Below are 57,671 nucleotides of genomic sequence, written 5' to 3'. Positions count from 1 at the left end.
ATCCTTGCCAGAGCCAAGCCCATTTCCTGTTCCATCTCCATTTTTTCCATGCGTGATGGTTTGGCTTGGATTATGATAAAGCACCCCTAAATACATACTAATATTATCTATAATCGGTGTTTGAAAATCCATAGAAGCGCGCCATTGATGCTTAGCTGTTCCCTTTTTTGCACTACGAGCCGTATCTTTTAAAAATAATTCATTTTCCCTTCTATCATCTGTATAACGATAGCGCAACATTCCACTCATCTCAACCCCTTTAATCGCCTCTTCTAATGGTGTTGCTTGCGCAGTTTGCAATACAACAAAACCAACTGCTATACTTAATAGTATCTTTTTCAAATTAACTCCTTAAAATAAAAATGATTTTTATTATATTGATTTTTCTTTAAAAATGAGTATAATTCCTATTATAAATTTTATTTTAAGGAGAATCATTAATGAAAACTCATATTTTCAAAGTGATATTTGCTTGCTTTATGGTTACAATAGGCTTAAATGTCTATGCAGAAACAAAAGTTATCAAAGATGTCTTAAGGCGTGAAGTTGCAATTAATTATCCACCAAAACGCATTGCATTAGGCTTTTATTATACAGATTTTATTGCTGTTGGGGGAACAGAAGCATTAGAAAATGTCGTAGGCTTTTCTAAAGCTGTTTGGACAGATTGGACACCTTCTAGTTGGGAAATGTATAGCAAAGCAGTGCCGCGATTACATCAACTAGAAGACTTTGGAGAAATAGAAGTTGGCACATTTTCTGTAGAAAAAATATTATCTTTAAAGCCTGATGTTTTAATCCTTGCAGATTGGCAATACCAAATCTTAGAAATTGATTTAGAGCCTATTATAGATGCTAAGATTCCAATTGTTGTGCTAGATTATAATCGTGAGACAGTAGAGCGACACACTGCAAGCACCCTTGCATTAGGGCAGATTACAGGCAATGAAAAACGTGCTAAAGAATTAGTAGAATTCTATTCTAATACCATTAAAGAAGTGCAAAGCAGAATCGCAAAAGCAAATTTACCTAAGCCAAAAATTTATATCGAGTTTGGAAACAAAGGTCCAAACGAAACAGGATTTACTTATGGCAAAGATATGTGGGGTGCTCTTATGGATTTAGCAGGAGGTGAGAATATTGCTGCACCATTTGTTGAAAAATGGAGTCCAATTAATCCAGAGCAAATTATTGTCGCAAAACCTGAAGTCATTATGATTGCAGGAAGAGAAGCAGAACTCAACAAAAACAAAGAAGCAATGGTAATGGGTGTAAATATTGAAGAAAAAGAAGCCAAAAGACGCCTAGAAGCTTATAAAAAACGCTCTGCTTGGAATAGCCTACCAGCAATCCAAGAAGGACGTTTGTATGGATTATATATGGGAGCTTCAAGAACACTTGCAGATGCAGCAATGGTGCAATATATTGCAAAAGCTCTTTATCCAAATTTATTTGACGATATAGATCCGATTCAAACTTACATAGATTTTCACAAAAAATACTTACCCGTTGTGCCAAAAGGCACTTTTGGAATCCAGGTAAAATAGCTTTATGAAAGCCGTTGCACAAACCTTAAAAGCGCATCGCAAAAGAGAAATAAAACGTTTGATTCTGATTGTTTTCTTTTTAGGAATTGCGTTAATTTCTCTCATCTTTGATATTGCAACAGGACCAGCAATGCTTCCTATAAGAGAAGTCGTAGATGCCTTATTTGCTCCTTTTTTAGAGCATTTAAATGTAGATACAACAACTCTTGCAATAATTCACGACTTAAGGCTTCCTATGGCACTAATGGCATTAGTTGTTGGTGCTGCGCTTGGTGTTGGGGGAGCAGAGATTCAAACATTGCTCAACAACCCTATGGCAAGCCCTTATACATTGGGGCTTGCTGCCGCTGCTGGATTTGGTGCTTCGCTTGTGATTTCTTTTGGGACTTTTGGATTGCCTTTAATGGTTGCTGTTCCACTAGGTGCATTTTTAATGACTCTGCTTGCGGGAGCAATTTTATTTGGATTTGCAGCACTTGCGCATTTTGGCTCTGCAATGCTTGTATTAGTTGGAATCGCATTATTATTTTTATTTCAATCCTTACTTTCTTTAATCCAATATCTCTCAAGCCCAGAAATTTCACAACAGATTCTTTTTTGGTTATTTGGCAGTTTATTAAAATCAAATTGGACAAATTTAGGAGTTGTAAGCCTTGTTAGTTGCGTGTGTATCTCCCTTCTTCTTAGGGATTCTTGGGCATTAACTGCTTTAAAGCTTGGTGAAACGCGTGCAATTAGTATGGGTGTTGATTTAGTTGCATTACGTTTTAGAACACTTATTTTAGTTTCTATAATGACTGCAACAGCAATTAGTTTTGTAGGAGTAATTGGCTTTATTGGGCTTGTTGCGCCACATATTGCAAGAATGCTTGTTGGGGAAGATCAAAGATTCTTTTTGCCTGCTTCTTTGTTAATTGGAGCAGCATTTTTATCCATCTCTTCTGTGCTATCTAAAGTCATTATCCCGGGTGCTCTTTTTCCTGTTGGAATCATCACTTCTTTTGTAGGAGTGCCTTTTTTCTTTTGGATTATTTTTTCTAGGAAAAGAATATGCTAGAGTTAAAATCTTTTACACTTACACGCAAAAATATTTGTGTGGCAAATACGCTTAATCTTAGTCTAAAATCTGGCAATGTGTATTGTATTTTAGGACCAAATGGAGTGGGAAAGTCTTCGCTTATTAATGCAATTTTTGGAATCTTACCTTATAAAGGAGAGATTTTGTATAACAATGCTCCCTTAAAAGGTCAAAAGCATATAAGTTTTATGCCACAAGATACAAATGTAGATGTAAATTTAACTGCATTAGAAATTGTGCTATTAGGATTAATTGACCATTTAGGAATGTATTTAAGCGATTCCCAAATTAAACAAGCGGCGACTTTAATGGAAGAGCTTGGAATCTTGCATTTAGCACAAAGAGATATTTTAAGCTTAAGTGGTGGGCAAAGACAAATGATAATGTTTGCGCAAACCTTAATAAAGAACCCTAAGATTTTACTCCTTGATGAGCCTGTAAGTGCGCTAGATATGCACCATCAATGTGTATTACTAGAATGCGTGCGCAAAACCACACGCGCTAGAAATCTCTTAACCATAATGGTTTTACATGATTTATCACTAAGTGCGCAATTTGCGGATTCTATCCTTATGCTAAGTGAAGGCAAAATTCAAGCACAAGGGAACCCAAAAGAAGTTTTACAAAAAGATTTAATAGAAAATCTCTACAAAGTCAAAACAGAGATTTTCTACAATGCAGATGGAATCCCAATTATCGCCACAAAAGGCGCAATCTATAAATAAAGGATAAACAATGAAAAAATTACTTGCTTTAATATTTGCCTTATCTTTTTGCTTTGCAAAAGATTATGAAGTTCAAATGTTAGATTTAAATGAAAACGGGCAAACAATGGTTTTTGAGCCTGCATTTATAAAAATCGCTCCTGGCGATTCTGTAACCTTTGTGCCAACGCACAAAAGCCATTATGTGCGCAGTGTCGCAATCCCAGAAAGTGCGCAAAAGTTTGAAAGTCTCTTAGATAAAAAAAAGACATTTACTTTTGAAAAAGAAGGAATTTATCTTTATGTATGTCCTCCGCACCAAATGATGAATATGGTGGGAATTATTCAAGTTGGCAAACCTACAAATTTAAAAAAGGTGGAATCTTTACTTCCAAAACTTGAAAAACGCGCAATCAGCAATAAAGGGCGTTGGCTAGAATATGCGAAACGCATTACAGAATAAACAAATTATCATTGCCACTTGCAAAGCTTATCCATTAGGCAATGCAAGCTTGCAAGAACTTTGTAAAGCACTAAACGCCTTTTACCAAACACGATTAATTCCTTGGCATGAGATTAAGATTCCTCTTTTACCAAAAGAAACATTAATTTTGCCGCTTGCGATATGGGATTATAGTTTAGAGATTGAGAAATTCTTAGAATTTTTAGAAACATTAAAAAACTATAAGATTGCAATTTTAAACACACGAGAGGCAATTTTATGGAATCTTTCTAAAGAATACTTGCTGACTTTAAAAGATTTTCCTATCGCGCCAAGCATTGTTTTAAAACAAAACACTTATAAAGATTCTAGTTTAAAAGAACAAATCCAACATCTTTGCAATACATCTTCAAAACAATGGGAAAATCCTGTAATAAAGCCACTTGTTGGACAAAGTGGAATAGGTGTTAAACGGCTAAATGATGGAGTGCTTGCTAAAGATTATCCCAAAGGACTTTTAATCCAACCTTATCTTACAGATATTACACAAGGAGAAGCGTGTTTGATTTGCATAAATGGAGTATTTTCTCACGCAATTTTACGCAAACCAACAACAGGAGAGTGGCGCGCAAATAGTGCTTATGGCGTCAGTATAGAATCTCTTACCCCTCCACAAAATTATATTCATCTAGCACAAAATCTTTTGGAATCTCTCCCCTTTAAAACGCTTTATGCAAGAATTGATATTATAGGCAATGCTTCTACATTCTACATTAATGAAATAGAATGTATAGAACCTGCATTATATTTACAAGAAAAAGATATTAAAGCTTTAATACAAGCTATTTTAGGATTCTCTAATTTTTCTTAATATAGTCTTTAATACTTGTTGTGATACTAGGATTAATCTTTAATTGTAATTGCAAAATCGACAAAGGAACGCCAAAATTTTCTAATTTTGGCACATCTTTTTGCGTTACAAGCAAAGAAGTTGCTCCTAAAGCTTGATATTGTTTTAAAATATTTTCTTTATCAAAAAAAGAATGGTCTTTTAGTGTAATTTTTCCCACCACATTAGGCAAATACTCCTCCAAACGCGCAGGATTTGCAATAGCGGTTAATAGCAACATTTTAGGAGTGGTATTAACTACTTCTACTTTTCTTTCATAATCCACTCCTTCTTTTGCGACAATATCTGCTTGCCTATAAGCACTCTTATGCTCTCTATATCCTCCACTTGGGATACAAAAACTAAAATAAGGTTCTAATTTTGGCTTTAAAAGAATATTGAGTTTTTTGAATTTAAAGCGGAATCCATCATCTAAAAATATAATTTTAGCTCCTAATTCTTTAGCTTTTAAGATTCCATTCTCTCGCTTCTCACTCACAATCACACTTGCATTTGGCAAGGCTTTAGCTAGCATTATTGCTTCATCTCCTACTTTTTCTACATTTTCTTGAATAGCACCTTGAATGCTAACAATCTTTAATCCCTTGCTTTTGCGTCCATACCCACGCAAAATCACACATACATCTGCATAATCCTTTGCAACTTCTATAATAAAAGGCGACTTTCCACTTCCACCAAGCACTAAGTTTCCCACACTAATAATTGGAATCCCAAAATCTTTAAAACGTGCAAATTTACGCTTTAGCGTTGCAATTACACAATAGATGAAAGAAAAAGGTAGCAACAATAAGGCTAAAGCCTTTTGCATAGGGTTTGGTGCATAAAAATACTGCTCAATTTTGCGCATTTCTCTCCCTATACGCGCACACGCGCAAAGTGTAACACTTGCTTACAGACATAATCCAAATCTTCTTGTTGCATTGCACTATAAATTGGCAAACTTAAAATTTGTTGATAATTTCTAAGCGCAACAGGAAAATCGCTAATTTTGTATTTGTATTTACTTTTATAATATGTTAATAAATGCGAAGGCACAAAATGCAATGCAGTCTCGATTCCACATTCTTTAAGCTCTCTTGCAAAATGGTCGCGATTCTTATCCACTTTAATAATAAAGTGCAAGAAAGTATGCTCGCTTTTAACCACAGGCAAAGAAATATGCGGTGCATTCTCTAAATTTTGATAATAATATTTTGCAATCTCTTGACGGCGTTTAATAATATAATCAATGCGCCTAAGTTGGCTTAAACAAAGCGCAACATCAAGATAACTCACATTATATTTATTTCCAATACCCACGACATCATATAAATATTGCGGGCGTGTAGAAGTTGTTTTTTCACTAATGATTCCATGATAGCGTAGCAATATCGCTGCTTCTGCAAGCTCTTTATCATGCGTGGTTAAAACCCCAGTTTGCGCCACAGGATTAAACGCATCAAGCACAATACTAAAAATGCTCGCAAAACTCTTTTTTGCTCCAATCTTTACACCCTTATATGTAAGCCCCAAAGCCATTGTTGCATCTTCAATAATCTTAATATTATGCGATTGCGCAAGCTCAAAAAATGGTTCAATATCCATTGCTTGCCCAGCTGTGTGGCTTACAATAATTGCGCGCAACTTCTTTACACCCACTTTTGCGATAGTTTCTTTGCATTTTTCAAAAGACATAAAAAAAGTATCACTATCAATATCTACAAAAATTGGTTCTGCATCAAAATGCCGAATAATCTCTGGAAACATAGGGTGGCAATTCACAGAACAGATAATCTTATCACCCCTTTTAATATCCATAGCAAACAAGCATAAATGAAACGCTGTTGTCCCACTTAGTGTTGCTATGGCATATTCAATTCCAATAAAATTTCTAAACTCCTCTTCAAGCTCACTAACAATATCATAACTTGGATTCTCTAAGACAGAAGCAATTGCGTCTTTCTCTGCTTTTGTAATATCGGGGATAAAATAGGGAATTTTTCGCATACCACTTCCTTTAAATTTGCGCAATTTCTGGCATTTTTTGCTTAAAAGCAAAACGTTGCATTCTTTCTTGGACTAATTGTAATGCATCTTTTGGCAAACCTGTATTTAAAATTGCCATATCGTCCTTTCCTTCCTGCAATAGTAACATAATTCTATCTAAGATTGCATAAGAAAACCCGAGCTCTGCCTCATCACTCTGCCCTGCATATAAGTCTGCGCTTGGGGCTTTTTGTAGAATGCTTTGTGGAATCCCCAACACTTTAGCAAGGCTGTAAATTTCTGTTTTATAAAGATTGCCTATCGGGTTAATCGCACAAGCTAAATCCCCATAAATTGTCCCATATCCTAGCAAAATCTCACTTTTATTACTCGTCCCAACCACAAGTGCATGATTTGCAAACGCATAATCATACAAACAAATCATACGCAATCGCGCACTTAAATTCCCTAATCGTAAAGGATTTTCTCTTAAATGTGGCAAAAGATTTTCAAAAGCATTTTGTGGCTCTGCAATACTCAAAATCTCATAAGAGATTCCAAACTTTTCACATAACTCCAAAGCATCTGCTAAGCTTTCTTTGCTTGATTGTTTAGAAGGTAGCATTAATGCTTTATGGGATTGCTCAAAAGCAAGCTGACAAAGTCTAGCAACTACGGCAGAATCAATCCCTCCACTTAGCCCAAATACAACAGCATTAAATCCACGATTCTTGACTTCTTGTTGGATAAATTTTACAAGTTTTTGCGCAATTGTTTCAAAATCTCTCATCAAAACTCCCTTTCCTAAAAGGCGTAAATACGCTTTTATATAGTTTTTTAAACAGGATTTTAAAATTTTTATATCGTCTAATTTTATCTAAATTATTTATTAGATAAAATATACACCATTTCAAAAAAAGGATTGGATCATGAAAAAAGCACTCGCACTTTCTTTAGCACTTAGCACCTCCGTATTTGCAGCGGATAATCTCTTTGAAATCACTCCGCAAATTGGTGGGAGTTGGCATATTAGCAATGATAGATATGCTAATGATATTGATTTAAGCTATGGTTTAAAATTTGCTACTCGCGTTTTACCGAACGTTCTTTTAGAAATTGGTTATGACCGCATAGATGGCGTAGATTATAGTATTCCTAATACTTCTACTGATATTAATCGCTACTATATTGACCTTGTTAGAGAGTTCTACACAGAAAACAAAATCTCACCTTATATTTTAGGTGGTTTTGGTTATGAGCATATTACAAATGAACTCCAAAGCGTAGATAGTGATTTCTTTGGGCAATACGGCGTAGGTTTGCGCTATGCTATGACTGAATTCTTGCACCTTAAAACAGAAATCAAACATATTCTTAGCTTTGATGGACGTAGTGATATTGTGGGAATGATAGGCTTTAGTATTCCTTTTGGCACTTACTCTAATAACACTATTACAAATAATGCTACCGTAAAAGCAGGAGAAGAACTAACAGGGCAGCCAGCACTCTCACATATTCACACATTTTCTGTGCAATTCCCATTTGATTCTTCTGTTGTTGCGCCAAAATATAATGCAGAAATCAGAGATTTTGCACAATCTCTAAAAGAAAACCCAAATCAAACTGCTGTAATTAGCGGTCATACGGATTCTATAGGAAATGATGAGTATAACCAAAGATTATCAGAGAATCGCGCAAAAGCAGTTAAAAACGCAATTATCAAAGAAGGTGTGCAAGCAGAACGTTTAGAAGCTAAAGGCTATGGAGAGTCTAGACCTATTGCAGATAATGCAACAGCAGAAGGCAGACAAGCAAATAGAAGAGTAGAAGCAGAAATCTACAACAACACCAAATAATTAAGTAGGATTATGCGACCAATTATTAAGCATGATATTGCCATTTATGCACCAGATGTGCATTTAGATATGAAAGCCGCTAAAGAGATTTGCCAAGTGCTAATCTCAAATAGCGCGACAATCCGTTCTCTTGCATTAAAGGCAGTCTATTTTTCTTTTGAAAATGTGCATGAATTTGATGAAGGAGCAACAATCCTCATCGCAAAAGCACTTCTTGCAATGCAAAATAAAGTTAGCGTTACAGTAGCTTTTGTAGATTATAATGATGCACAATTTCCAAAACTAAAGGCTTTATTTCCTAATAAGAGCTTGCCGCTGTTTCGCACAGAAAATATGGCAAATCTTTTATTAGGACTTAAAAGTCCTCCTTTAAACCAAACTATTATCTATTACGATAACGATAATATGGTGCAAACACTTGTATCTCAAGAACTAAGCTCAAAAGGCTATCAAGTCATTTGTGTGCATACAAGTGATGAATTCATCACCAAACGTCGCCAATTTTTAGACAAAGCCATTTATCTTTATGATATTTATTTTGATATTACAAACAATTTTATCCCAGTTGTTATTGCAAATGGAATCGTAACCTACACCTTATATAAAAAAGTCGATAAAAATATTTCTCTTTTCTTTAATACACAAGCGCATAATTCCAGACTTAGAGAAGGTTATAAAGTTTTTATTTTTGATGCAAGTGATGCAAAAGAGTTTAATCTAAGTGTGCTTGATTTTATTATGTCTTTGGCACTTAATAATATGCGCTTTGAAGCCTGTATTGCTATTTGTGGATTAAAAATAAATTTAGACCCTGATAAACAAAATCTTTGCGTGCGTAGCAATATTTTATTTTTCAATAGCGTTGAAGAATGCAAAAAAAATCCAAAAATTCAAGAATTAGCTAAAAGTTATCAAGCAACAGAACAAAAACGCAAAGGACTAACAAAGCATCTTGTAGCACAACTTCCGGTATTTATCAATGCAGCTATTGAAACATTGTCTTCACTCACAGGAGGAAGCGCAAAACGCACAGATTATAAAGTAACACAATATAACAAAACTTCCCAAGCAGATATTATGGGAGCAATGATTAAATTTGAAGGGGATTTAAACGGCTTAGTTGCGCTATGCTTTAGCAAATCTATCGTTAAAGAAGCCTCTATGATGCTTTTAGGGGAAGAATCCCAAAATGATGACGAATTATTAGACGTTATTAGCGAATTTACAAACATCATCGCGGGACGCTCAAAAGCCGTGCTATCAGAACATAATGTCTCTATTGGAATCTCTTTGCCAAAGGCTTATAAGAGTGAAGAAGAAATTGCTGTCTCACTAAGCGGCAAGCAAGGCGTGCAAGTCAATCTACTACTTAATGATAAACCTTTAGTTCTATTTTTGGCACATTAAATATCGCTCTAAAATCACAAGTGCCGCAAGAGAATCCAAACTACCATCTTTGCTATGTGCTTTCTTTCGCATTTTTTTATCTTCTAATCTCTCTAATGCTTCTTTAGAGCTAAAAGCTTCATCAAAAAACACAATTTTTATATGAGATTCCAACTCCAACAATCCAACAAAATGCTTAATACGCCTTTGCATTGCTAAAATTGGGTCTTCATCTTCGCATTTAGATTCTTCTAAAATACAATCTCTTAAAGTGGAATCTTTTTTAGGAAATCCCACCACAAGCACGCTAGCTTGCGATTCTTTAATCAGAGTGCGCACGGCATTTGCTGCTTGATTGCGATTTTTACGCAAAATTGGCTCTAAACAAAGTGGAATCCCATTGATACACTTTGCCACTCCGATACGTTTTAATCCAACATCAATCGCTAAGATAATTTGTGCTTTCTCTTTAGCGGAAATTTCCATCATGCTCCATACGCAAGATTCCATTATGGATAATATGTGGATTAAATCCAGCTTTCTTAGCAAAAAGTGGTTCTAAAATCTCTAATAAACGCTGCGTGCTAGTCTCCATATCTAAGGCGACTTGCGCCTTTTTAAACTCTTTTGAAAAATCTTTTTTCAAAGCTTTTTTGAGTGCATCTAACCATTCTTTAATCTCTTTATCTGTCGGGATTCTTAAATGGTCTTTTCGACATTCTTCTGGAATATTAACCGCAAACCCCATTCCTGCCATAGCTTCTTGCAAGCCCCCTCCATTATTTGCACTCACAATTGCTGGAATCTTATTTAACACCGCCTCACTTGCTACTCTCCCCCAAGATTCATAAGCTAAAGAAGGTGCAAGCAACACTTTTGTAACCTTATAAACTTCTTTCATATTATTTGTATGTTGCGCAATATCGACATTGCTAAACATTTTTGGAGTATAAGGAGTTTTATTGCTATCTGGCAAATGCAATGCACCAAGTGCTTCTGCAAAACTTCCGCGCCCATCTACGGCTAAAAATTTTACATCAGGCAATTCTTTTTGTGCTATCTCTGCAAGTTTTGCAAAAATACTAACACCTTTTGGAGCGCAAGGATTTACCATTGTTACATATTTAGGGTCTCTTTCTTTAGAAAGAACTAAATCCCTATTAATAAAGATTCCAGTAGCTTGCACATTAAGTCTATCTCTCGCTGCATACAAATCTGCAGTAGCTCTTGCATCAGTGATAAGCAAGTCGCAATCATCAAAAGTATAATAAGGGTGGTTAGCATTATAAATCGGATAAACAAATGGAATCCCACGTCTTTTAGCCTCTGCATGGATTGCAATCCCACTTGTTCCTGTTCCATAACCCATTGCAACATCTGGGCGAAACCAATTACAAAGCATACTAAAATATTGAAAAAATCTCCAAGATTCTGAATAAGTAAAATCCTCCATTGCACGACTTTTACAAATAGTATAATGGTATTCAATCCCGCTTTCTTCATCTTTAACAACTACGGGTTTGTTGTCGCGATTTTTAAGTTCTTCTTCTAACTTTGGAAAATAAGTCGCCCCTCTAGGAGAATCAAAAATAAAACTCCCAAGCACTTTAATTTCTATGCCCTTTTTCGCAAGTTGCTCTAGCATTGCCTTACATTGCACTGCTGCTCCAGAGCTTGTATCATGCAAACTAAAAGGACTAACCCATAATAATTTTCTTGTCATATACTATCCTTAAAAATCCAAAAAATTTCAAAATTCTAACAAACTTTTTCCAAAATTAAGCTAATGCACGCTTAATAGCAACTTGCACTTCTAAATTCTCCCCACAAAAATGCGCAGAAAATTGCGTTTTATTAAAAGTTCTTTGACGCTTAGCAAGTTGTGCTGTGTGTATTGTAATTAAGGATTCTAATTCTTGTAAATTTATTTCTCCCCGCCTAAAGGCTAAAACCTCTTTGATTCCTATACTTTTAGCCCATTGTTGCACTTCTCCATAACGCGTGATTAGCCCATTAACCTCATCAATTAATCCTTGCTCTAGCATCATCTTTGTGCGTAATGCAATCTTCTTTCTTAAAATCTCTCTATCTAAGAGAATCTCAAAAATTTCGCAATGCTCTAAAATAGGCTTAGGAGGATTGTTTGCAAAATACACGCTAGGAATACAATCTGCATTAAAATAAATCTCCAAAGCGCGCATAATCCGATAAGAATCTTTAGGTTTTATCAAACTTGCATACGTGCTATCAATCTGCGCCAAAAAAGTGTATTGAGCCTCTAAATCTCCCAAATCTTGAATCTTTAAAGCTGTGGATTCTTTTATTTTTGGCAAACTAGAGATTCCACTAAGCAGGGTTTTTAGATAAAAACTACTCCCGCCAACGATTAATAAGGGTTTGTTGTATTGTTTGCAAAACTCTTTTGCACTATGGTATTGCGTGATGAAATTTTGCACATTTTGCGTCTGTTTGGGCGATAACACATCAATCCCAAAATGCGTAACACCTTCGCGCTCTTTTGGGCTAGGTTTCGCACTTGCAATATCAATCTCTTTATAAATACTTAAGGAATCCAAAGAAAGAATAACGCAATTTTTCTCTCTTGCAATCTCCAAAGAAAGCGCAGTTTTACCCGAGCCACTTCCTCCTAAAATTGCAATTACTGGCAGATTTTGCAAGTTAAGCGAAATTTTTAGAAGCTAAAACTGCCTCTAAAAAAGCATTTTTAATAGCGTGTTTTTCTAAAGCTGCGATACCTTGAGCTGTAGAACCTCCAGGACTCATTACGCTTTCTTTTAAAAGCACAGGGTGGCTTTGTTCTAAAAGAGTAGAAAATCCACCAAAAAGTGTTTGAACAATTTGCGTAGAATCTTCCCTGCTTAGACCATATGTTACTCCACTGTCAATTAGCGATTCTGCAACAAGTGCCAAAAACGCCGGAGCACACCCGCCAAGAGCTGTGGCTATAGAAAAATTCTTTTCTTCTAGCCAAATGTTTTTTCCAATAGAGTTAAAAATTTTAAAGGCATCTTCTTTAGCTGCTAAATCCCCGCAAAGGCTTGTAATAGATTGCTTCACGCTTGCACACACATTTGGCATTGCGCGAATATAAGATTCTGAAGAAATCGCAGTTTTTAACTGCTCAAGCGTAACAGCATTTAAAATCGAATACACGCATTTTGCTTTGCCTTTAAAAGCAAAAGATGTTAAAGCATAAGGTTTGACACAAAGCAAAATTTCTCTATCTGCAATCTCAAGTGTAGAATCTTTTAAATAAAGAGGAGAGACGTTTAAAGCATCACAAAAAGCTTGAATTTTTGCAGAATCCCTACCGCAAACAAAAATTTCATAGCTATCTTTTAAGCCTTCTGCTAAGGCTTTTGCCATTTTTCCATAACCGACAAGGATTAAGGTTTTCATTGAAAATTATTGTTGGGAGAAATCAAAAAATTTAGAAATAGGCTCTGCTAGCCCAAAATTTTCATATTTTTGGTTTTCTAACACCACTTGAGCAAGCGTTTTATTCTCGAAGTTAAACAATACAGGTGCTAAGAAATTAATTGTTGAATCTTGAATAGGCTCTTGAATACAAACAATATTTAAAGTAACGACTTGATGATCTTGGGCAGCGACATTTGTGGAATCTTTCAACCCTAATGCTTCTCTAATAGGCATTGGAATCTCAAACTCATAGTCAGAACGCACGCTATAAGGGTTAATCAAAGTAAAAGAAATCCCATCATCATGCAGACTTTTGAGCTGCATAAAAGTTTCATCATCTTTTGCAATCTTCTCTAGTTTCATCTTTTTAATTTGTTCAAAACCCAAAATTGGCGATTTTACTTCAAATTCCATACCCTATTCCTTACACGCCTTTCTTTAAAAGATTAATTTTTAACACACAGCATTCTAGTATCAAAATTCTGCATTTTATCGCAATTAAAACAAAAAATCAATTTTATTTATCTAAATTTTAGAAAAATTTCCTGCAAATCCGCTATAATTACGCCCATCTATTAAGTTTGGCTGAATTTTGTCTCCAAACCTTTTAAAATTAAAATAAAATCAACCTAAAGGAATCTAAAAGTGTTTAAAATGATGAAATTTTCTTTTCTTAGTCTTTGTTTAGTCTTGCTTTTTGGTGCTTGCTCATCAAAAACTAATAGCGGTCTCGCTCTTGATGAAGTCAATAAACCGGCAGATTATTGGTATCAAAATATGCTAAAAGAAATCCGCAATGGAGATTTAGAAAAAGCAGATAGCTATTTTGTATCCTTGCAAAGTGAGCATTTAAATTCTCCATTATTAAGCGAAGCAATGTTAATTCTAGGGCGTGCGCATATGCAAGAAGAAGAATATATGCTTGCAGGATTCTACTTTGATGAATTCACAAAACGTTTTGGAAGTCCAGAAAATATTGACTTTATTAGGTTTTTAAAATTACAAGCAAATTATTTTGCCTTTTCTAAGCAATTCCGCGACCAACAATTACTTTTAGATTCCATTAGAGATGCCAAAGAATTCACTAAGCAATACCCTTACTCTCGTTATCGCCCAATGGTAGATTCCATGCTTTTACGCTTAGAATTATCTAATCTCACTTTAAATGAAGAAATTGCACAATTATATGAACGCAAGAAAAAAGGTAGCGGAGCAGAATATTATTTGGAAAAGACACAAGAAGTTCAATGGCTAAAAGATGTATTACGCAACGATGTAGAATCGCCTTGGTATCAGAAACTCTTTGAATGGTAGGAGCAAATATGCAATTAACACGTTATGGTGAGTTTCCAAAAGATTTGCCCCTTATTGTTGATGAGGATATGCTTCTGTATCCTTTTATGATTGCTCCACTATTTATTAGCGATGAAGACAATCTAAAAGCTGTTGAACTTGCAATGGAGAGCAAAGATAAATTAATTTTCATCGCCCCTTTAAAATCCGAAGAAGAGGAGACTTTAGATTTTTATGATGTTGGGATAATTGGCACAATTATGCGCCGCGTCCCCTTACCAGAAGGGAGAGTTAAGATTTTATTTCAAGGTTTAAGTCGTGGCAGTATTTTACAAATGGAATCTACAAATCCACGTATTGCTAGAGTTGCTCCAATTCTTTCTTCATCTTATGACCCTATCCGTATTGAAGCGATTTTAGCAGTTTTGAAAGAAAAATTACGCTTACTTTATAATATCGCACAAAATTTTCCCCAAGATTTGCTAAAAAGCATCAATGATACAAGCGACCCAAACCGCGCAGCAGACTTAATCTCTAGTGCGATTCGTTTAAAAAAAGACCAAGCTTATAAAATTTTCAAAGAAGAAAATCCAGAAGAGCGTTTATTAAGTCTTATTGAAATTACAATGGAAGAAATCCGCGCGCAACAAATCCAAAATGAGATTAAAAATAAAGTCAATTCTCAAATGGAAAAAGTTAATAAAGAATATTTCTTAAAAGAACAACTCAAGCAAATCCAAAAAGAACTCGGGGGAGATTCTAATAAAGATTCTGAAATTGAAGAATATCGCCAAAAGCTAGAATCTCTAAAACACGCTATGCCAAAAGATGCCTACAAAGAAATACAAAAGCAAATTAATAAACTCTCAAGAATGCACCAAGATAGCGCAGACGCAAATTTATTACAAAACTATTTAGAAATCGTCCTTGATATTCCTTTTGGAAAAATTGCAAAGAAAGATTTAGAAATTGATGCGGTGCAAAAACAACTTGACAAAGACCATTACGCCCTAGAAAAACCAAAAGAACGCATTTTAGAATATTTTGCAGTGCGCAAGCTCTTAGAAATTCGCCAAAAAGAGGATTCTAAAATAGATTCCACAGAAGCTAAAGGCACAATTCTTTGTTTCTATGGACCCCCGGGAGTTGGTAAAACAAGCCTCGCAAACTCCATTGCTACTGCTTTAAAGCGTAAATTAGTGCGGATTGCATTAGGAGGATTGGAAGATGTTAGCGAGTTAAGAGGACATCGCCGCACTTATATTGGAGCAATGCCCGGCAGAATCGTGCAAGGATTGATTGACGCTAAAGAAATAAATCCCGTCATTGTGCTAGATGAGATTGATAAAATCCGCAATTCTTTTCGCGGAGACCCATCTTCTGTATTGTTAGAAATTTTAGACCCTGAACAAAATAAAGAATTTAGAGATTATTACACAAATTTCAATTTAGATTTAAGTCAAGTGATTTTTGTAGCTACTGCAAATGATATTAGCGCGATTCCTGCTCCTTTGCGCGATAGAATGGAATTTATCAATATTAATAGCTACACACCAAGTCAAAAAGAACAAATTGCTAAGAAATATTTAATCCCCCAAGAGCTTAAAAAGCATGGCTTGCAAAGCAATGAAATTAGCTTCACACAAGCAGCAATTAAAATGCTGATTGAAAAATACACAAGAGAAGCAGGAGTGCGGAATCTTAGACGCAAGATTGCGGAGATTTTGCGTAAAGTTAGCAAACAAATTTTACAAAACATAGAACAAGAAAATTCCAAAAAGATTCAAATTACCCCAAAAACATTGCCAAATTACTTAGACAAAATTGTCTTTGAGTTTGAAAATGCGAGCAAAAATGCAGAAGTTGGGCTTGTTAATGGGCTTGCTTGGACAAGCGTAGGTGGAGATGTGCTAAAAATAGAAGCACTCAAAATCAAAGGCAAAGGCGGTTTGCATTTGACGGGGAATTTGGGCGATGTGATGAAAGAGAGTGCAAAAATCGCGTATTCTTATGTAAAATCACTCATAGATAGTGGGGTGCTAAAGATTGATTCTAAGCTTATTCCTCAAACACAAAAAGAAAAAGAAGAAAAAATCAAGCCTAAGCAAAGCGAAATTTATAATCGCTTTGATATTCATCTGCACGTTCCAGAAGGAGCTACGCCAAAAGATGGACCAAGTGCTGGAATCGCTATTGCAAGCGCGCTTGCTTCATTACTCACAAACAAAAAAGCAAAGGGAGATGTCGCAATGACAGGAGAGCTTACTTTACGTGGAAAAGTTCTGCCTATTGGCGGCTTGCAAGAAAAGCTTATTGCTGCATATAAATCTGGAATGCAAGAAGTTTTAATCCCTAAGAAAAATTTTGAAAGAGATTTAGATGAGATTCCACAAGAAGTCAAAGATGGCTTAAAAATCCACCCTGTAAGTGAGTTTAAAGAAGTTTTGCAAATTATCCTAGAAAAATAACTGCAAGGATAACAATGCAAAACAAATCCAAAAATCTACACGAAGCAAAGAAAAACAAAAACGATGAGTTTTATACGCAACTTAGTGATATAGAAAATGAGCTAAAGCACTATAAGGAGCATTTTAAAGATAAAGTCGTGCTGTGTAATTGTGATGACCCTTTAGCGTCTAACTTTTTTAAATATTTCTTTCTAAATTTTAAGCATTTAAAGCTAAAAGAGCTAATTTGCACCTGCTATAAAAGCCAAAATTTCAGAGAAATTAGCCAAGAGGATTCTCCACAAAAGGCTTATGCGATACGCATTTACAGGGATTGCAATCTATCCCCAAACCTTGAACAAATCCAAAAAGTTCTCTCCCTCTCTCTTTCTTGTCGCGAAAAACAAAGCCAAAAAACTTTGGATAATTTTGAAAAGAACAAGCACAAATTAAAAAATAGCCTTAAAATTCTAAAATCCGATGCAGATAAAACCTCACTTTTTGGGGTGTATGAGGACGAGGGGTTGGGTAATGCGGGAGATTTCCGCTCAAAAGACTGCATAGAGTTGCTAAAACATAGTGATATTGTGGTAACCAACCCGCCCTTTTCGCTCTTCCGAGAATATGTCGCATTGCTTATGCAGCATAAGAAAAAGTTTGTGATAGTGGCACATCAAAACGCTATTTCGTATAAAGAGATTTTTAAATACATTAAAACCAATGAAATATGGTTAGGCTATGGATTTAAAGGCGGGGCAGCGCACTTTATCAACTATCATTATGAGGATTATGCGACCGCTAACGACCACAGAGAAGGCATGATAAGAGTTTCTGGCGTTATTTGGCTAACAAATTTAAACCATAAAAAACGCACCGAATTGTTAGAGACGATTCACAGCTATGCTAAAAATCCCGATAAATACCCTAAGTATGATAATTATGACGCAATTAATGTCAATAAGACTGCGGAGATTCCGCTAGATTACGATGGCGTTATGGGCGTGCCCCTGACCTTTTTAGACAAGCATAATCCACAGCAGTTTGAGATAGTCGCCTTAGGAATTGTTGGTAGTTGCGAGTTTTCTTGTGAGAAAAAAATGGAAATTTTGGATAAGAATGGCAATAGGACGGGTAAATTTACAATAAACGCAAAAGGCACACTTTATAGAAAATGGGATAAACGTCTTGATAAAAAGCCCCCAGCATTTAGAAATTGTGAAACGGGTGAGCTTTATCAAAGCATTTACGCCCGAATCCTTATCCGCCCGCAATCTGCAAAAAACAAGGGAAAATAAATGAAAATAGAGCTACATAGAATCAAGATTAAAGACTTAGTGGCAGGATATAAGAGAGATGAGGAGAGTGGCGAGGTGGTGGCATTCGCTAAGGGCTCTCAAGCAAGTCTTAATATCCGTCCAAAATACCAAAGAGAGTTTGTCTATAAAGACGCCCAAAGAGATGCGGTGATAGATACTATAAGCAAAGGCTTCCCGCTAAATAGTATGTATTGGGTGAGGAATGATAAAAGTGCGGAGTATGAATACGAAGTGCTTGATGGGCAGCAAAGAAGCATTAGTATTTGTGATTATTATAAGGGAGATTTTTCACTCAATAGCGTGTATTTTCATAATTTACCTGATGACAAAAAAGAAGCATTTTTAAACTATGAGCTGATGGTTTATGTGTGTGAGGGAAGCGATAGTGAGAAGCTAGAGTGGTTTAGGGTAATCAATATCGCAGGAGAGAAACTCACAGACCAAGAGCTAAGAAATGCAGTCTATGCGAGTGCGTGGCTAAGTGATGCTAAGAGGAGATTTAGCAAGAGAAACTCTCTAGCCGAACAAAAAGGAGGGAAATACTTAAAAGGTTCAAGTATTCGCCAAGAGTTTTTAGAATCCGCTATCGCGTGGATAGTGAATAAACGTGATGAAAGGGAGATATGTGAATATATGGCAAGAAATGCTAAAGATTCTAAAAATGCCGATGAGCTGTGGGGGTATTTTAGCGCGGTGGTGGATTGGGTGGAGATGAAATTCAATTATCGCAAAGAACAAAAAGGGCTAGAATGGGGACTTTTGTATAACCGCTACAAAGATAAGCCCCTAGATAAAAATGAGCTTGAAAGCCAAATAGCAAAGCTCATGCAAGATAGCGAAGTGCAAAAGAAAAGCGGGATTTATGAGTATGTGCTAAGCGGTGATGCAAGGCATTTAAATCTAAGGATATTTGATGAGAACACGAAGCGCGAAGTTTATGAAGCACAAGTCGGAATCTGTGCGAACAAAAAATGCCCTAAAGGTGGGGTAAGGCTAGAGATAGGAGAAATGGAGGCAGACCATATCACACCTTGGAGCAAGGGAGGCAAGACAATAAGGGAAAATTGTCAAATGCTGTGCAAGGAGTGCAATAGACAAAAAGGAGGAAAGTAATAAATAATGCTTTAAGCAAGCTTAAGGATTCTATTGTAAAATTCAAAGCACAATGATACAAAAATACACTTAAGATTCTTTTTGTAAGGTTGGCTATGCCCAGAGAAATCAAACTTTCTTGGGATTCTACATTTTGCGAAGCTTTGGCACAAAAGCCATTGCGGCAAATCCTAGAATCTCTCGCGATTCCATTAGAGCAATATCCAACACTTTGTGGCATTGATGAAGCAGGAAGGGGTTGTATAGCAGGCTCACTTTTTGTATGTGGAGTGATTTTAAAAAATCTTCCCAAAAACTTAGAAAGCGCACTTAGAGATTCCAAAACTCTTAGCCAAAAAAAGCGCGATTTTCTTGCAAATTCTCTACAAGACTATGTAGAATTTAAACTTGTCAAAAAAGACGCAAAAGCTATTGATACAAAAGGCTTAAGTCTATGCCTACAAGAATCCTTACAAGAAATTTTAAATACACTTAATGCGCCTTTTTATGTCTTTGATGGGAATTGTAACTTTAAGATTCCGCATTTAAAAACCTTAGTAAAAGGGGATTCCAAACTCCGCGCAATTAGTGCTGCAAGTATTATTGCAAAACACGCAAAAGATACAGAAATGCAAGAAATGGCACATTTATATCCGCACTATGATTTTGCGCGCAACAAAGGCTATGGGACAAAAGCACATATCAAAGCAATTACACAATTTGGATTATGCCCAATTCACCGCAAAAGCTATCAGATTAAATCTTTAAATTCTGCAACACTTTTTTAGAAAAATTTTATAAATTTTATCGTTTTTTTAACGAAGCAAACGGTATAATTTGAACTTTATTTTGTAAAAAGGTGTGAATTTTGAGTGGGTGCGTGATTACAATTACTTCAGGCAAAGGTGGTGTTGGCAAATCAACTACTACTGCAAATCTCGCTGTGGGTTTAGCACAACTTGGTAAAAAAGTTGTAGCGGTAGATTTTGATATTGGATTGCGGAATCTTGATATGATTTTAGGCTTAGAAAACCGCATTGTCTATGATATTGTCAATGTAATGGAAGGCGAGTGTAATCTCTCTCAAGCACTCATTAATGACAAAAAAACAAAGAATCTTTATTTTCTGCCAGCAAGTCAAAGCAAAGATAAAAATATTTTAGATAAAGAAAAAGTTGCTACGCTAATTAATAAGCTAAAAGAAGATTTTGATATTGTGCTTTTAGATTCTCCAGCAGGGATTGAGGGGGGATTTGAACATGCGATTTTTCTAGCAGATAGAGCACTTATTATCTCCACTCCAGAAGTTTCTAGCGTGCGTGATGCAGATAGAGTGATTGGAATCATTGATGCAAAAAGTAAAAAAGCAAAAGATGGCGATGAAGTCATAAAACACATTATCATTAACCGCTTAAAACCTGAAATGGTAGAAAAAGGTGAAATGTTAGGTGTTGAAGATGTGTTAAATATTTTAGCTTTGCCTCTAATTGGAATCGTTCCAGAAGATGAAAAAATTATCTCTTCTACAAACATGGGAGAACCTGTTATTTACAGCGATTCTTTGGCGGCACAGGCTTATCAAAATATCGCAAAACGCATTTTAGGAGAAGATGTTTCATTTTTAGAACTAAAAAGCAAAAAAGGCTTTTTTGGAAGGTTATTTAAATGAGTTTCTTAAGTCTCTTTAACAACAAAAAATCATCTGCGCAAGAAGCAAAAGACCGACTAACTCTAATCTTAGCACATGAGCGTGCAATTAATGTGCCTTATATGGACGCGATGAAACAAGAAATTTTAGAAGTTATTAAAAAATACACAAAAGCACAAAAAATTGATATTAAAACTGATTCTAACCAAAATTTCAATACGCTTGAAGTTGAGATTTTATTAGAAAAATAAATCAATGGATAGAGTTAAACCCCTTACAATAGGAATCGTATCTCTATTATTGATTCTTTTGACCTTTAACTTTATCCCTAAAGATTCTTCTTCAAAACCAAAAAAGCAAGAGCAAGTATTAAAATCCCAAGAATTAAAAGAATCAAAAGAGCTAATAGAATCAATAGTTGAGAGCAACGCAACACTTGCAACAAACAATATAGAGCTTATTCAAAAAAATATTAATTTCCTAAAAGAGCATTTAGAACAACTCAAAAATATGCCTAACGAAGATTCTACAATAGAGCAAAAAGATGAAATTGCAGAAAATGAAACAACAGAAGATTCCACAACTTCTAATTCTACAATTTCACAGGAACTACAACCTGCCCAAACCCAGCAAGATTCTCAACAAAATCCAAAAACAGATTCTGCAAACCCTACTCTTTGCGTGCGCCATAAACCTCAGCTTGCTATTATTATTGATGATATTAGCACCCTTGCACAATACCAAGCCATTTTGCAGATTCCTTTTAAGCTTACCCCATCTTTATTTCCAAAAAGCAAAATCAATCCAGATACTCCAAAAATTGCTAAAATTGCTCCTTTTTATATGATTCATCTACCCCTTGAAGCGTTAAATTTTTACCAAAAAGAACATCGATGGCTTTTTGCAGGAGATTCCAAAGAAAAAATAGAATCCTACATTACCGCAATCAAACAAGATTTTCCAAATCTAAGCTACATAAACAACCACACGGGTAGTAAATTCACGCAGGATTTAGATTCTATGTCGCTACTTTTAGAAACACTAAAAGAACACCATATCAACTTTGTAGATTCCAGAACCATTGGGACGACAAAAACCATAGCCGTTTATGAAAAATCTCCCTATATCGCATTTAATCCATGTCAGCAAACCCCTTTGGAACGTGATGTTTTTTTAGATAATATTTTAGAGATTCCAAGCATTACGCAACAAATCATTCAAGCCGTGCAAATTGCTAAGAAAAAAGGCTACGCTATTGCGATTGGACACCCACATGAAGCTACATTTTTAGCACTTAAAAATGCTATAGATTACCTAGAAAATAGCGGTATTGAGCTTGTTTATATTAATGAAATCATATCACCCTAGATTCTTTATATTTAAAGAAAATATGCTAAAATCAAAAATTCTTTGTAAGGAAGATATATGACAACTCCAAAATCCACGCAACAGCTTCAAGGTAGCGTTTTAAGCATTGTGCCGTCCAAAGATTCTACATTATGCGTAGATAATACTTTTCATATTGCAGAAATCAATTCTTCCTTAAAAATTTCCAAAAGTGCCCAAGTGATTAAAAATGCAGAATCTCCGCACCGCTATTCCCATGCCTTTGGAATCTCTCCACAAGCTTTTTTTTGTATCCCAATTTTTGGAGAAAAAAAGGCATTTATTTTAAAATTTAAAGATTATAAACCCGAGCATATTGCGACTTTAAATGACCATGATGGAGATATAGAATCCTCTGCATTTTCGCATGATGGGCATTTTTTTGCTACAGGCGGTCAAGATGGGCGCGTATTTTTCTACGATGGAAAAAGTTTTTTACCAATCATTTCTCTACTTGCACGCTCTGATTATATCTCTACAATCAAATTTTCAAAATCAGGAGAATTTGTCGCCATTAGTGGATTTGATAAATTTACACTGATTTTTGATATGCTTCGCCATAAAATTGCTTTCAACTTTTCAACAAGTGATGTTGTAGAAGATTCTGCATTTTTTGATAATGATGAAAAGCTCATTCTTGTTTGTCGCAATAATGCTTCTATCATTTTTAGTCTAAGAGATGGAAAAATCATCTCAACAGAATATCCTTTTGCTTTTTGGCCTACAAGTATTGCCATAGATTCTGAAGAAAATTACGCTCTTGTTGGCACGCGTTCTGAAATACTCTATGTCATTGCTCTAAAAGATAATACCAAAACCATAGAGATTAAAAACGACCACGCTGGAACTGCATCTTTAACTTTCTCATTAGAACATCTATATATCGGCTCTATTGATGGGGCTTTACTGATTATTGATTATAATGAAGGAAAAGAAGAATTAAAAGAAAGCCTTGATAAAAAAGACTATAAAAGCGCAAGAGAAGCAATCAATAAAAATATATTTTTAAGCATTCACCCTTTAACGAAGGTTTTTGATGAAGTGTGGCCAGAGATTTTACATCAAGCTATTGATTTACTCAATCAAGATTCTATTGAAGAGGCAATCGAACTTACCGCGCCTTTTGTTGTCAATCCTACAAAAAAAAGTGAATTTGATTTTTATCTTGCACAAAAAGGTGGTGTTAAAACCTTTTTAGAACTCATCAACAAAAAAGACTTCACAAAAGCTTATGAAATGCTTCAAACTACAAAGTTTCTTACCAAAACACAAGCGTATGAAAAATTAGAAAACATTTGGAATAAAGCATTTTTTAATGCCAAAAAACTTTTAATCGAAAATGCAAATGCCAATAAGCGTCTAGCTGAACAATCTTTAGCACCTTTTAACAATACCCCTAAAAAAGAATTGATTATCCAATTATTGCGTAATTGTGATGTATTTGAAAAAGCTGAAGCACTCATTAAAAAACAAAATTTCAAAGAATATTTTAGTTTAACCTTTCAATTTTCTTTTTTGCGCGAAACAGATTTATATAAAAAAGTTTTAATTGTCGGCGAACGTATGCTTGCAAACTTAATTGAACTAGAAAAAAACTTTCACTATGATGAAGCAAAACAAATTGCCGAAACACTACTTGTATTCCCTACACTTAAACGCGCAGCAAATGAACGCATCGTTCTTATGCAACAAAAAGAAACTCTATTAAATGCTATTGAAGCAAAAGATATTAAAAAGGTTTATTCTTTAATTGATGAAATTGAAAGCCTACGCTCAATGCAACAATTTAAAGACTTTACAAAGGACTTTTTACGCCATTATGAAGAGGCTAAACCCTACGCATACGATGGAAATGCAAAACATGCTATGGTAGTATTTGGTGAATATTTAGAAATCAATTACTGGGTAGATAAAATTGGCTCTCTTTTAAAAATTGCGTATTTAAAACAAATCGAAAGAGCCTTGAACGACCCTGAAATCAATTGGATAATTACATTAAAACGTTATTTTGAACGTTATGGAAAAAGTTTTGAACTCGTTAAATTACTCCAAAACCACGAGGCAAAAGCAATTTTAGACCAATTTGAAGGCGAAGGTGAAGGCGATGGTTATCGTCATTATGGCTTTGTAGATTCCATAGTAATCTATCTTGTCCAAAAAGAAGAATGATTTGGAGCTTTCTTCTTATCCAAACTTCCCTCATCTTTTAGAAATTCCCTCTGCACTCTCGCACATTAAAAATCTTAAAAATCTCTATTATTGTGGAAATTTAGAACTTTTAAATACCCCAAAAGTTACTATTGTTGGCACACGCAATCCAAACCCTTACGCACAAAATTTTACCCAAACACTTGCCCAAAAATTAAGCAAATGTGGAATCACAACCGTAAGTGGTGGCGCATTAGGCATAGACATCATTGCGCATACTAATTCCTTGCCTAATACTATCATGATTTCTCCTGCGTCTTTGGAAATTATTTACCCTGCAAATAATGCAAAAATCATTTCTGAAATCTACAAACAAGGTTTGGTGCTAAGCCAATTTACCTCTCCTTACAAACCGCGTAAATTCTCCTTTTTAGAACGCAACAATATTGTAGTTAGCTTAGGTGAAATCGTAATTATCCCTCAAGCAGATTTAAAAAGCGGTTCAATGCAAAGCGCAAATTATGCTTTATCTCTACATAAAAAGATTTTTGTCCCCCCTCATCACATTGGACAAAGTCAAGGAACACAACACTTAGCCAAAAATCATCAAGCCGAAATTATTTGGGATATTGATGCTTTTGTAGATAATCTTTGTGCGCGTTTTTATGGAGATTCCAAACAAACACCCAATCATTCTGCGCATAATGACGCAGTTTTGGAATTTTGCAAAAACAACCCTTTCTTTGAAGAAGCTTTTTTGCACTTTGGAGAAATCCTATTTGAATATGAACTAGAAGGAAAAATCCGCCGCAATAATGGACGCATTGAAATTGTCTAACATTTTAACTCTTTGTTACACAATTTTATCCAATAGCTATAAATTAGCTTGATTCCAATTGTTAAAAATATCCCTTCCATTAATGCTGCTAAAATTAGTGCATAATATTCTTCTGTGCTAATTGCGCCAAATTGCATTCCAAGCTGTGCAGTAGCGACTAAAAAAGTCAAAGGCATTGAATGGCTAAAGGCAAATAATAGGGTTTTTACATAACTTTTAAAATATCTTCTATAAGCGACAAAAGCAGCAATCAAGCGCAATGCTACCATAATTACGATAATGTTTAAGGTCAAAGAAAGCAAATGTAAGTTTTTTAGCATTAAATTTAAATCTAATGTCGAACCAACATAAATAAAAAACAAAGGGATAAAAAATCCAAAACCAAACTCATTAAGCTTCTCCGCAAGCCCTTTTTGGTGATGAAAATAAGTTGCTAAAATCATTCCCGCTAAAAACGCTCCAAGCACACTTTCAAGCCCTAAAACTTGTGTGATTCCAATTAAAATAAAAAACAACATTGCACTAAAACGAATATCTTGATTCTTGCTTGATTTTTTGGGGATTAGAAAGAATTTCAATGCAGGAAACCACCAAAATAACACATCGGCAATTTTAAAGATTCCAACAATTGCAGTTAAAAATAAAAATAATACGAGCAAAGTCTCATAAAGCTCCCAAGTTAAACCATGCGAATACGCACCATTTAACACCACAAGAGCAACGATACTAATTAATTCCCCCAAGATTCCAACATTAAGTGCTAATTGCAACCATGGAGTATCTTTTGGATACTCTTTTAGCATTGCCATAATCATTCCAAGACTCATAACAGGCAATGCCGCAACATAAAATTCTGATAATTCTGTATTTAACACATAAAAAAGTGCTGCACAATAAAGCACTAAAAAATACAAAAATGCAGATTTTAAGAATCCTTTACCAAGCCTTGTAAAAGTCTTTAAATCCACTTCTAAACCGCATAAAAACATTAAAAACAAAAAGCCAATATGTGCGACAAACTCTAAAGATTCCGATTGTGAAAACAACTCAAAATGAAAGGCTAAAGCTCCAAGCATAATCTCCACAGCTACAAGAGGCAAACGCGTTAAAGAGCTTAAATAAGGCGCAATAACAATTAAAATTGCAACAATCCCAAAGGCAATAATGTTTTCCATAAAAGCTTCAAAACTCCAAAATAAAGCCGAAGTATAGCATTACTTTAAAACAAGCGCAATGTTAAAAAATCTGTGGTAAAATGCGCGCTTTTAATCGCATTTGCAAGATAAAATTTAGGAAGATTATGGATTTTTTCACTCCCCTTTTTGAAACACTGCCCAAAGATTTAGAATCCAAACGCATTCTTTTAAAAGAAGCTTGCATTTTACAAAAAGGATTCCATTATTTTGACTGGACGGCTAGCGGGCTTGCAGCAAAATGCGTGGAATCACGCATACAATCTGTGCTTCCTTTTTATGCAAATACGCATTCTCAAAGCAATGCCAATGCGGAGTTAATGGACAATCTCTATGAAGGAGCAAGAGAGCGATTAAAAGGTTATTTTGGGCTAGATTCTAATTTTGCGCTAATCTCTTGTGGTTTTGGTTCCACAGCAGCAATTAAAAAATTTCAAGAATTATTAGGAATCTATATTCCTCCAAAAACTAAATCTCTTTTAAATTTGCAAAATCTTGATAAATCCACACTCCCTTTAGTGATTATTGGACCTTATGAACACCATAGCAACGAACTTAGCTTTAGAGAAGGTTTATGTGAAGTGGTGCGCGTGCCGCTAAATGCTGAAGGACTTTTTGACTTGAACGCTTTAAAAAAGATTTTAAATGCAAATAAAGGGCGCAAAATTATCAGCTCTTTCTCTTTAGGCTCAAATGTTAGCGGGATTCTTATTCCCTACCAAGAAATCTCGCATTTAGTGCGCCAATTTGGCGGAATTGTTTGTTTTGATTGCGCAAGCAGTGCTCCTTATTTTGAAATTTCTCCCCAATTTTATGACGCAATCTTTCTCTCCCCGCACAAGCTTTTTGGCGGGATTGGAAGTAGCGGAATCTTAATCATTCATCGTGCATTAATTGACAAAACATTGCCACCAACTTTTTGTGGTGGTGGGACTGTGGGTTATGTTTCGCGCACAAGTGCGCAATATTTTGGCAAAGATGAACAACGTGAAGAAGCTGGAACTCCTGGAATCCTAGAATTTCTACGCGCGTATTTAGGCTTTACTTTGCGTCAAGAAATAAAATTAGAATGGATTAAAGAAGCAAAACTTCCTTATATCAAAATCTTTAGAGAGTTTTTAGAAAACGAACCACGTATTACGTATTATGGGAATTTAGAGCATAATACTTTAGGAATATTCTCCTTTAACATTAATGGAATCTCTCCTTTTGCCATCGCCCAAGAACTCTCTAAAAAATATGGAATCTTAGTGCGCGCAGGCTGTTCTTGCGCAGGACCTTATGGGCATGATTTGCTAGAATTAGAAGACAATACAATTTTCACACAAAAACCCGGTTGGATTCGACTAAATCTTCATTACACGCACACACAAGAAGAAATCACACATTTACTTGAAGCATTAAAAGCAATGCTTCATCTAAGTTTTCCCTAGAGTAGATTCTACAATATGTGGTCCCACTTTTAAAATCAAATCCACTAATTTGTGTTACATAGCCACCACTTACGCTTCTGCATTTCCAAGAACAAGTGCCATTAACTACTTGGTCGTCATTTGGCAATATCTTTTTTAATTCTTGCGCGGTTGTAGTTGGTGCTTTTCCGCCTCCATCCCCTGTATTTGCCCATACAATACTAATTAATAATGTTAGTAAAATTATTATTTTTTTCATTGCTCTGCTCCTAGTAATTTTTGTAATACTGATACACTTAATGCTACACTCATTTTAACTTCCTTTTGTTTTGTTCTAATGCAGAATCTTTAGAATCTTGAGAATTTGAATCTTTTGTAGAATCTTGATTTTTTAAAACTTCATCTACTCTTGGAGATTGATTGATTGCTTGTTGGTTTGCTTCTAGTTTGGATAGTAAATCATTGCTCACTAAATTTTGATTGTGTAGAGTGTTTTGCTTAAGATTGTCTTTGGATTGTGGTATAATTTCAGTAGAAGTTGATGAAAGTGTGCTTGACACAACATTCGCGCCCATCCAAGCTTGACTTGGAGTGTGGAGAGAGAGGGCGTCTCCACTATCAGCTTCTAATTTTTCTTTTACTCTTTGTAGTCTTCTAAAATCCCTTTCTCCTTTTTTGTTAGTATGATAAATTATATTTGTGCCTCTATCATTTCGGATACCTATATCTCCCATATCTTTTTGTCCTAACTTTTTGGCTGCAATGTAATCTTTCTCACCAATGGGTGTAGGATTTTTCATTATTAAATCAGGCTCTTCCACCACTTCTTTAATTGTTTCTGATACTTCTTGCATATTTTTAAACATTTCAGGGTGTTTCTCATATAATCTTTTTAAATCTGCAATGGCTTCTTTATCTCCAAGAAGTTCTGCTAATCGCTCACAAAGATTAAAGATTTCTAATTCTTTATCACTCATTTTAACTTCCTTTTGTTTTGTTCTAATGCAGAATCTTTAAAATCTTGAGAGTTTGAATCTTTTATAGAATCTTGATTTTTAAAAATTTCATCTACTCTTGGAGATTGATTGATTACTTGTTGGTTTGCTTCTAGTTTGGATAGTAAATCATTGCTTATTAAATTTTGATTTTGATAATACTCTATAACCTTTGGATTCTTAAATTCCATTTGGTCCTTAAGATTCCTATCAGAATAAAAGGTTATAATTTGTTCATCAGAGGGGGAGAGTGGAAGTTGTGTCCCTCCCCTTTGATAATCTTCAGTAATATTTTTTAAATGCTTTTCACCTATCTTATCAGTAATGGCTCTAAATCTAATCCCTTTGTCATTTTCCCATTCATAAATTTTAGCTTCTTTTTCGTCTATAAAAGGCTCTTTAAATGCCTTTAAATATTCTCTTATAGAATTCCCAAGATTTAAAAGTTCTTCTATTGTAATTTGTCCTTCACTATTTTCTTCTAAATGAAGTTTGATATGATTTGCTCCAAGTCCTCTGTCTCTATATGGATTGTGAAAACCCTTAACATAATGAATCACATAATCAATGATTGCATTTTCAATAGCCTCTAATTCTGCATTAATGGGTGTAGAGTTCTTTTCATTAAAAGTTACATTATAGATTCCTCTTTTTTCTTTTTTCATTACTCTTTTCCTATTGCTTCTGCTTCATCTACCTCTTCATTTGGATTTGTGCTAAAAACTTTCATTTCATCATCGTTGATTTCAAATCTCATATGAAATACTCCACTGCTATACCATACACACATTTCATATTTTTGGGTATTTAGTAAGGCTATTTCTACATTTTTTGGAATCTCTAACGCATTTTTTGCGCCTTGTATTACTTCTAATTTTTTATCTGGTCTAAGCAAAAAGATTCTTGTATCAATGTTTTTTAGAATCCCCAATGGAATATGTTCTGCATTTTGCACGATAAAACACAAATGCACATTGTATTTTCTAGCCTCTAACGCAAGTTTTTCAAACATTGTAGTGAAGTAAGGCACTCTAAAGTAGTTTCTTGCTTCCTCAATAGCGTAAAAGAGCTTTGGAATAGGCTTACCATTTTTTCTTTGGTTAATGGCAAAATCTCTATCTTTTAGATATGTTTTTTGAAAGATTGATAAAAATATAGGGGTGAAGAGAGTGGATTCTTTGAAGTTATTTAAATCCATACTTAAAAAATCGCAATTTACAATATCTCCTTTATCAAAATTTGAAAAGACTTCTAATTTGTCTATTGCAAAAAGCTTGCTTGCTAAAGATTGATAAGCTTTCCTATCAGCTTCTTTTAATTGTTGATTTTGCGCTTCTCTATTTGCTAGTTTAGCAATATCAATTAAGAGTGGAGATTTTAAATAATTATACTTCTTTTCTTTTAATTCCTCTAATAATGTGGTTGATTCATAGCCTAAAGATAAAAGTTCGTCATAAACTTCTTTATTTTTCTCTTCCAAATTCCTTACTCTATATTTTTGATACTCTTTTGTTTGGTAGATTTTGCGGAATATTTCTTTTAAAAATGCTACTTCTTCAATGGTTAAAGGTTGCGCATTTTGTGTTTCAAGGATAATGCTAATTAAATCCACATTAAATTGTAAATCTGCTTCAAAGGCTTCTTTATCTTGCAAATTTGGTAAATGTGCGATATTGTAGCTAAAATGATAGAAATCACTCTCTATGTGCATTACATTGTTATTTGGATTGCTTTTGATTAAATTTACAAATTTAAAATCGCTAAATCCTATATCATAGCTTCTAACTTTAACTAAAGTTCCTAAATCTCTACATTCTCCATTTAAAAAGTTTAATCCTAAGAGTTGTGCCATTATTTTTTGTTTGCTAACACTTTTACCACTTCCGCTCGTGGCGATAATACATATATGTGGATTATCATTTTCTAAACTAAAACTATAATTGATAAATCCGCCTTGTTTGTCAGTTCCATAAATATCAGGCTTTTTATTATTTCTCTTATGCACAGACGCAATAAAATCATAAAGATAATCGCTTTTGACAATAAAATCAAACTCACTATCTCTATACTTTATAGGATTTTTTCTTAAATGGCGTTCTTTGAAAAGCTCTTTTGCTATAAAACTACATTTTAAATTGCTACCTAAACTCCCAATAATTTCCTCATCATAATTTTTTAAATAAGCAATTGCGTTAATAATTGCGCAATCAAATTCTTTAGCATTATAAGATTCTTGCAGTGTAACAAAAGGTCGTTTATCTCCTGTAAGTTTAGCGTGTTGGATTAATCTTGAAATGTGATTTTGCACAGAGTGGCTAGAGAGATTAATATAAAACCAAATACTTCCCTCAAAATTTAATTTAAATAAGTCGCTAATGGAGCTTTGTTTAATGTCTAAATGTTTAAAGGCTTGAAAAATATTTACTTCTTTGTAATTTTTTCTAATAGCTTGTTTAGCAAGTCTTGCAAAACTTAAAAATGGAGGTTCAGAAAATTCAGAATCTTTTTTAATTGTTATGTTTGGAATAATCTGTTTATTTTGTGTAGCAAAAGAAGTTTGTAAGAGTTGCCAATATAATACATTTGTTAGCTCTTCTCCGCTTAGTAGATTTGTATCATATAAATTAGCAAAAGTCTTTGCAATGATTTTGTTGTGGCTTAAAATGTATTGTGCTTGATAATGATTGTTTTTATATAACACATACCAAAAGAACGCATTTTCACTTTCTTTATTATCATTGATAAGTTGCTTGATGATTTCACTTGGCAAATGTTCTTCTATATTTTGATTACCACTTATTTTTATTCCATAGAGTTCGTTAAATGGAGTATTTGTTAAAACACAATCTTCATTCAAAGAATCTATCAAAAAAAGGCTATTGCTGTGGTAATCATTAAAAGATTTGTAATAGGATAAGCAAGTTTATCTAAAAAACAATGGCTTATGCTCATTTGTGGGTCTTTTTTCTTTAATCCGATATATGCTCCTGTAAGTCCTGCTAAAGCCAATACACTCAATGCTACACTCATTTTAACTTCCTTTTGTTTTGTTCTAATGCAGAATCTTTAAAATCTTGAGAGTTTGAATCTTTTGTAGAATCTTGATTTTTTAAAATTTCATCTACTCTTGGAGTTTGATTGATTGCTTGTTGGTTGGATTCTAGTTTGTCTAATAAAGAGAAATTATCAGAAGAATTTTTGTTGGGAGATTCTTGTAATACATCGTTAGATTTTGATATAATGTTACTTGAAGTAAGCGAACACATACTAGATATGTCAGTTGCCCAAACCCGATTTTTATCGGGATGTGAGGGTTGGGCGTCCTCACCGCTTACTAAGTTATCTCTTTTGGCTTCAACAATTATTTCTGGTTTTGCAATGACTTTATTAATTGTATTTGTTACATCTTCAATATCTACAAACATTTCAGGATGTCTGTTGTATAGTATTGTTAAATTAGCTACCGCTTCTTTTCCTAGTAATTCTTGTAGTTTTCCATAAAGTTTAAAAATTTTTATAATATTTTCATCCATTTTTGCCTCTTTAGTTAATAAACCAAGTCTAGTTGATTATCTTGATTAAGCTTTAGTATCTTTCACCACAGGTTGAATCTTTAAAGAATTAATACGCATTCCATAGGGATTAATATCGCTAGATTTGCTTAAATCAAAATCGCCTTGTGCTTTTAATTTAAAGATTCCTTGTTGTTGCTTGTATTCATTTTGGCTTAGGATATAACTTTGAGCTATGATGATAATAGAAAGCTCTATATCAAAGGAATTTCCACTATACTCATATTTTTCTAGGTTATAATCTTTAATCGCGATATATTCAGGAAGTTTATCTTGTGCTACTGCAGAAATTAGCCATTGCACATAAGCCCTTAAATCTCCCACTGCTTGTGGATTTGCTTTGATTCCTGCTTTCTCATCATTTTTAGAATCTATAAAGTTTCTTAAAATATTGCGGAGACTTGGCACATTATCTAACACTTCATCATAGTTTTTGAAATTTGGCTTTTCAAAATTATTTGTTAGCTGGCTTCTTGAAACAATGAAATTATTTAAAAAGATAGAAATAGCAAATTGCTTGAGATATTCTGCTTTTAGTGGTTCTTTAGTTACTTTGATAGCTCTCCCATCTGTTGTGGTTAGCACGACTTTACCATTATTTTCTCTAACGACTTCTTCTAATGTTTCCATTCTCTCACTAATATTTGAAATTTCATAAGCAAAGACTAAAAGCGCAACTGCAATAAATCCTCCTACAAATTTCCAATTCTTACCAAAAAACTGCTCACATTTAAAGTTTAGAGATTCTTTAGAATGCTCTTTTCTTTCGCCTTTTTTGGCTTTAGCTTCTACTTTTTTTACTTCTGTTGTCTCTGTTGTTTGTGATTCTTGATTAAGATTTTCCATTTATTCCCCTATTACTTTACAGAATTTACAAGATTGTCTATTTCTGCTTTTGCAGAATCCTCATCAAATTCTTGTGCAAGGATAATTTCTTTATCCGCAATTAATTTTGCAAGTTCATATTTTCTTTGGTATTTGTATTCTATGTTGGAGATGAGTTCAATTTCTTGCATTTGTTGTTTTCTAATCTCTGAAATAACTTTAGGACGCAAATCAAATAGGAATTGGATATTTTTGGCTTGTTGTTGCTTTTAGATAGGCAATTTCATTGTTTTTAGCAACATTAAATTCCTGCTTCACTTTATTCATATATTCATTGCTTGCAGTGGTTGCTTCTTGTTCTTTTTTACCTTTGACTTTTTCTTTTATAATATTACTTATAGAGTTTGTGCTTAAGTCCTCATTTAAAGATTTTTTAGTTCTAATTGCTTCTTGAATTCCATTTTTATAAGCCTCCAATGAAGCAGGTGCTTTAATATCATCTACCTTTATATCTTTTATAGGTTTGTTATTAATTTTTGCATATTCCATAAAAAGAGAAACTTCTTCAAACTTGCCCTCTATAAAATATTTAGCAACAGGAGAATCACTATTTTGAAGCACATTTTTTAAATCCCATTTTTGTAAATATTCTTTTACATTTTCACCGCTTGGTAGTGTTCCTTTAAGTTCCTCACCATCTAATCCCACATTTTCTACTACACCACTTACTCCAACACTAACTGCGTCTTCAAATTCTTTTGATTTATCTCTACAAAATCTTTTAACGCCTTTAAGTCCTATGCTTCTATCTTTCTTTTTCATACCAGGTATGCTTGGAGCAATAGCGCATACATCAAGTTCTAATTTATCTAATGTATCTGCTAGAGAGCAAATATCACCCAAATCATTAAGATTTATATTTTCAGGCACATAACAAACTTCAAGTAATCCTTGAGAATATTTGTTTAAATTACCAAATACAGAATTGCCAAATTTGCCTAAAGCATTATCAATCATAGAATCTGCAATACTTCCTAAGTCTATGGCAAAAGCGTTATTTGTAAAAAGCATTAATGAAAGAAAAGCTGCAACGATTTTTTTGTAGATTTTTTGGAGTATGCTATAATTGCATTAAGGGTGTCAGCCACAGGTCTGAACCCCCTGCGGTTGAAATTTATGCCCTTTAAGGAGCAAAAATGAATACCACATTCATTGTTGTAATTATACTTCTTTGTATAATTATAGTCAAGGCTTATTAGTCTTGATTGTTGCTCTGCATTTTGCGGAGCGCAACAATGAATTTTACCTGCTAATTGAGGATTTTGATTTATTTTTTTCATTACTTCTCCTTACTGGCAGATTCCAAATTGCGCACAGAAGTCTTTTTTCTCTAATTCACTGAAGAAAAGCACATTATAAGAGTTTTCCTCTTCACCATATAAGACTTTTGCTTTTTTAATAATATCTAAGTTTTTGCTTGTCTTTTGAAGTTTAAAATTTTGCCATTCTTCAATATCAGTATCTTGCAATAATCGTTTTTGCCGAGAAGGAATAATATATTTACTCTCATAAAGTTTTAATATTTCCTTAATGTCATTTAATGTATCTTTTCGCCTCTTTCATAGCCATTTTTCATTCCTAATTCTAAACCTTTATCATAACCTTTGTGTATTCCTAATTCATATTCTCTTTGACAGGAAAAATCCTCTGTGGATTGCGCTTGAAGTTGAGATACTCCTAAAAGCATAAGACTTGCGAGCAGGAATGATTTAAATTTATTGATTTTCATTGTTTCTCCTTTTTAATCATTAAAACTAAAGCTTTGTTTTTTTCTGTGTATATTTTCACGCAAATCATCTAAAACACCTTTTCTCTTAAAAGGTTCCTTAAAAATTTAGCAAAATTTCTAAAAATCCTAAAAAATAATGCTAAAATATAGCACTCATTTAAATCAAGGAATCGCAATGGAAGAAGCTAAAAATATTTCAAACAAACTCCTAGAAAGCGTTGATGCGCTTGTTGATGCGCTGCAAAAACAACGTGATGAAAACCAATCCTTGCGCCAACAAATCGTGCTTTTAAAAGCTGAAAATGAAGCAAAAAATTCTGAAATTAGCTCACTTTATGATGAAATCGGCGCAAAAGAGCGTGAGCTAGAAGGCGTATTAAGCAAAATCCAAAATGCACTAGGACGCTAAATTTTATGGATAATATTTTTCGTGTTTGCGTCTCTGGGCGTTTTTTTGATATTCCAACTAACGAGATTTCCCCTACAACCCTTGATGCGCTAAAAGCAATTACAGATACTTCTAACACCATAAATCCACGCGACCTTTTGCGTGCGTTTTTGGAATCTTATGAAGTAAAAACCATACTAGAATCTAGCATTATTCAAGCGACACAAAAACTTCAGATTCCAGAAGAACAACCTAATCAAAACTAGCACTTGCAAAAATTTTTCTACCATATTATTATCTTAAAGCAAAATTCTCCTTTGCTAACCTATTTCAGCGAGATTCCACTACAAAAAGGCAGACTTGTTAGTATTTCTTTACATTCCAAAGAAACTAAAGGTGTTGTGCTACAAGAATGCCAAGAACCAAAATTTGAATGCAAAAAAGCCATGCCTTTAGGATTCCACTTTTCACAATCCCAATGCCAACTTGCAGAATTTATTGCAAGCTATTATTGCACATCACATTCTCTTGCTTTTAGTCTTTTTACTCCTTTTGAAGATTCCTATACGACACAATTAGAATCCTTAGATTTTCCCTTAAATCCTTTGAGCAAAAAACAGCTTGAAGCTTTGAATTTTATTAATACACACCAAGATTCCTTACTTTTTGGAGATACAGGCAGCGGTAAAACAGAAATTTATATGCACTTATTTAATCAAACACTTAAAAAAGGCAAAAATGTCTTATTTTTAATACCTGAAATTGCTTTAACTCCGCAAATGGAAAAACGTTTAAAAACAATTTTTGGGGATTGTTTGGCTTTTTGGCATTCTAAAGTTACTAAAGCTAAAAAAAATAAAATCTTGCAAAATTTAAAAGGAGGCAAAATAAGAATCCTAGCTGGCGCACGTTCAGCATTATTTCTTCCACTTACAAATTTAGATTTAATCATTATTGATGAAGAACACGATGATGCTTATAAATCAAGCTCAAACCCACGCTACCATGCGCGCGATGTTGCACTCTATCTTGCTAAAACCCAGAATCTTAAAATTCTGCTAGGCTCTGCAACCCCACTTGTTACAACCTATCATCGCGCTAAAATACAAAATAGTCTCTTTCGTCTAAAAGGCACGCATTTTGAGACACAAAAACATTATCATTTTTGCCAAAGTGCAGAATCCGTAGAGCCTACAATTTTAGAAGCATTACAAAAAAACTTTGAAAATGCAAAACAAGCCATTGTTTTTCTGCCTACACGCGCTAATTTCAAACATTTGCTTTGCGCACAATGCAAAGAAACAATAGAATGCCCAAATTGTAGTGTATCTTTGAGTTTGCACTCTAAGGATTCTAGCCTAAAATGCCATTATTGCCACTACACATGCCCTATTCCCAAAGTTTGCCCAAATTGTAAGAGTGAGTTACAATCCTTGCGCATAGGAACACAAGAATTTGCAAAAACTTTGCAAAAATCCTTGCCAAATAGTAATATTGCGTGTTTTGACCGCGATTCTATCACAACACAAAAAAAACTTACACAAACCCTTGATGCTTTTAATCACAAAACTCTTGATATTTTAGTGGGAACACAAATGCTCTCCAAAGGACATGATTACCACAATGTGGCATTAAGCGTTGCTTTGGGGCTCGATTATATTTTAAAAGGAAGTGATTATAGAGCAAGAGAGCGCGCATTAGCCTTAATGTTTCAACTCTCTGGAAGAAGCGGACGCAAGGAAAGTGGAGAAGTCATCATTCAGACAATTTATCCGGATTTTTTTAAATATTATTTACAAGATTATCAATTATTTTTAGAAGATGAACTTGCAATGCGTGATAATTTATATCCCCCTTTTGCGCGTTTAGGACTTATCCACTTCAACCATAAAAATCAAATAAAAGCACAAAATTATATGCAAGAAGCCTTAAATATTCTTAAGCAGCAAATCCAAGAAAAAATGCTAAATGTTGAGATTGTAGGCAGCGGAGAAGCACCGATTGAACGCATTTTAGACAAATGGAGATATTTAATTTTATTGCGCTCACCAAGTGCAAAAGATTTACACATTGCACTTTTGCCACTGCGTAACTTTACTTGCGAGATTGACTTAGACCCTATTGAGTTTAACTAAGGGCATTAAGCTTAAACTTCTCGCCCCTTTCTTTATAAGAGCTAAACTGGTCTAAGCTTGCAGCAGCAGGGGATAACATTGCGACATAATTTTTAGAATCTTTACTTTCTAAAAGCCTTTGTTTTATGCTTTTTACCGCTACTTCAAGCGTGTAGCAAGCTTGACATTGTGCGATTCCTTGCGCAAGAGCGCAAAGCTTTTCTGTATTACTTCCAATCGCAAAAATCTCAACTTCCAATCTTTGAATTACGCCAAAAAGCGGACTTAAATCTGCACCCTTATCATCACCACCAAGCACTAAAAGAATCTTTTTGTCTTGATAACATTTTAGTGCTTCCATCGTTGCATCAATATTCGTTCCTTTGCTATCATCAACCCAAAGATTCCCTGCTTTGTCATAAAATTCTTCCATTTTATGCGCCCCAATTTTAAAGGCATTTAAAAGCGCGTAATTATTTTGTAAAAATAAAATTTTTTCTGCACATAAAGCCAAAGTCGCATCTAATAAAAATGGCTCTTTAAAGTGGATTTGTTTTAAATCTAGCCCAAATTCTTTTGCCAAATCATTTGCATTTTCATAAAATATAAGCTTCCCAAGCGATTCCTTACAATAAGAATGCCCCTCAACACTTTTAGGCAAAATTGCAATTTCTTTTTCTCCTAAGGATAGAATCGGCTTTAGCTTATCAGCAATATAATCTGCATAACTTCCATGCCAACTAATATGGTCTTGAGAAATAGGAAGCAAAAGATATAAATTTGGCTTTGCAATTTCTGTGTAATGCAGCGTAAAAGAACTTGTTTCTAGCACCCAAAGAGGAGCATTAAAGTCTAATTTCGCTAAAGGTGTGCCAATATTTCCACCACTTTGCGCGCCAAAAGATTGTAGCAAATGTGTTAGCATTTGTGTTGTTGTTGTTTTACCATTTGTCCCACTAATCCACACAGACGCTGGCATTTTGGAAGCAAAAAAATCATATTCACTTAAAAAGTGCATACTAGGATATTGTTTGATAAAAGAAAGGGCTGTTTGCACCATTGTATTACTTGGTGGAATCCCGGGACTTGTAATAATCTGTGCATCAAGATGTGTTGATAAAACTTCTGGTAAATACGCACTAGGATAAAGTGCATTTCCAAAATCATCATAACTTAGCGTGTTAAAATTATCATCAAAAACCAAAACTGGGGCATACGATTCTGCAATCGCTTGATTTGTCCCTCCAAACCCCAAAAGTATTAGCATTATATATCCTTTAGCGGAGTTTTAGCGTTAAGAGCGCAATAAGATTACTCATTAGTGCAACAATCCAAAAGCGCACAATAATCTTACTTTCACTTAAACCTTTTTCTTCAAAATGGTGGTGCAAAGGTGCCATAAGAAATATCTTTTTCCCACGCGTTTTGTAACTTCCAATTTGTAAAATTACAGACAAAGCTTCCACCACAAAAATAAACCCAATCAAAAATAATAGAATCTCATTTTTAGAAACAATCGCCATATAAGCAATAAATCCCCCAAGACTTAAGCTCCCGCTATCCCCCATAAACACTTGTGCAGGGTGGCAGTTATACCACAAAAACCCAATGAGAGCTCCAATCAAAGCTGCAGATAAAATCACAAGCTCTCCGCTATCAAGCACTTTTGGATATAAAAGATATGCGCTTAATCCACTATGCCCAGTTACATACACAAACACACTTAAAGAAGTGAGCGCATAAATAGATGGAATCGCAACTAAACCATCTAAACCATCTGTGAGATTGACTGCATTACTTGTTGCTACAAACACAAGTGTCCAAAACAAAACCCCAAATATCCCCCAATCAAAAAGAGAATTTTTGAAAAATGGCACATAAAATTCTGTATTTAAAGGCGTCCAATACAAAGCCAAAGACAATATAAAACTCATAAAAATTTGTAAATAAAACTTTTTTTTAGCAGACATTCCAGCATTTTTATTTTGCGAGATTTTAGAATAATCATCACTAACTCCAAGTAGAGCAAAACAAAGCAAAGTTAAGATTCCAAGCAAAATATAAGCATGTGTAAGTTTTGCACAAAGTAATGTCGCAAGCAATGTTGTGCCAACAAAAACGATTCCACCCATTGTTGGCGTGTTTGCTTTTTGGCGATGGTTTTTAGGAGCAAATTTTGAAATTGGCTGATTTGCCTGCTTTTTTTGCGCCCACACAATATAATAAGGCAATATAAAAATCGTAAGCAAAAAAGCAGTAAAAAATGCTATGGCTGAACGCACTGTAATATACTGAAACAAATTAATATCAAAAAAGGCATATAAATAATAAAGCATAAATCTAACACTTATAAATGAAATTTTAGGAAAAAATTAGGTAGGATTCTACCTAAAATAACTTTAAAAATTAGGAAAAAATCCCCAAATGAAAACAATTTTAATCATTACAGATGGAATCGGATATAACGAAAATCAAAATTATAATGCCTTTTTTCACGCAAAAAAACCGACTTATGACAAGCTTTTTGCAGAAGTGCCTTATGGTATGATTGAAACTTTTGGCTTGTCTGTGGGATTACCAGAAGGACAAATGGGAAACTCTGAAGTTGGGCATATGAGTTTAGGTAGCGGTAGAATCCTGTATCAAGATTTGGTAAAAATCAATAAAACAATCCAAGATAAGACATTAATGCAAAATCCTGCCCTAGATTCCATTAAATCTTGCAAGCGTGTGCATTTAATTGGGTTAATGAGTGATGGTGGTGTGCATAGCCATTTAAACCATATTTTAGCACTTGCAGAAGGATTGGAATCCCAATGTGAAGTTTTGTTGCATTTAATCACAGATGGACGTGATGTTGTGCCAAAAACTGCTCCACATTTTTTAGAGACGATAGAGCAGACAATAAAGGGTAAAAATATTTGTGTTGTAAGTCTTAGTGGGCGTTATTTTGCAATGGATAGAGATAATCGCTGGGAGAGAATCGAGCTTGCATACAACACAATCGCACTTGGTGAAAATTTACAAAATATCAATCCGCAAGAATATTTACAAGCACAATTTACAAAAGAAATTTTTGATGAATTTATAGAGCCTGCAAGCTTTAATGGATATAGCGGAATCGCACAAGATGATGGAATCATTTTCGTGAATTTTAGAAGCGACAGAGCAAGAGAAATTGTCAGCGCGCTAGGAAATGTGGAATTTAGTGGATTTACACGCAAGAAATTTACCAAAATTCCGCTACTTACAATGACACCCTATGATAAAACTTTCACTTTTCCTATCCTTTTTCCTAAAGAAAATATCAAAAATACTCTTGCAGAAGTGATTTCTAAGCATAATTTGCGCCAATTCCACACCGCAGAAACAGAAAAATACGCCCATGTTACTTTCTTTTTTAATGGAGGAATGGAAGAACCACATCTTAATGAAACACGCCTTTTAGTGCCTTCACCAAAAGTAAAAACTTATGATTTACAACCAGAAATGAGTGCAAAAGAAGTCGGCAATGCAGTTTTAAACGCAATGGATAATGGCTATGATTTTATTGTTGTTAATTTTGCAAATGGCGATATGGTCGGACACACAGGGAATTATGAAGCAGCAATAAAAGCAGTAGAAGCGGTCGATTTTGAACTAGGTAGAATTTACACAAAGGCAAAAGAATTAAATTATGGTTTTGTTTTAACAAGCGATCATGGAAATTGTGAAGCTATGAAAAATGCAAAGGGTGAAGCATTAACTAACCACACTGTAGGCAGTGTATGGTGTTTTGTAGCAGCAGAAGGAGTAGAAAGTGTGCAAAATGGAGGATTAAATAATATCGCACCGAGTATTTTAAAACTTATGGGAATTGCGATTCCAAATGAAATGGATAAACCACTTTTTTAAGGAATCGCTTTCTGTTTAAACAAAATTATAAAAAAATAATCGTATAATTTAGGCAATTTTCAATTTATTTCAAGGTTTAAGAATGACGCAAGAGGAATTGGATTCATTGCTAGGTAGCGATATGGATGATTTTGCACAAGGGGATGCGCAAGAAAACATAGAAGAAAGTGCGGGCGAAGAAGCGGGTGAGGACTCCACAATCCAAACAGACCCAACAATCAAGAGCGAAGCAAAAGCAGATGATTTTTCTATCGAACAAGATGTGAGCTGGCCTCCACCGCCACCAACAGCAGAACATAAAGTAGTGCATCAGTTAGATGATGTTACGCGTGATTCCGAAATTAAAGCTACCGAAATGTTTGATAAGCTAGAAAAAATCAATAACCTAGATGCAGACATTGAAGATGCCTTTGGTGAGATTCAGCAGTTTGTTGATTCTCAAGAAGAATTATTGCAAAAACTCCACGCGAAATTTCCTGATTTCCACACTTTTAATCAGCAGTTGGAAGCTGTGCAAAAAGTCAAAGCAAATGTGCAAAAAGTTTCCGATTCTTTGCAAGAGATTGCGACTATTTCCCTAGAAGCAATGGAAGCTATGCAATATCAAGATATTCATCGTCAAAAAATTGAACGCGTTATTAACATTATGCGCGCCCTTGCAAGATATATGAGTTCGCTTTTTGAGGGCAAAATTGATGATAACAAGCGTGTTAGCTCTGCTGTACATATTCAAGGGGACAAAACTGAAAATGTTGTTGATGAGAGTGAGATTGAAGCTTTGATTGCGAATTTTGGCAAATAAGTTTAAATGCAAAGCCACAATCTAAATCTTCCAAAGATTCCAGAACTCCTCTCTCCTGCTGGGAATCTTAAAAAACTAAAAATTGCATTAGAATATGGAGCTGACGCTGTATATGGTGGCGTTAGCCACTTTTCTTTGCGCAATCGCTCTGGTAAAGAATTTGACTTTGACACCTTTAAAGAAGGTGTTGATTATACGCACCAAAAAAGGAAAAAAATCTATGTTACTATTAATGGCTTTCCTTTTAACTCACAATTAAAATTACTAGAATCTCATATTGAAAAAATGGCTTCTTTAAAGCCTGATGCTTTTATTATCGCAACTCCGGGCGTTATAAAGTTAGCAAGTCAAATTGCCCCAGAGATTCCAATCCACCTTTCTACGCAAGCAAATGTGCTAAATGTGCTTGATGCACAAGTCTTTTATGAATTAGGCGTTAAGCGCATTGTTGCTGCAAGGGAGCTTAGCTTAAAAGACGCCATTGCAATCAAACAAACAATCCCAGATTTAGAATTAGAAATTTTTATTCATGGCTCAATGTGTTTTGCATTCTCTGGACGTTGTTTAATCTCTGCCTTACAAAGCGGACGCGTCCCAAATCGTGGAAGCTGCGCAAATGATTGCCGTTTTGATTATGAATATTATGTGCGCAATGAAGAAAATGATGCGCTTGTGCGCTTTAGTGGCAAGGAAATTTATGCACGAAATCCCGATAATGGCGTAATGATGCGCTTAGAAGAGAAAGAAGGTGTAGGGACGCATATTTTTAACTCCAAAGATTTAAACTTAGTTGCTCATATTCCTACCATTTTAGAAAGTGGTGTGATTGATTCTTTGAAAATCGAAGGGCGGACAAAATCTGCCTATTATGCAGGAATCACAGCATTTGCCTATAAAATGGCATTACAAGACTATGCTAAAGGTGTATTTATGGAGCAAAAATATACGCATGAGCTTGATACATTAAAAAATCGCGGATTTAGTGATGGTTATATTATCCACCGCCCTTATGAAAAACTCAATACACAAAATCATCTCACCGCAATTAGTGAGGGAAGCTATCAAGTCAATGCTGAAGTCAGCGAAGATGGTAAAAGCGCACTTTGTCGCCACACAATCCGACTAAATGAACCCAAAGAGATTGTAAGTGCGCAATTAGACGAGATTAAAGAAAGCAAAAATGAAATTGGGGAAATTTTTAGCAAAAATGGCAAAAAATATTTGCAATTTTTCAAAATTCTCCTAGAAAATGGAAAAGAACTAGAATCAATCCATAGCGGAAATGAAAATGCTTTTATTCTTCCCTTTCCACTACCCCCTTTTAGCTTTCTAAGGCAAAAGCTGTAAATTAATATAAAATAATATGCACTTTCTGCGAACCATGCACACCAAACACGGTGATTAGCTCAATATCTGCTGTGCGTGAAGGTCCGGCAATAAATAAAATATTGCTTGGTAAAACTGCGTTTTCATTTTTTACTAAATTTAGTGCTTCAGCCAAACTTCCCACAATATTCTTTTTCTCTAAAAGCATAATACAAAGCGTAGGAGCAAGGGATAACATTCTAGGTTGCGCGCTTGAAGAATGCACTAATGCTACTCCATGCGAGCTAACACCAACCCTAGCGCGCACGATAGAAAATTCACTATGGAATACTTCTTGGCGCAATTCTTCAATCTCTTTATTAAAGCACACTTTTTCTTGCGCTTGAATCTTGTCAATATCAAGCCCTAAGCTCTCCCCATAAATCATTTTTGTATAACCATAGCTTGCAGTAATAGAATTAATTTTATTTTCTAACTCTTCTTTTGTGCTTTCCTCTACTATGTATTTATTATCTGTCATTTTGCGTTTTAGCTCTTCTAGCATATCCCCACTTCTTTGGATATGTTCCACAGGGTCAATGCTTGGCGTATAGGCAAAACTAGAATCCTTATGTGCTCTTTTTAAACGTTCTAAAATCTGCCCCTTGCTACGTTGTGAAATTTCTTGGATTCTACTCATAAATCACCCCATCAATTTTTTGAATCTCTTTATATAAATCAAGCTCAATTTGTGGAAGCTCCTTAAACGCACTCCACTTTTTAACAACCGGTAAAGAATCTTTAAACTTATGCAAGACTCCATTAAAATAATGTGCTTTAGAAAGTGAAAAACGCCAAATAGCACCATTTGTTGCAAGTCTAACAAAATTCTGCATTGCGCTAGATTCTGCTTTATCATATTCTAATGCGTAAGCACCAAGTGGAGGATTTTCTCCTTGTCCAATTTTATTACTTCTTAGCTTTCTAATTAAATCTGCTAAAGGAATTTTCACTGGACATACTTCAGAACATCGCCCACATAAAGAACAAAAGCTTAAAATATCTCCTGTTGTATCAATCCCAAAAAGATTCGGACTAATCACCTCGCCAATAGGTCCGGGATAAATCGTCTGATAAGTATGCCCACCAATTTTATCATACACAGGACAAAAGTTCATACAAGCTCCACAACGGATACATCGCAACGCCTCATAGTAATCCCTATGAGCTAGCATATCACTTCTGTGATGGTCAAAAAGCACAATATGCACTTCTTTTGGTCCATCTAAATCTCCATTTTTACGCGGTCCTGTGATAATATTATTATAAGTTGGGATAAATTGCCCTGTTGCTGATGGGGTAAGCAAATGCACCATTGTCGCTGCATCTTCGAAACTCTCCATAACCTTTTCAATGCCACATAAAGCAACATGAATATCTGGAGCAGTGGTGCACATTCTCCCATTGCCTTCATTTTCAATCAACCAAAATGCTCCTTCTTTAGACATTGCAAAATTAACCCCACTCAAGCCCATTTGCAAGCCTTCAAACTCATCTCTTAAATGTTTTCTTGCAATAGCATTAAGTTTTTCGGGTTCAGATTCTAAAGGAGAACCAAGCTTTTCTTCAAAAATTTTCCCAATCTCATAACGATTGCGATGAATCGCAGGAACGACAATATGCACAGGAGTTTCATCATTTAACTGCAAAATCAACTCTCCCAAATCTGTTTCAATCGCAGTAATTCCCTTTTTCTCTAAGAAATGGTTTAGCCCAATTTCTTCACTTGCCATAGATTTACCCTTAAGAATCTTGGCAATATTCTTTTCTTGCATTAGGGTATAAATAATCTCGCAAGCATCATCACTGCTAGAAGCCCAATGCACATGGATTCCATTTTTTGTAGCATTTTTTTCAAATTCTAACAATCTTTGTTCTAAATCCATTAGAGCATTATTTTTAGCTTGCTTTGCTTTTGCGCGTAAGCCTTGCCAATCTTGAAATTTATCCTCAATGACTTTTAGGCGATTTTTCTGCAATGTGTGCATTGCAACATTAAGATTATCACGCATTTGTGCGTCATTAAGCTTAATATTTACAATTTGTTCGTGTGGCATTTTTTCACTCATAAGCGCACCCCTTCTATTCTTTTTAATAAAAAGTCATACAAATGCAAACCTTTCACTTCTGCTCCTATGCGCTCCATTGTGCCTTTAATATTTAAAAGACAGCCTCCATCACCGCTAATTAAATACTGCGCGCCACTATTTTGAATATCTTTCACTTTTTGCAATGCCATAGCATTAGAAATTTCAGGCTCTTTGACAGAAAAAGTCCCACCAAATCCACAACATTCTTCTTCAAATTCTAAAGGCACAAGCTCAACATTTTTCAATCTTCTAATAAGATTCTTACTTGCTTCAACACTTTTTTGCACCCTTAAAGCATGGCAATTAGAATGCCATGCGACTTTGATATTCTCACCCTTGTCCTCATAATCTACTTTTAAAACCTCATCTAAATATTGACTAAGTTCTATTACACGAGAGCTAAATGCACGCACTCTATCAAATTCTTTATTCTCTTTAAAGAGCTCTAAATAATCATGGCTCATCATTCCTGCACAAGAACCACTAGGCACTACAATTGGATAATCTCCTTTAAATTGTTGCATATTATAGAGTGCAATTTCCTTGCTTTCTTTGAAATATCCAGAGTTAAACGCAGGTTGCCCACAACAGGTTTGATTTTTTTTAAAAATCACTTCCACACCCTCTTTGCGTAGAAGTTTAATCGCACTTAGCACAGCCTCTTGCATAGCTGCTGTGCCTAAACAAGTCGCATAAAAATAAACTTTTTTCATAATATAGCCTTATCGTGCTAAAGATATAACTTCAGGAACAATTCCTGTTAGGAATGTTGCAATAATCAATGTCCAAATCCCAATTAAAATAATAAAACCAATAGAATATTTTAATGTGAATTTAAATAAATCTGATTCTTTGCCAACCAATCCAACAGCTGCACAAGCAATCGCAATAGATTGTGGAGAAATCATTTTTCCTACAACTCCACCTACTGAATTTGCCGCTAAGAATAATGCTTCTCCGATTCCTAATTCCCTAGCTGTTACTTGTTGCAATGGACCAAAAAGGAGATTTGCACTTGTATCACTACCTGTTAAGAAAACACCAATCCAACCAATCACTGGGCTAAAGAATGCAAAAGCATTACCAGTTTGCGCAAAAGCATATCCTAAAGTCGCGCTCATTGCAGAGTTTTTTGCAATAAATGCAAAAGCAACAACCAAACCAATAGTAATACAAGGAATCGCCATTTCTTTTAGAGTTTCCCAAAAACATTCTGCAGCATCACTTGCTTTAATTTTCAAAGTCCAAATTGTCAAAAATGCTGCAAGTAAAATTGCTGTCCCAGCTTGTAATGCTACAAAGTTAATCGGCAAGCTCAACCCAACAGGTTTGCCATTGACATCAACAATGCTCCCTTGAATATTATTAAATGCAATCGTAACTTGTGTATAATCAAAAATTGCCCCTTTAGCAAAAAGTGCTTTAAACCAAGGCTGCGTCCAAACAACAATACAAAGAATCAATAAAATAAATGGCATCCACGCCCTAATAACTATTTTTAACTCTAGCTGCGTATTATTAGAAAAATCTTTTTCATCATCTAATCTAAAGATATTGCTAGGCTTCCAAAACTTCAAGAACGCAGTAGTGCAAGCAAGTGAAACAATCGCTGAAACAATATCAGGCAACTCTGCACCTAAATAATTAGAGCTTATAAATTGTGTTGTTGTAAAAGTAACTGCTGCAACAAAAATTGCTGGGAATGTTTCTTTAACGCCTTTGAATCCGTCCATCAAAAATACAATAAAAAATGGAACTGTCAAACTAAGCGGAACCAGCATTCTACCTACCATTGCAGAAACTGCATATTGCTCAACTCCTACAAGATTTGCCATAGCAATAATCGGAATCCCCACCGCTCCAAAAGCAACTGGCGCAGTATTTGCAATCAAACAAAGCCCAGCAGCATAAAGAGGCTTTAGCCCAAGCCCAACAAGTAGTGCAGCAGTAATTGCAACAGGACCACCAAACCCGATTGCACCTTCTAAAAACGAACCAAAACAAAATCCAATCAAAATAACTTGAATCCTATGATCAGGAGTGATAGACATAACACTTTGTTTAATCACTTCAAAAGAGCCAGACTTCACCGAAAGTTTATACAAGAAAATTGCCGCAATAATAATCCATGCAATAGGCCACATTCCTTGCGCAAACCCTTGCACAAAAGACGCACCAATCAATGAAAAAGGCATTCCATAGACAAACAATGCAATCAAAGTCGCGACCAATACTGTAATAAACCCAGCTTGATAACCTTTGAGTTTAAAAACAAGCAAACAAAGCAAAAAACACAAAATAGGCAGAAATGCTACGATTGCGCTTAACCAAATATTTCCCAACGGATCAACAATCTGTTGCCACATAATCCCTCCTAATTAAAAGTAAAATATTTATTGTCTTTTTAGTATATTGTCAAAAAATTAAAAACCACTAAAATTCAATAAATCCGCGATTCCAAAGAAAAACAAAGTAACATTTTTATACATTTAAATTTAAAAATTATCCCCAAAATTATAATAACCAATTAAAAATTATAAGAAATCATTTTTAAAGCGGACATAATTTTGTGCAGATTCTTTAATAAGCGCAATTTCTTCTTCTTTTAGCTCTCTTACAAATTTTGCAGGATTACCCAAGATTAAAGAGCGTGGGGGAAATTTCTTGCCTTTTGTTACAACACTTCCAGCCCCGACAATGCTATCTTCTTCTATAACTGCTCCATCCATTACTACAGCATGCATTCCTACCAAAACACGATTTTTTAAAACACAAGCATGAATGACACAATTATGCCCTATGGTTACATCATCACCAATCTCTACAGGATAACCAGAATCCATTTCAACCCCATTTGCATCATAAGTTTTGTGCCACACATGCAAAGTCGTCAAATCTTGAATATTTGTGCGTTTGCCTATTTTAATAGAATTAACATCTCCCCTAAGCACACAATTAAACCACACACTAGAATCTTCCCCAATCTCCACTTCGCCAATCACCTTAGCACCCTCTGCGATTAGCACATTATTTGCGACTTTTGGTTCTTTATCTTTAAGCTTTATCAACATTTTAATCCTTTATTTTAAGATTTTTAAATAAAGCAAAGAATTACTTAAAAGTATTTTAATTCAACCAATTCCAACCAAAAAGCAACCTTACACATATTTTTGTAAATGTGCTTTATAATCACTGATGTATTGCTCTATTTGTGGATTCTTTACAACGTCATTGCACATAAAAATCGGCAACCATTGCATACCACAAAATTCGTGTGCTTTGCGTAAATGTAAATACACACCTTCCACACCAACACCTTCAAAAAATCCATCAGATTCCACAAAGGCTTCTTTTGGAGCATTCCAAGTTACACTAAGCATAACTTTTTTACCTTGCGCTAAACCGCCACTTCCATATTTTAAGCTCTCATCAGCACGACTTCGCCCATCATTTGCAAACAATACTCCAAAGCCTGCAAGATACACTTCATCAATATATTTTTTCACTATAAAAGGCTCACCCATCCACCACGCAGGCATTTGATAGATAATCAAATCCGATTCTGCAATTTTTGCTAACTCTTCTTTAGATTTATCATTCGGGTTTAAAAAGTCAATCCCTGTTTCTAACATTTCATCATATAAAGCAATTTTAGTTTTTATCTTTTTATGCGCCTCATTGAGAATCTCAAGCTGTTCATTAAGATTTGCAAATTGCCGCTCTAGCAGTTCTTTACGCTCCTTTGCGGTTTGGATTCCTCCTTTTGCGAGACTCACATAATGTTTAATATCTTTAATGCTCATATTACAATTTCTTAGGCAATTTACCCAAATTACCCATTTCACATCATTTTCAGAAAAATAGCGGATTCCATTTTTATCGCGCTCTATATAAGGAAACAACTCCTTGCTTAGCCAAAAACGCAATGTTCTTGAAGGAATGCCCGTCTTTTTCTCCACTTCTATAATCGTATATGCCATAACCTTATCCTTTAAAACTCTCCGATTCCTAATGTGTTAATCCACTTTTTAATACTCGCCTTACTCTCTCCAAAACGCAACAATCGCCCTTGTTTAAAGTCCGCCCCTGTTGCAATTTTTTGCATCTCTCTTGGCGCGTTGCTTAAATCGCTTCCCCCGCTTGTGCAAAAAGGAATAATAATTTTACCATCAAAGTTTTGCGATTCTAAAAATGTAAAAATAATCGGCGGGGCGCTATACCACCAAATCGGAAAGCCAATAAAAATCACATCAAAGGGCGTTATATCTTTAAGATTCGCAATCTTAGGGCGAGAAGCTTTGTCTTTGCATTCTAAGGTTGTGCGCGAATTTTCATCACGCCAGTCCAAATCTTCCCTCGTATAAGGCTCTTGTGGCAAAATCTCATACGATTTCGCCTCTACAACGCTTGCAATACTTTGTGCAACTTCTTTTGTGATTCCACTTGCACTAAAATACGCGACTAAAATTTTCATCATTTCTCCTTTTGCTACTTAATCTTTAATAAGCGGCAAATCGCGTAGCAATTCTTTAAGCTTGATTTGTGCTTTTGGCAAATGCTCGGCGATTGTAAGTCCTACAACCTCATAATCTTTGGCAATATCATTAATCACGCGCGAAACTTGCTCAATTTTCATTTTCCCCGTATTGCCCACAGCGACATAAAGCTCGTTCGGGTCAAGCACATCTAAATCTAAATGAATCATCACCTTTTTTGCTCCACTTTGTTGCAAAAATTCTAAAACTTTGTTGGAATCTTTTGCTACTTCTTCGGGTGTTAGGCTCTTTAGCCCAAATTCTTTTTGTCGCTGTGCATAATGCTCTGCTTCTTTAGAATGCAATCCTACAAGCAAAACCTTATTTGATTCTAAAATCCCTTGCAAGTTAAAAGCCTCTTTTAACCCACCTTTACCAAGTAGCGCACTCACTGCCATTGCGTGATAGCCTTGATAAAACTCATCATGAGGTAAGCCAATATCAGGGTGCGCATCAATCCACACAAGCGCAACTTCGTCTTTATACAATGACGCAAGATAGCTAAAAGGCGGCACAGAACTCGCACATTCTCCACCAAGAGTGAGAATCTTTGTAGGCTTTTTATCTTGCAAAATCCTAAAAGCACTTTGGCTTTGGCGCATTAAAACTTCTTTGTCAATAATGCCATCGTTTGCGATTCTCTTGCCCGCACTATCGTGCATAAATTCTCGTTCAATCTGCACTACTGCGGTGTTTTTCTCGTATTGTGGTGCAATAGAATCAGTGAGGATTCTTAAAATCTCTGCACCTAAAATATAGCCTCTTGCTGCTTCACTTACGCTCAAGTCATCAAACCAGATTGCAATATCGCCTCCTTGCCATTGCGGGTAAATCAACCGCAAGATTCTATTGTTTTGTGAAGTGTGCATTATTTCTCCTTATGTGTAAGATAGACTTTTGCCTTAAAAGGTTGCTTTTGGGATTTAAGAGATTCTAAGCCACTTACCACTTTTCCCATATAGACAAGTCCGCTATTTGGGGGTTGTTTTTCATAAAAGATTCCTATATTTCCCCAAGGTGCATAGCAGAAAAAATCCCCAATTTGTGGGATATAGCTAGAATCTCCTTTGGCTTGAAGCTTTTTAGGGAGATTAGTAACTTTTTCTTTTTGTGCATAATCACTCCATTCTAGTTCCAAAGGCAACATTGCCACAAATGCTTTTGAGGTTGGATTATTTTCTAGCTCTATGATTATTTTATTGTTACCAAATTCCATAATAACTTGCATTGTTTCCCCTTTGGTGCTTGCAGATAGAGAATCTTTTGCCGCACTCACTATGCTACTACAAAATGCTATGATGATAAGAGGCAATAAAATTTTTTGCATAAATCCTGCAATTCTGTTTTTTATTGCTATTTCTTTTAATTTGCTCAAAGATTCCATAACTATTTGCACTCCTCGCAATATTTTTTAACTATGCGTTCGACTTCGGCTTGGTATTCTTCTAATTTATATATAATCATGCAATGCTTAAAATGGGGAGTATCCATAGTTTTAGGCAAATATTTAGTATCTAAATATTTTTGCAAATCTAATTTGCCCTGCGCTACATCTTTGCGCAAATCAAAGGGTTTATTTTCTTCTATTGGTTTAAACAGATTCTCTTTATCGTATTGCAAACAATATTGCAATCCCCATTCAGCTAAAATATGAGATTGGATAGCATTCGTTACCCCGCGAGCTTCACCAAAAGGATCTCCTGCATACATTATTGTAGATGCTATAATCAAGTATTGCAAAATAAACTTCTTCATACACTTCCTCCTTAACCTATCAAATCCCAAAAGTATAAATCTCGTATTATATAGGCAGTTTCATTAAGATAATTAGCACTTACTCCTAATGCTACATCCACAAAATTATCTATTTCCCATAGAGTTGTATGGCGGAGTCCATCACTTCCTACCATCGCAATAATGCCTTTTCTTTGAATGGATTGTAATTCTTTAAAAAATTGTATGTTTTGTTCTTTGGTTTCCATTTTATGATAAAAATCTTTAGAACAACCACATTTTATCTCTTCTTTAACTTGTGCATAAGTAGGCTTTGCCCAAGTTAATTCTTTCCAATTTAATTTCAAAAATTCAATAATGTCAAATACCCCTAAATAATAGGTTTGTTTGTCTTCTCCTTTATAGCCTCTTCCTGTAACTTGTTTGTCCATAGTGTTTATTGGGTGTGTGCTATGATTGAGAGCATAACTAATGCGTAAAGCACAAGTATTCACATATGTTCTTTTATCGTTATTAAATAATTCTTCTACCTTACCACCAACTTGCCTATATCTTGGTTCTGCGAATTCTATTGATACAACCCAAAGAGATTCTATATCGGCAAATTCGTGTGCTTCTTTGTCGCTTTTTCCTTCACTTTTTGCGCGTTCGTATAATTCATCATATAGCGCATTTTTTCGCACAATATAAGCACTGATATCAAACCTACTTATCTCTTCATACGCCTTTTTCACACTTTCAAAACTTGGTCTTTGAATCTTTATTGTAACGCATTTGCCACCACAAGTTGCAGCAATAGTTATACTCATTGAGATTGCCTTATATTATGATTTGTATTATATTTAGCATTTTGCCTCTTTAATTACTTAGCCTCTCAATCAAAGCCTTTTTATAATTTTCTAGCTCATTTGCGCGCACGCCCTCAAAAACAAGTGGTTCTAAATAAGTCATTCCACAATGCAGCGCACTTGCTTTCATGCTTAAAAACACATCTTTGAGATCTACGCCTACTCTACCATTTTTGCCATAAGTGCTGCGCCCTCCTGCTGCGGTAGAGACGACTAACATTTGCTTACCTTGCCAAAGTCCGGGTCCGACACTTCCCCAAGTTTCGTTCAAATACGCTTTCATCATCGGCGTAATATTAAACCAATGCGTGGGGAAGATAAACACCACGCGTTCCACTTCACGCGTAAGTTTGCGCTCCATATTGCCATTAATCGCCTTTGTGTCATAGCCATAAATGCTTTCAAGATTGCGCACTTCTACATTTTTCACGCTTCTTGCTGCTTGCTCTAAACCTTTGATAAAAATAGAAGATTCCGGATAAGGGTGCGAAGCAATCACAAGCGTTTTTACCTTTGCTTCTGCACCAAAAACACACGATACTAATAATGCCAATAAAATCAGTTTTTTCACTTTTTCTCCTTTTTAGATTCTAAATTCTTCTACAAATATTTTGCATAAAAATCTTGTAATGCATGCAATGTTTCATTGACGATACGCGGTTCATAATAAGTTTGAATATGCGTTGCGTTGTTTAATTTTACAAGTTTTTTATCTTGTGTTCCTGTGGCTTTTTGAAAAATCTCTTCGCTCATATATGCTGTATCTGCCTTATCTCCTGTGAGCAACAATAAAGGCTGGTTTAGTAGCTCTAATCTATCGGTTGCATCAAAGCTCATAAGGTCTAAAAGTGAGCTTGTGGTAAAGGCAAAGCTTGAATTTGGATGTGCGTGTGTATCGCCATAATACACCATTCCTTCGCGGTATAATCCTGCTGGAATCTTTTCTAGCTCGCTTGGGCTAAGTGCTTTTGGAGCTGCGCCTGTGTAGGCAATTTCTCCTTTTGCTTCATTGCTTTTAGCCTTGCTTGCTTGGCTTAGTCTTGTTTGGATTCCTTTAATATCAGAATCCAAAAATCCATTTCTCCTTACTTTACCTGTGTTAAAAAGCGATAAAGTCGCAACTGCTTTTAGTCTTTTATCACTTTGTGCGGCTTTTACCGTATAGCCACCACCGCCACAAATCCCTAAGATTCCTATTCCTTCAGATTCTACATTTTTATGATTGCTAAGGAAGCTTACCGCCTCAAAAATATCATTAACGCGATTACTAGGTTTATCAACAAGTCTAGGCAAACCCTCACTTGCTCCTTGAAATGCTGCATCAAAAGCCAAAGTGATAAAACCCATTTGCGCTAATTTTTGTGCATAAAGCCCTGCTGTTTGCTCTTTTACGCCACCATTTGGGTGCGCGACAACAATGGCTTTATACTTTTTATTCTCACTAAAATTTGCAGGCAAATAGAGATTTGCAGCGATTTTTAATCTCGCATTTGCTGTGCTTGTGTAAGAAATAGGAAATATTTGCACTTTGCCTTTTTCATTATGCGTGATTGCTCCATCATACACAAGCCCAAAAGGATTCTTACTAGCATTGCGCATTGCTTCTTTGCTTGGATTTGCAACAGGGATTTCAGAATCCGCATTTTGCAAATTTTCTTTAGCTTCTAAAAAACTACCACTAAACCCCATTCCCACAATACTTCCTGCGATAGCCCCTGTTTTTAAAAATGTTCTTCTTGTTTGATTGATTTGTTTTTTCATAATTTTTCCTTTTAAATTAGTGGTTATTTTCCAACTCTTTTTGCCATATCAGAACCCGCAGGATACCGATCACCTACTATTTGAATCGCACTCAATTTTTTATTAATTTCTTGCATTTCATTTTCACTAAAAGAAATTTGCAAAGCACCAAGATTCTCTTCTAAATGCGCAATTTTAGTAGTTCCGGGAATTGGAATAATAAAATCTTCTTGTGCTAAAATCCAAGCTAACGCAATTTGTGCTTTCGTGGCTTTTTTGCCATTGACTTGTTTTGTTTGCGCGATTTCATCAAGAAAATTTAATAGTGCCTTATTTTGTTTTAAGGCATCTTTTTGATAACGCGGGAAAACAGGACGCAAATCGCCTTTTTGAAAAATAGTATTTTCATCTAAAGCACCCGCTAAATACCCTTTGCCCAAAGGCGAAAAAGGCACAAGTGCAATATTAAGCTCTTTTAAAGTAGGGAAAATGCTTTTTTCAGGTTCTCTCCACCACAAAGAATATTCACTTTGCAGTGCAGAAAGTGCTAATTCCTTATGCGCTTTTTTAATCGTCTGTTCTCCTGCTTCGCTTAGTCCCCAAGCCAAAACCTTACCTTCTTTTTGTAAATCTTTTATCACTCCTGCAACCTCTTCAATAGGAATGTTAGGATCTACTCTGTGTTGGTAATAAAGATCAATATAATCTGTTTTTAAACGCTTTAAACTTCCTTCAATAGACTTTCTAATCTCACTAGATCTAGCGTCTATTACTTGCTTATTTTCTCCATTTACATTACGATAATGAACCCCAAATTTTGTTGCCAAAACAACCTTTTGACGCAAAGAGCTTGAGCTTAGTGCATAGCCCACATATTCTTCGTCTAAAAAAGGACCATAAACTTCAGCTGTATCTAAAAAATTTACACCCAAATCTATAGCTTTTGCAATCACTTCTTTTGCTCTCTCTTTGCCAACAGCAGGTCCTAAACCATAAGCTAAACTCATACACCCAAGCCCAAGCACAGAAACTTTTATCCCACTTGTTCCAAGTGTGCGTGTGGGTAGTGTTGTGAGTGGTTTAAGATTTGTCATTTTGTTGCCTTCTTGTGCATTAAGTGGATTAGCCCCACTTCCAAAAAGTGCTAAAGCACCCATTAATTTTCCTGAATTTTGCAAAAATTCTCTACGATTTTGGTCGTTCATTATACTCACCTCGCATTTTTTATTGCTTCAAGATATTCTGTATCGCTTACCTTTTCGCCCCATATTACATTAGAATCCTCTTTGTATTGCGTAAGGGTGATATGTTCCCCGCTAGATTCTAATCCTGCTCCATGCCAATGCTCAACATTTGGCGGACAAGAAATCACTTCGCCTTCTTTTGCTACATTTGAGATTCCATCTTTTGTGCCTGTGTAGATTGTGCCTTTTGTAACAATAAGAGTTTGTCCTGCTGGGTGCAAATGCCACGCACTTCTAGCCTTTGGGCTAAATTGCACCAAACCACCGCTAAAATTTCTCAACGATTCTTTTTTAAACAGCTCAATAACTTTCACTTCACCACTAAAAATTTTGGAATCTCCTTTAAACTCTCCTAAATTGCGTTCAACTTTTTGCTGCATTTGTTCTCCTTTAAGCGCAGAATCTGAAAATGCAAAATTCATAAATAAACCACCACATAACACACTTGCTAGTAAAACTTTTTTCATTTTTTCTCCTTTAAATATCAATTATAATCCCACACTTTTAGCCGCATCACTGCCCGGCGTGTATCGCTCACCAACAATAGGGATTCTCTCTAAAAGCGTATTGATTTCTTTAAGTTCATCAGGCGCAAAATCAATTTCTACCGCGCCTAGATTCTCAATCAAATGCTTAGGATTCGTAGTTTCAGGGATTGGCACAATAAATGGCTTTTGTGCAAGAATCCAAGCAAGCGCAACTTGTGCAACACTCGCGCTTTTACCCCCAACTTGTTTATTTTTAGCAATATCTTTAATAAATGCAATCAAAACTTGATTTGCCTTGAGTGCTTCAGGAGTGTAGCGCGGGAAAGAGCTTCGCATATCAAGGGTTGGGTGAAATTTGGTATTTTCATGCATTGTTCCAGTTAAGAATCCTCTATCAAGCGGGCTATATGCGACAAATGCGATTCCAAGCTTTTGGCAAACATCAAATACATTATTAGTTTCAGGTTCGCGAAAAGCCATTGAATATTGACTTTGAATCACACTAATAGGACAAACTTTGTGCGCTCTCTCAATCGTCTTTGCGCTTGCCTCACTTAGTCCATAGCCACGAATCTTGCCTTGTTTGATGAGTTCTTGCATTGTTTGTGCCACTTCTTCAATAGGAGTGTCTAAATCTACGCGGTGTTGGATATAAATATCCACATAATCAGTTTGTAAGCGTTTTAGGCTCGCATCAAGCGCACGCAAAATGGATTTTTTGCTAGAATCTTGCATTTGTTTGCCAAAGGGATAATACAGCCCAAATTTTGTTTCAATGATGACTTTATCACGCATAGATTTAAGGCAGCTCCTAGCAATTCTTCATTTGTGTGTGGTCCATAGATTTCAGCAGTATCAAAAAGTGTAACACCATGTTCATAATAAGCTTGTTGCAAAAGCTTCATCATTTGTTTTTTGTCTTTTGCTGGTCCGTGGTTTGCGCTCATTCCCATACACCCAAGCCCAAGTGCTGAAACTTCTATCCCACTTACTCCAAGTGTGCGTGTGGGCAATGTGTTTTTGGACGTAGAATCTGTTCTTTTTTCTTGTGCATTAAGTGGATTAGCCCCACTTCCAAAAAGTGCTAAAGCACCCATTAATTTTCCTGAATTTTGCAAAAATTCTCTACGATTTTGGTCGTTCATT

At 35.1% G+C, this 57,671-nt stretch carries 63 protein-coding genes and 2 pseudogenes (1 of these 65 running past the window's edge); 24 read left to right on the top strand and 41 right to left on the bottom strand.

The features are described from left to right. A protein-coding gene (locus tag LS70_RS02485; protein ID WP_034290340.1) for a major outer membrane protein crosses the window boundary here: on the bottom strand, positions 1–342 show its beginning. It extends 1,101 nt beyond the left edge of the window; 342 of the gene's 1,443 nt are visible here — the first part of the coding sequence; its start codon is at positions 340–342; the stop codon falls past the left edge of the window. A gap of 98 nt (positions 343–440) precedes the next feature. Between LS70_RS02485 and LS70_RS02480 the strand changes: the two genes are divergently transcribed. Genes LS70_RS02480 through LS70_RS02460 form a run of 5 tightly spaced genes read left to right on the top strand, consistent with a single transcriptional unit; the run spans position 441 to position 4,642 of the window. After that, a complete protein-coding gene (locus tag LS70_RS02480; RefSeq protein WP_034290342.1) occupies positions 441–1,547 on the top strand; it encodes an ABC transporter substrate-binding protein in 1,107 nt (368 codons plus the stop codon). Positions 1,548–1,551: 4 nt separating this feature from the next. Continuing rightward, positions 1,552–2,604, top strand: a complete 1,053-nt coding sequence (locus tag LS70_RS02475; RefSeq protein ID WP_034290344.1) for a FecCD family ABC transporter permease — start codon at positions 1,552–1,554, stop codon at positions 2,602–2,604. Then, on the top strand, positions 2,598–3,350 hold the full coding sequence (locus LS70_RS02470; protein WP_034290346.1) for an ABC transporter ATP-binding protein: 753 nt from the start codon (positions 2,598–2,600) through the stop codon (positions 3,348–3,350). Before LS70_RS02475 ends, LS70_RS02470 begins: the two co-directional genes overlap by 7 nt. Positions 3,351–3,360: 10 nt before the next feature. Continuing rightward, complete coding sequence (locus LS70_RS02465) at positions 3,361–3,792, top strand: pseudoazurin (protein ID WP_034290348.1); 432 nt, start codon at positions 3,361–3,363, stop codon at positions 3,790–3,792. Next, positions 3,770–4,642, top strand: a complete 873-nt coding sequence (locus LS70_RS02460; RefSeq protein ID WP_034290350.1) for an ATP-grasp domain-containing protein — start codon at positions 3,770–3,772, stop codon at positions 4,640–4,642. Before LS70_RS02465 ends, LS70_RS02460 begins: the two co-directional genes overlap by 23 nt. On the opposite strand, the gene LS70_RS02455 is transcribed toward LS70_RS02460, so the two are convergent. The 3 genes from LS70_RS02455 to LS70_RS02445 are packed head-to-tail and all read right to left on the bottom strand — an operon-like array spanning position 4,629 to position 7,436. Beyond that, complete coding sequence (locus LS70_RS02455; protein WP_034290352.1) at positions 4,629–5,528, bottom strand: tetraacyldisaccharide 4'-kinase; 900 nt, start codon at positions 5,526–5,528, stop codon at positions 4,629–4,631. The genes LS70_RS02460 and LS70_RS02455 overlap by 14 nt on opposite strands. 8 nt (positions 5,529–5,536) lie before the next feature. Further along, positions 5,537–6,667: a DegT/DnrJ/EryC1/StrS family aminotransferase gene (locus LS70_RS02450; RefSeq protein ID WP_034290387.1), complete on the bottom strand. Its 1,131-nt coding sequence runs from the start codon at positions 6,665–6,667 to the stop codon at positions 5,537–5,539. A 10-nt stretch (positions 6,668–6,677) separates the two neighbouring features. Further along, complete coding sequence (locus tag LS70_RS02445; RefSeq protein WP_034290353.1) at positions 6,678–7,436, bottom strand: NAD+ synthase; 759 nt, start codon at positions 7,434–7,436, stop codon at positions 6,678–6,680. Between the two features lie 139 nt (positions 7,437–7,575). On the opposite strand from LS70_RS02445, the gene LS70_RS02440 reads away from it, so the two are divergent. Further along, positions 7,576–8,502 carry an OmpA family protein gene (locus tag LS70_RS02440; protein WP_034290355.1) on the top strand — a complete coding sequence of 309 codons (927 nt, stop codon included), beginning with the start codon at positions 7,576–7,578 and terminating at the stop codon, positions 8,500–8,502. A 12-nt stretch (positions 8,503–8,514) separates the two neighbouring features. Then, positions 8,515–9,909, top strand: coding sequence for a chemotaxis protein CheX (locus LS70_RS02435; protein ID WP_034290357.1), 1,395 nt, complete (start codon positions 8,515–8,517; stop codon positions 9,907–9,909). Here the strand turns inward: LS70_RS02435 and LS70_RS02430 are convergent. The 5 genes from LS70_RS02430 to fliW are packed head-to-tail and all read right to left on the bottom strand — an operon-like array spanning position 9,892 to position 13,743. Beyond that, positions 9,892–10,374 (bottom strand): RuvX/YqgF family protein, encoded by a 483-nt coding sequence (locus LS70_RS02430; protein WP_034290359.1) that lies wholly within the window; start codon positions 10,372–10,374, stop codon positions 9,892–9,894. The genes LS70_RS02435 and LS70_RS02430 overlap by 18 nt on opposite strands. Then, a complete protein-coding gene (locus LS70_RS02425; RefSeq protein ID WP_138109309.1) occupies positions 10,358–11,611 on the bottom strand; it encodes a glycosyltransferase family 4 protein in 1,254 nt (417 codons plus the stop codon). The genes LS70_RS02430 and LS70_RS02425 overlap by 17 nt, the downstream gene beginning before the upstream one ends. A gap of 55 nt (positions 11,612–11,666) precedes the next feature. Continuing rightward, positions 11,667–12,566 (bottom strand): tRNA (adenosine(37)-N6)-dimethylallyltransferase MiaA, encoded by a 900-nt coding sequence (gene miaA / locus LS70_RS02420; protein WP_236096424.1) that lies wholly within the window; start codon positions 12,564–12,566, stop codon positions 11,667–11,669. A 1-nt stretch (position 12,567) separates the two neighbouring features. Continuing rightward, positions 12,568–13,308, bottom strand: a complete 741-nt coding sequence (locus LS70_RS02415; protein ID WP_034290365.1) for a pyrroline-5-carboxylate reductase — start codon at positions 13,306–13,308, stop codon at positions 12,568–12,570. Between the two features lie 6 nt (positions 13,309–13,314). Continuing rightward, positions 13,315–13,743: a flagellar assembly protein FliW gene (gene fliW, locus LS70_RS02410; protein ID WP_034290367.1), complete on the bottom strand. Its 429-nt coding sequence runs from the start codon at positions 13,741–13,743 to the stop codon at positions 13,315–13,317. A gap of 240 nt (positions 13,744–13,983) precedes the next feature. Between fliW and LS70_RS02405 the strand changes: the two genes are divergently transcribed. From LS70_RS02405 to LS70_RS02360, 10 genes are all read left to right on the top strand, one after another. Beyond that, positions 13,984–14,643: an outer membrane protein assembly factor BamD gene (locus LS70_RS02405; RefSeq protein ID WP_052083419.1), complete on the top strand. Its 660-nt coding sequence runs from the start codon at positions 13,984–13,986 to the stop codon at positions 14,641–14,643. An 8-nt stretch (positions 14,644–14,651) separates the two neighbouring features. Further along, entirely contained in the window at positions 14,652–17,090 is a 2,439-nt protein-coding gene (gene lon / locus LS70_RS02400; RefSeq protein ID WP_034290369.1) for an endopeptidase La, read from the top strand. 14 nt (positions 17,091–17,104) lie between these two features. Continuing rightward, complete coding sequence (locus LS70_RS02395) at positions 17,105–18,364, top strand: adenine-specific methyltransferase EcoRI family protein (protein WP_034290371.1); 1,260 nt, start codon at positions 17,105–17,107, stop codon at positions 18,362–18,364. Then, on the top strand, positions 18,365–19,498 hold the full coding sequence (locus LS70_RS02390) for an HNH endonuclease family protein (protein WP_034290373.1): 1,134 nt from the start codon (positions 18,365–18,367) through the stop codon (positions 19,496–19,498). 95 nt (positions 19,499–19,593) lie between these two features. Beyond that, a complete protein-coding gene (locus tag LS70_RS02385; protein ID WP_081949824.1) occupies positions 19,594–20,265 on the top strand; it encodes a ribonuclease HII in 672 nt (223 codons plus the stop codon). An 80-nt stretch (positions 20,266–20,345) separates the two neighbouring features. Further along, a complete protein-coding gene (gene minD / locus LS70_RS02380) occupies positions 20,346–21,146 on the top strand; it encodes a septum site-determining protein MinD (protein WP_034290375.1) in 801 nt (266 codons plus the stop codon). Continuing rightward, positions 21,143–21,376, top strand: coding sequence for a cell division topological specificity factor MinE (gene minE / locus LS70_RS02375; RefSeq protein ID WP_034290377.1), 234 nt, complete (start codon positions 21,143–21,145; stop codon positions 21,374–21,376). The genes minD and minE overlap by 4 nt, the downstream gene beginning before the upstream one ends. A gap of 4 nt (positions 21,377–21,380) precedes the next feature. Further along, positions 21,381–22,493, top strand: coding sequence for a divergent polysaccharide deacetylase family protein (locus LS70_RS02370; RefSeq protein ID WP_034290379.1), 1,113 nt, complete (start codon positions 21,381–21,383; stop codon positions 22,491–22,493). Positions 22,494–22,550: 57 nt separating this feature from the next. Beyond that, entirely contained in the window at positions 22,551–24,680 is a 2,130-nt protein-coding gene (locus LS70_RS02365) for a WD40 repeat domain-containing protein (RefSeq protein WP_034290380.1), read from the top strand. 1 nt (position 24,681) lies between these two features. Then, positions 24,682–25,497: a DNA-processing protein DprA gene (locus LS70_RS02360; RefSeq protein WP_201273952.1), complete on the top strand. Its 816-nt coding sequence runs from the start codon at positions 24,682–24,684 to the stop codon at positions 25,495–25,497. On the opposite strand, the gene LS70_RS02355 is transcribed toward LS70_RS02360, so the two are convergent. Continuing rightward, positions 25,494–26,672: a cation:proton antiporter gene (locus LS70_RS02355; protein ID WP_034290383.1), complete on the bottom strand. Its 1,179-nt coding sequence runs from the start codon at positions 26,670–26,672 to the stop codon at positions 25,494–25,496. The genes LS70_RS02360 and LS70_RS02355 overlap by 4 nt on opposite strands. 125 nt (positions 26,673–26,797) lie before the next feature. Here LS70_RS02355 and LS70_RS02350 point away from each other — a divergent pair, with 125 nt between their 5' ends. Continuing rightward, complete coding sequence (locus tag LS70_RS02350) at positions 26,798–28,123, top strand: aminotransferase class V-fold PLP-dependent enzyme (RefSeq protein WP_081949827.1); 1,326 nt, start codon at positions 26,798–26,800, stop codon at positions 28,121–28,123. Here LS70_RS02350 and LS70_RS02345 read toward each other — a convergent pair. From LS70_RS02345 to LS70_RS02295, 12 genes are all read right to left on the bottom strand, one after another. Then, on the bottom strand, positions 28,071–28,361 hold the full coding sequence (locus LS70_RS02345; RefSeq protein ID WP_034290385.1) for a hypothetical protein: 291 nt from the start codon (positions 28,359–28,361) through the stop codon (positions 28,071–28,073). The genes LS70_RS02350 and LS70_RS02345 overlap by 53 nt on opposite strands. A gap of 49 nt (positions 28,362–28,410) precedes the next feature. After that, positions 28,411–29,079, bottom strand: a complete 669-nt coding sequence (locus tag LS70_RS02340) for a hypothetical protein (protein WP_236096423.1) — start codon at positions 29,077–29,079, stop codon at positions 28,411–28,413. Continuing rightward, entirely contained in the window at positions 29,076–29,762 is a 687-nt protein-coding gene (locus LS70_RS02335; RefSeq protein ID WP_236096422.1) for a hypothetical protein, read from the bottom strand. Before LS70_RS02335 ends, LS70_RS02340 begins: the two co-directional genes overlap by 4 nt. After that, positions 29,762–31,966 (bottom strand): ATP-binding protein, encoded by a 2,205-nt coding sequence (locus LS70_RS02330; RefSeq protein ID WP_034291394.1) that lies wholly within the window; start codon positions 31,964–31,966, stop codon positions 29,762–29,764. The genes LS70_RS02335 and LS70_RS02330 overlap by 1 nt, the downstream gene beginning before the upstream one ends. Continuing rightward, positions 31,963–32,127 carry a hypothetical protein gene (locus tag LS70_RS09910; protein ID WP_161594696.1) on the bottom strand — a complete coding sequence of 55 codons (165 nt, stop codon included), beginning with the start codon at positions 32,125–32,127 and terminating at the stop codon, positions 31,963–31,965. The genes LS70_RS02330 and LS70_RS09910 overlap by 4 nt, the downstream gene beginning before the upstream one ends. After that, positions 32,124–32,630 carry a hypothetical protein gene (locus tag LS70_RS02325; RefSeq protein ID WP_138109308.1) on the bottom strand — a complete coding sequence of 169 codons (507 nt, stop codon included), beginning with the start codon at positions 32,628–32,630 and terminating at the stop codon, positions 32,124–32,126. Before LS70_RS02325 ends, LS70_RS09910 begins: the two co-directional genes overlap by 4 nt. A 45-nt stretch (positions 32,631–32,675) precedes the next feature. Next, the gene (locus LS70_RS02320) at positions 32,676–33,515 is read right to left on the bottom strand and encodes a hypothetical protein (protein WP_201273951.1); all 840 of its coding nucleotides are present in this window, start codon (positions 33,513–33,515) and stop codon (positions 32,676–32,678) included. 11 nt (positions 33,516–33,526) lie between these two features. Further along, a complete protein-coding gene (locus LS70_RS02315; RefSeq protein WP_161594695.1) occupies positions 33,527–33,685 on the bottom strand; it encodes a hypothetical protein in 159 nt (52 codons plus the stop codon). 40 nt (positions 33,686–33,725) lie between these two features. Then, positions 33,726–34,565 (bottom strand): hypothetical protein, encoded by an 840-nt coding sequence (locus LS70_RS02310; RefSeq protein WP_034290997.1) that lies wholly within the window; start codon positions 34,563–34,565, stop codon positions 33,726–33,728. Further along, on the bottom strand, positions 34,565–34,834 hold the full coding sequence (locus tag LS70_RS02305) for a hypothetical protein (protein WP_034290999.1): 270 nt from the start codon (positions 34,832–34,834) through the stop codon (positions 34,565–34,567). The genes LS70_RS02310 and LS70_RS02305 overlap by 1 nt, the downstream gene beginning before the upstream one ends. Before the next feature lie 9 nt (positions 34,835–34,843). Beyond that, on the bottom strand, positions 34,844–35,023 hold the full coding sequence (locus LS70_RS02300; protein ID WP_034291001.1) for a hypothetical protein: 180 nt from the start codon (positions 35,021–35,023) through the stop codon (positions 34,844–34,846). 68 nt (positions 35,024–35,091) lie between these two features. Continuing rightward, positions 35,092–35,283, bottom strand: coding sequence for a hypothetical protein (locus tag LS70_RS02295; protein ID WP_034291003.1), 192 nt, complete (start codon positions 35,281–35,283; stop codon positions 35,092–35,094). 175 nt (positions 35,284–35,458) lie between these two features. Here LS70_RS02295 and LS70_RS02290 point away from each other — a divergent pair, with 175 nt between their 5' ends. From LS70_RS02290 to LS70_RS02280, 3 genes are read left to right on the top strand one after another with little or no spacing between them, the layout of a single operon-like run. Then, positions 35,459–35,692, top strand: a complete 234-nt coding sequence (locus LS70_RS02290) for a hypothetical protein (RefSeq protein ID WP_034291004.1) — start codon at positions 35,459–35,461, stop codon at positions 35,690–35,692. 5 nt (positions 35,693–35,697) lie between these two features. Beyond that, the gene (locus LS70_RS02285) at positions 35,698–35,937 is read left to right on the top strand and encodes a hypothetical protein (protein ID WP_034291006.1); all 240 of its coding nucleotides are present in this window, start codon (positions 35,698–35,700) and stop codon (positions 35,935–35,937) included. A 3-nt stretch (positions 35,938–35,940) separates the two neighbouring features. After that, positions 35,941–37,806, top strand: a complete 1,866-nt coding sequence (locus LS70_RS02280; protein WP_034291008.1) for a primosomal protein N' — start codon at positions 35,941–35,943, stop codon at positions 37,804–37,806. On the opposite strand, the gene murD is transcribed toward LS70_RS02280, so the two are convergent. Then, positions 37,799–39,052 carry a UDP-N-acetylmuramoyl-L-alanine--D-glutamate ligase gene (murD, locus tag LS70_RS02275; RefSeq protein WP_034291011.1) on the bottom strand — a complete coding sequence of 418 codons (1,254 nt, stop codon included), beginning with the start codon at positions 39,050–39,052 and terminating at the stop codon, positions 37,799–37,801. The two genes, LS70_RS02280 and murD, sit on opposite strands and share 8 nt — an antisense overlap. Before the next feature lie 10 nt (positions 39,053–39,062). Further along, the gene (mraY, locus tag LS70_RS02270) at positions 39,063–40,121 is read right to left on the bottom strand and encodes a phospho-N-acetylmuramoyl-pentapeptide-transferase (protein WP_034291013.1); all 1,059 of its coding nucleotides are present in this window, start codon (positions 40,119–40,121) and stop codon (positions 39,063–39,065) included. Between the two features lie 88 nt (positions 40,122–40,209). Here mraY and gpmI point away from each other — a divergent pair, with 88 nt between their 5' ends. From gpmI to LS70_RS02255, 3 genes are all read left to right on the top strand, one after another. Next, positions 40,210–41,679 (top strand): 2,3-bisphosphoglycerate-independent phosphoglycerate mutase, encoded by a 1,470-nt coding sequence (gene gpmI, locus LS70_RS02265; RefSeq protein WP_034291014.1) that lies wholly within the window; start codon positions 40,210–40,212, stop codon positions 41,677–41,679. An 82-nt stretch (positions 41,680–41,761) separates the two neighbouring features. Further along, positions 41,762–42,481, top strand: a complete 720-nt coding sequence (locus LS70_RS02260) for a hypothetical protein (RefSeq protein WP_034291016.1) — start codon at positions 41,762–41,764, stop codon at positions 42,479–42,481. Positions 42,482–42,487: 6 nt separating this feature from the next. Beyond that, positions 42,488–43,828 (top strand): peptidase U32 family protein, encoded by a 1,341-nt coding sequence (locus tag LS70_RS02255; protein ID WP_034291018.1) that lies wholly within the window; start codon positions 42,488–42,490, stop codon positions 43,826–43,828. A 1-nt stretch (position 43,829) separates the two neighbouring features. Here LS70_RS02255 and LS70_RS02250 read toward each other — a convergent pair whose 3' ends face one another. The 17 genes and pseudogenes from LS70_RS02250 to LS70_RS02175 form a co-directional block, all read right to left on the bottom strand. After that, on the bottom strand, positions 43,830–44,486 hold the full coding sequence (locus LS70_RS02250; RefSeq protein ID WP_034291020.1) for a LutC/YkgG family protein: 657 nt from the start codon (positions 44,484–44,486) through the stop codon (positions 43,830–43,832). Beyond that, positions 44,479–45,915, bottom strand: coding sequence for a LutB/LldF family L-lactate oxidation iron-sulfur protein (locus tag LS70_RS02245; protein WP_034291022.1), 1,437 nt, complete (start codon positions 45,913–45,915; stop codon positions 44,479–44,481). Before LS70_RS02245 ends, LS70_RS02250 begins: the two co-directional genes overlap by 8 nt. Beyond that, a complete protein-coding gene (locus LS70_RS02240) occupies positions 45,912–46,652 on the bottom strand; it encodes a (Fe-S)-binding protein (RefSeq protein WP_138109307.1) in 741 nt (246 codons plus the stop codon). The genes LS70_RS02245 and LS70_RS02240 overlap by 4 nt, the downstream gene beginning before the upstream one ends. Positions 46,653–46,658: 6 nt before the next feature. Beyond that, complete coding sequence (locus LS70_RS02235) at positions 46,659–48,302, bottom strand: L-lactate permease (protein WP_034291026.1); 1,644 nt, start codon at positions 48,300–48,302, stop codon at positions 46,659–46,661. Between the two features lie 168 nt (positions 48,303–48,470). Further along, on the bottom strand, positions 48,471–49,007 hold the full coding sequence (locus LS70_RS02230; protein ID WP_034291028.1) for a gamma carbonic anhydrase family protein: 537 nt from the start codon (positions 49,005–49,007) through the stop codon (positions 48,471–48,473). An 87-nt stretch (positions 49,008–49,094) separates the two neighbouring features. Next, positions 49,095–49,739, bottom strand: a complete 645-nt coding sequence (locus LS70_RS10285; protein ID WP_442906992.1) for an NAD(P)H-dependent oxidoreductase — start codon at positions 49,737–49,739, stop codon at positions 49,095–49,097. Beyond that, positions 49,722–49,916: pseudogene (locus LS70_RS10420) on the bottom strand (MerR family transcriptional regulator); the annotation flags it as partial. The pseudogene LS70_RS10420 and the gene LS70_RS10285, both read right to left, overlap by 18 nt. An 11-nt stretch (positions 49,917–49,927) precedes the next feature. Next, positions 49,928–50,410: a flavodoxin gene (locus LS70_RS02220; protein WP_081949887.1), complete on the bottom strand. Its 483-nt coding sequence runs from the start codon at positions 50,408–50,410 to the stop codon at positions 49,928–49,930. Between the two features lie 18 nt (positions 50,411–50,428). Continuing rightward, positions 50,429–51,340 (bottom strand): arginase family protein, encoded by a 912-nt coding sequence (locus LS70_RS02215; protein WP_034291032.1) that lies wholly within the window; start codon positions 51,338–51,340, stop codon positions 50,429–50,431. Next, on the bottom strand, positions 51,340–51,798 hold the full coding sequence (locus tag LS70_RS02210) for a cyclophilin-like fold protein (RefSeq protein WP_034291044.1): 459 nt from the start codon (positions 51,796–51,798) through the stop codon (positions 51,340–51,342). The genes LS70_RS02215 and LS70_RS02210 overlap by 1 nt, the downstream gene beginning before the upstream one ends. 59 nt (positions 51,799–51,857) lie before the next feature. Further along, complete coding sequence (locus LS70_RS02205) at positions 51,858–52,226, bottom strand: hypothetical protein (RefSeq protein ID WP_034291034.1); 369 nt, start codon at positions 52,224–52,226, stop codon at positions 51,858–51,860. An 11-nt stretch (positions 52,227–52,237) separates the two neighbouring features. Further along, the gene (locus tag LS70_RS02200; protein ID WP_034291035.1) at positions 52,238–53,014 is read right to left on the bottom strand and encodes a T6SS effector amidase Tae4 family protein; all 777 of its coding nucleotides are present in this window, start codon (positions 53,012–53,014) and stop codon (positions 52,238–52,240) included. A 49-nt stretch (positions 53,015–53,063) separates the two neighbouring features. Further along, on the bottom strand, positions 53,064–53,624 hold the full coding sequence (locus LS70_RS02195; protein ID WP_052083444.1) for an NAD(P)H-dependent oxidoreductase: 561 nt from the start codon (positions 53,622–53,624) through the stop codon (positions 53,064–53,066). 29 nt (positions 53,625–53,653) lie between these two features. Then, a complete protein-coding gene (locus LS70_RS02190) occupies positions 53,654–54,814 on the bottom strand; it encodes an alpha/beta hydrolase (protein ID WP_236096420.1) in 1,161 nt (386 codons plus the stop codon). Between the two features lie 23 nt (positions 54,815–54,837). After that, on the bottom strand, positions 54,838–55,998 hold the full coding sequence (locus LS70_RS02185) for an aldo/keto reductase (RefSeq protein ID WP_236096419.1): 1,161 nt from the start codon (positions 55,996–55,998) through the stop codon (positions 54,838–54,840). A 5-nt stretch (positions 55,999–56,003) separates the two neighbouring features. Continuing rightward, positions 56,004–56,417: a cupin domain-containing protein gene (locus LS70_RS02180; RefSeq protein ID WP_034291478.1), complete on the bottom strand. Its 414-nt coding sequence runs from the start codon at positions 56,415–56,417 to the stop codon at positions 56,004–56,006. A gap of 108 nt (positions 56,418–56,525) precedes the next feature. Further along, positions 56,526–57,433, bottom strand: a pseudogene (locus tag LS70_RS02175) (aldo/keto reductase). Between the last annotated feature and the right edge of the window lie 238 nt (positions 57,434–57,671).

Source organism: Helicobacter sp. MIT 11-5569 (assembly GCF_000765695.2).
In the GTDB taxonomy this organism is placed as follows: Bacteria; Campylobacterota; Campylobacteria; order Campylobacterales; family Helicobacteraceae; genus Helicobacter_D.
Note: the sequence above shows the minus strand (reverse complement) of the source record. Positions and strands in the feature narration are given on the sequence as shown.

Bases quoted from the DNA above. Each gene is read 5' to 3' on its own strand.
- LS70_RS02290 (WP_034291004.1), top strand. From the start codon at position 35,459: ATGGAAGAAGCTAAAAATATTTCAAACAAACTCCTAGAAAGCGTTGAT.
- LS70_RS02250 (WP_034291020.1), bottom strand. From the start codon at position 44,486: ATGAGTAGAATCCAAGAAATTTCACAACGTAGCAAGGGGCAGATTTTA.
- minE (WP_034290377.1), top strand. From the start codon at position 21,143: ATGAGTTTCTTAAGTCTCTTTAACAACAAAAAATCATCTGCGCAAGAA.
- LS70_RS02365 (WP_034290380.1), top strand. From the start codon at position 22,551: ATGACAACTCCAAAATCCACGCAACAGCTTCAAGGTAGCGTTTTAAGC.
- LS70_RS02245 (WP_034291022.1), bottom strand. From the start codon at position 45,915: ATGAGTGAAAAAATGCCACACGAACAAATTGTAAATATTAAGCTTAAT.
- LS70_RS02460 (WP_034290350.1), top strand. From the start codon at position 3,770: ATGCGAAACGCATTACAGAATAAACAAATTATCATTGCCACTTGCAAA.
- LS70_RS02405 (WP_052083419.1), top strand. From the start codon at position 13,984: ATGATGAAATTTTCTTTTCTTAGTCTTTGTTTAGTCTTGCTTTTTGGT.
- LS70_RS02320 (WP_201273951.1), bottom strand. From the start codon at position 33,515: ATGGAAAATCTTAATCAAGAATCACAAACAACAGAGACAACAGAAGTA.
- LS70_RS02210 (WP_034291044.1), bottom strand. From the start codon at position 51,798: ATGCAAAAAATTTTATTGCCTCTTATCATCATAGCATTTTGTAGTAGC.
- LS70_RS02285 (WP_034291006.1), top strand. From the start codon at position 35,698: ATGGATAATATTTTTCGTGTTTGCGTCTCTGGGCGTTTTTTTGATATT.
- LS70_RS02415 (WP_034290365.1), bottom strand. From the start codon at position 13,308: ATGAAAACCTTAATCCTTGTCGGTTATGGAAAAATGGCAAAAGCCTTA.
- lon (WP_034290369.1), top strand. From the start codon at position 14,652: ATGCAATTAACACGTTATGGTGAGTTTCCAAAAGATTTGCCCCTTATT.
- LS70_RS02435 (WP_034290357.1), top strand. From the start codon at position 8,515: ATGCGACCAATTATTAAGCATGATATTGCCATTTATGCACCAGATGTG.
- LS70_RS02255 (WP_034291018.1), top strand. From the start codon at position 42,488: ATGCAAAGCCACAATCTAAATCTTCCAAAGATTCCAGAACTCCTCTCT.
- gpmI (WP_034291014.1), top strand. From the start codon at position 40,210: ATGAAAACAATTTTAATCATTACAGATGGAATCGGATATAACGAAAAT.
- LS70_RS02260 (WP_034291016.1), top strand. From the start codon at position 41,762: ATGACGCAAGAGGAATTGGATTCATTGCTAGGTAGCGATATGGATGAT.
- LS70_RS02475 (WP_034290344.1), top strand. From the start codon at position 1,552: ATGAAAGCCGTTGCACAAACCTTAAAAGCGCATCGCAAAAGAGAAATA.
- LS70_RS02230 (WP_034291028.1), bottom strand. From the start codon at position 49,007: ATGTTGATAAAGCTTAAAGATAAAGAACCAAAAGTCGCAAATAATGTG.
- LS70_RS02180 (WP_034291478.1), bottom strand. From the start codon at position 56,417: ATGCAGCAAAAAGTTGAACGCAATTTAGGAGAGTTTAAAGGAGATTCC.
- LS70_RS02315 (WP_161594695.1), bottom strand. From the start codon at position 33,685: ATGCAAGAAATTGAACTCATCTCCAACATAGAATACAAATACCAAAGA.
- LS70_RS02190 (WP_236096420.1), bottom strand. From the start codon at position 54,814: ATGAAAAAACAAATCAATCAAACAAGAAGAACATTTTTAAAAACAGGG.
- LS70_RS02385 (WP_081949824.1), top strand. From the start codon at position 19,594: ATGCCCAGAGAAATCAAACTTTCTTGGGATTCTACATTTTGCGAAGCT.
- LS70_RS02295 (WP_034291003.1), bottom strand. From the start codon at position 35,283: ATGAAAATCAATAAATTTAAATCATTCCTGCTCGCAAGTCTTATGCTT.
- LS70_RS02370 (WP_034290379.1), top strand. From the start codon at position 21,381: ATGGATAGAGTTAAACCCCTTACAATAGGAATCGTATCTCTATTATTG.
- LS70_RS02450 (WP_034290387.1), bottom strand. From the start codon at position 6,667: ATGCGAAAAATTCCCTATTTTATCCCCGATATTACAAAAGCAGAGAAA.
- LS70_RS02445 (WP_034290353.1), bottom strand. From the start codon at position 7,436: ATGAGAGATTTTGAAACAATTGCGCAAAAACTTGTAAAATTTATCCAA.
- LS70_RS02310 (WP_034290997.1), bottom strand. From the start codon at position 34,565: ATGCTTTTTACAAATAACGCTTTTGCCATAGACTTAGGAAGTATTGCA.
- fliW (WP_034290367.1), bottom strand. From the start codon at position 13,743: ATGGAATTTGAAGTAAAATCGCCAATTTTGGGTTTTGAACAAATTAAA.
- LS70_RS02465 (WP_034290348.1), top strand. From the start codon at position 3,361: ATGAAAAAATTACTTGCTTTAATATTTGCCTTATCTTTTTGCTTTGCA.
- LS70_RS02470 (WP_034290346.1), top strand. From the start codon at position 2,598: ATGCTAGAGTTAAAATCTTTTACACTTACACGCAAAAATATTTGTGTG.
- mraY (WP_034291013.1), bottom strand. From the start codon at position 40,121: ATGCTTTATTATTTATATGCCTTTTTTGATATTAATTTGTTTCAGTAT.
- murD (WP_034291011.1), bottom strand. From the start codon at position 39,052: ATGCTAATACTTTTGGGGTTTGGAGGGACAAATCAAGCGATTGCAGAA.
- LS70_RS02355 (WP_034290383.1), bottom strand. From the start codon at position 26,672: ATGGAAAACATTATTGCCTTTGGGATTGTTGCAATTTTAATTGTTATT.
- LS70_RS02345 (WP_034290385.1), bottom strand. From the start codon at position 28,361: ATGAAAAAAATAATAATTTTACTAACATTATTAATTAGTATTGTATGG.
- LS70_RS02395 (WP_034290371.1), top strand. From the start codon at position 17,105: ATGCAAAACAAATCCAAAAATCTACACGAAGCAAAGAAAAACAAAAAC.
- LS70_RS02220 (WP_081949887.1), bottom strand. From the start codon at position 50,410: ATGAAAATTTTAGTCGCGTATTTTAGTGCAAGTGGAATCACAAAAGAA.
- LS70_RS10285 (WP_442906992.1), bottom strand. From the start codon at position 49,739: ATGAGCATTAAAGATATTAAACATTATGTGAGTCTCGCAAAAGGAGGA.
- LS70_RS02455 (WP_034290352.1), bottom strand. From the start codon at position 5,528: ATGCGCAAAATTGAGCAGTATTTTTATGCACCAAACCCTATGCAAAAG.
- LS70_RS02480 (WP_034290342.1), top strand. From the start codon at position 441: ATGAAAACTCATATTTTCAAAGTGATATTTGCTTGCTTTATGGTTACA.
- LS70_RS02335 (WP_236096422.1), bottom strand. From the start codon at position 29,762: ATGAAAAAAGAAAAAAGAGGAATCTATAATGTAACTTTTAATGAAAAG.
- LS70_RS02440 (WP_034290355.1), top strand. From the start codon at position 7,576: ATGAAAAAAGCACTCGCACTTTCTTTAGCACTTAGCACCTCCGTATTT.
- LS70_RS02305 (WP_034290999.1), bottom strand. From the start codon at position 34,834: ATGAAAAAAATAAATCAAAATCCTCAATTAGCAGGTAAAATTCATTGT.
- LS70_RS02205 (WP_034291034.1), bottom strand. From the start codon at position 52,226: ATGAAGAAGTTTATTTTGCAATACTTGATTATAGCATCTACAATAATG.
- LS70_RS02340 (WP_236096423.1), bottom strand. From the start codon at position 29,079: ATGAGTGATAAAGAATTAGAAATCTTTAATCTTTGTGAGCGATTAGCA.
- LS70_RS02215 (WP_034291032.1), bottom strand. From the start codon at position 51,340: ATGCACACTTCACAAAACAATAGAATCTTGCGGTTGATTTACCCGCAA.
- LS70_RS09910 (WP_161594696.1), bottom strand. From the start codon at position 32,127: ATGAGTGTAGCATTGAGTGTATTGGCTTTAGCAGGACTTACAGGAGCA.
- LS70_RS02430 (WP_034290359.1), bottom strand. From the start codon at position 10,374: ATGGAAATTTCCGCTAAAGAGAAAGCACAAATTATCTTAGCGATTGAT.
- LS70_RS02390 (WP_034290373.1), top strand. From the start codon at position 18,365: ATGAAAATAGAGCTACATAGAATCAAGATTAAAGACTTAGTGGCAGGA.
- LS70_RS02185 (WP_236096419.1), bottom strand. From the start codon at position 55,998: ATGAACGACCAAAATCGTAGAGAATTTTTGCAAAATTCAGGAAAATTA.
- LS70_RS02325 (WP_138109308.1), bottom strand. From the start codon at position 32,630: ATGGATGAAAATATTATAAAAATTTTTAAACTTTATGGAAAACTACAA.
- LS70_RS02200 (WP_034291035.1), bottom strand. From the start codon at position 53,014: ATGAGTATAACTATTGCTGCAACTTGTGGTGGCAAATGCGTTACAATA.
- LS70_RS02235 (WP_034291026.1), bottom strand. From the start codon at position 48,302: ATGTGGCAACAGATTGTTGATCCGTTGGGAAATATTTGGTTAAGCGCA.
- LS70_RS02425 (WP_138109309.1), bottom strand. From the start codon at position 11,611: ATGACAAGAAAATTATTATGGGTTAGTCCTTTTAGTTTGCATGATACA.
- LS70_RS02350 (WP_081949827.1), top strand. From the start codon at position 26,798: ATGGATTTTTTCACTCCCCTTTTTGAAACACTGCCCAAAGATTTAGAA.